Source organism: Pseudomonas sp. FW305-96, assembly GCF_058783825.1.
Genome location: NZ_JBYSYW010000026.1, coordinates 1 through 57671, shown reverse-complemented (window position 1 = coordinate 57671; position 57671 = coordinate 1). Strand labels below are relative to the sequence as shown.

Annotated in this window: 44 protein-coding genes, 1 pseudogene and 1 riboswitch (1 of these 46 running past the window's edge); of the genes and pseudogenes, 17 read left to right on the top strand and 28 right to left on the bottom strand. The window is 66.0% G+C overall.

The window, feature by feature from the left end; genetic code table 11:
* From mqo to AC3WL2_RS18590, 3 genes are all read left to right on the top strand, one after another.
* A protein-coding gene (gene mqo, locus AC3WL2_RS18600) for a malate dehydrogenase (quinone) (RefSeq protein ID WP_102683760.1) crosses the window boundary here: on the top strand, nucleotides 1-270 show its 3' portion. It extends 1305 nt beyond the left edge of the window; only the last 270 of its 1575 coding nucleotides appear in the window; its start codon lies beyond the left edge, outside the window; its stop codon occupies nucleotides 268-270.
* Nucleotides 271-619: 349 nt separating this feature from the next.
* Nucleotides 620-1768: a substrate-binding domain-containing protein gene (locus AC3WL2_RS18595; protein WP_102683759.1), complete on the top strand. Its 1149-nt coding sequence runs from the start codon at nucleotides 620-622 to the stop codon at nucleotides 1766-1768.
* A 207-nt stretch (nucleotides 1769-1975) separates the two neighbouring features.
* Nucleotides 1976-14476 (top strand): putative filamentous hemagglutinin family protein, encoded by a 12501-nt coding sequence (locus AC3WL2_RS18590; RefSeq protein ID WP_102683758.1) that lies wholly within the window; start codon nucleotides 1976-1978, stop codon nucleotides 14474-14476.
* Nucleotides 14477-14503: 27 nt separating this feature from the next.
* Here AC3WL2_RS18590 and AC3WL2_RS18585 read toward each other — a convergent pair whose 3' ends face one another.
* The 5 genes from AC3WL2_RS18585 to ribBA form a co-directional block, all read right to left on the bottom strand.
* Nucleotides 14504-15652 (bottom strand): ABC transporter ATP-binding protein, encoded by a 1149-nt coding sequence (locus AC3WL2_RS18585; protein WP_102683757.1) that lies wholly within the window; start codon nucleotides 15650-15652, stop codon nucleotides 14504-14506.
* A gap of 19 nt (nucleotides 15653-15671) precedes the next feature.
* Entirely contained in the window at nucleotides 15672-16478 is an 807-nt protein-coding gene (locus AC3WL2_RS18580) for an ABC transporter permease (protein WP_102683756.1), read from the bottom strand.
* A gap of 6 nt (nucleotides 16479-16484) precedes the next feature.
* Nucleotides 16485-17402: an ABC transporter permease gene (locus AC3WL2_RS18575; protein ID WP_102683755.1), complete on the bottom strand. Its 918-nt coding sequence runs from the start codon at nucleotides 17400-17402 to the stop codon at nucleotides 16485-16487.
* On the bottom strand, nucleotides 17399-18424 hold the full coding sequence (locus AC3WL2_RS18570; protein WP_094011077.1) for an ABC transporter substrate-binding protein: 1026 nt from the start codon (nucleotides 18422-18424) through the stop codon (nucleotides 17399-17401). The genes AC3WL2_RS18575 and AC3WL2_RS18570 overlap by 4 nt, the downstream gene beginning before the upstream one ends.
* Before the next feature lie 324 nt (nucleotides 18425-18748).
* Nucleotides 18749-19861 carry a bifunctional 3,4-dihydroxy-2-butanone-4-phosphate synthase/GTP cyclohydrolase II gene (gene ribBA, locus AC3WL2_RS18565; RefSeq protein ID WP_102683754.1) on the bottom strand — a complete coding sequence of 371 codons (1113 nt, stop codon included), beginning with the start codon at nucleotides 19859-19861 and terminating at the stop codon, nucleotides 18749-18751.
* Between the two features lie 78 nt (nucleotides 19862-19939).
* Between ribBA and AC3WL2_RS18560 the strand changes: the two genes are divergently transcribed.
* Entirely contained in the window at nucleotides 19940-20233 is a 294-nt protein-coding gene (locus AC3WL2_RS18560; RefSeq protein ID WP_102683753.1) for a DUF1330 domain-containing protein, read from the top strand.
* Here the strand turns inward: AC3WL2_RS18560 and AC3WL2_RS18555 are convergent, their stop codons facing one another.
* The gene (locus AC3WL2_RS18555) at nucleotides 20234-21322 is read right to left on the bottom strand and encodes a TerC family protein (RefSeq protein WP_232968116.1); all 1089 of its coding nucleotides are present in this window, start codon (nucleotides 21320-21322) and stop codon (nucleotides 20234-20236) included.
* A gap of 156 nt (nucleotides 21323-21478) precedes the next feature.
* A complete protein-coding gene (gspI, locus tag AC3WL2_RS18550) occupies nucleotides 21479-21859 on the bottom strand; it encodes a type II secretion system minor pseudopilin GspI (RefSeq protein ID WP_102683752.1) in 381 nt (126 codons plus the stop codon).
* A gap of 147 nt (nucleotides 21860-22006) precedes the next feature.
* Here gspI and gspG point away from each other — a divergent pair, with 147 nt between their 5' ends.
* From gspG to gspF, 7 genes are read left to right on the top strand one after another with little or no spacing between them, the layout of a single operon-like run.
* Nucleotides 22007-22453, top strand: a complete 447-nt coding sequence (gspG, locus tag AC3WL2_RS18545) for a type II secretion system major pseudopilin GspG (RefSeq protein WP_102683751.1) — start codon at nucleotides 22007-22009, stop codon at nucleotides 22451-22453.
* A gap of 6 nt (nucleotides 22454-22459) precedes the next feature.
* Entirely contained in the window at nucleotides 22460-23410 is a 951-nt protein-coding gene (gene gspK / locus AC3WL2_RS18540) for a type II secretion system minor pseudopilin GspK (RefSeq protein ID WP_102683750.1), read from the top strand.
* Entirely contained in the window at nucleotides 23407-24327 is a 921-nt protein-coding gene (gspL, locus tag AC3WL2_RS18535; protein ID WP_102683749.1) for a type II secretion system protein GspL, read from the top strand. The genes gspK and gspL overlap by 4 nt, the downstream gene beginning before the upstream one ends.
* Nucleotides 24317-24835, top strand: coding sequence for a type II secretion system protein M (locus AC3WL2_RS18530; protein WP_102683748.1), 519 nt, complete (start codon nucleotides 24317-24319; stop codon nucleotides 24833-24835). Before gspL ends, AC3WL2_RS18530 begins: the two co-directional genes overlap by 11 nt.
* Entirely contained in the window at nucleotides 24832-27195 is a 2364-nt protein-coding gene (gspD, locus tag AC3WL2_RS18525; RefSeq protein ID WP_102683747.1) for a type II secretion system secretin GspD, read from the top strand. The genes AC3WL2_RS18530 and gspD overlap by 4 nt, the downstream gene beginning before the upstream one ends.
* Complete coding sequence (gene gspE / locus AC3WL2_RS18520; protein ID WP_102683746.1) at nucleotides 27192-28613, top strand: type II secretion system ATPase GspE; 1422 nt, start codon at nucleotides 27192-27194, stop codon at nucleotides 28611-28613. Before gspD ends, gspE begins: the two co-directional genes overlap by 4 nt.
* On the top strand, nucleotides 28613-29818 hold the full coding sequence (gene gspF / locus AC3WL2_RS18515) for a type II secretion system inner membrane protein GspF (RefSeq protein WP_102683745.1): 1206 nt from the start codon (nucleotides 28613-28615) through the stop codon (nucleotides 29816-29818). The genes gspE and gspF overlap by 1 nt, the downstream gene beginning before the upstream one ends.
* Before the next feature lie 50 nt (nucleotides 29819-29868).
* Here the strand turns inward: gspF and AC3WL2_RS18510 are convergent, their stop codons facing one another.
* Both AC3WL2_RS18510 and AC3WL2_RS18505 read right to left on the bottom strand, forming a co-directional pair.
* Complete coding sequence (locus AC3WL2_RS18510; protein WP_082120435.1) at nucleotides 29869-30921, bottom strand: YncE family protein; 1053 nt, start codon at nucleotides 30919-30921, stop codon at nucleotides 29869-29871.
* Nucleotides 30922-31047: 126 nt separating this feature from the next.
* On the bottom strand, nucleotides 31048-31974 hold the full coding sequence (locus tag AC3WL2_RS18505; RefSeq protein ID WP_102683743.1) for a LysR family transcriptional regulator: 927 nt from the start codon (nucleotides 31972-31974) through the stop codon (nucleotides 31048-31050).
* 87 nt (nucleotides 31975-32061) lie between these two features.
* On the opposite strand from AC3WL2_RS18505, the gene AC3WL2_RS18500 reads away from it, so the two are divergent.
* A complete protein-coding gene (locus AC3WL2_RS18500; RefSeq protein ID WP_102683742.1) occupies nucleotides 32062-32367 on the top strand; it encodes a putative quinol monooxygenase in 306 nt (101 codons plus the stop codon).
* 13 nt (nucleotides 32368-32380) lie between these two features.
* Entirely contained in the window at nucleotides 32381-33235 is an 855-nt protein-coding gene (locus tag AC3WL2_RS18495) for a type 1 glutamine amidotransferase domain-containing protein (protein WP_102683741.1), read from the top strand.
* Between the two features lie 46 nt (nucleotides 33236-33281).
* On the opposite strand, the gene AC3WL2_RS18490 is transcribed toward AC3WL2_RS18495, so the two are convergent.
* From AC3WL2_RS18490 to AC3WL2_RS18480, 3 genes are all read right to left on the bottom strand, one after another.
* Complete coding sequence (locus tag AC3WL2_RS18490) at nucleotides 33282-33479, bottom strand: hypothetical protein (protein WP_102683740.1); 198 nt, start codon at nucleotides 33477-33479, stop codon at nucleotides 33282-33284.
* Entirely contained in the window at nucleotides 33460-34029 is a 570-nt protein-coding gene (locus tag AC3WL2_RS18485; RefSeq protein WP_102683739.1) for a hypothetical protein, read from the bottom strand. The genes AC3WL2_RS18490 and AC3WL2_RS18485 overlap by 20 nt, the downstream gene beginning before the upstream one ends.
* A 171-nt stretch (nucleotides 34030-34200) precedes the next feature.
* A complete protein-coding gene (locus AC3WL2_RS18480; RefSeq protein ID WP_046855997.1) occupies nucleotides 34201-34689 on the bottom strand; it encodes a signal peptidase II in 489 nt (162 codons plus the stop codon).
* A gap of 194 nt (nucleotides 34690-34883) precedes the next feature.
* On the opposite strand from AC3WL2_RS18480, the gene AC3WL2_RS18475 reads away from it, so the two are divergent.
* Nucleotides 34884-35930: a class I SAM-dependent methyltransferase gene (locus AC3WL2_RS18475; protein WP_102683738.1), complete on the top strand. Its 1047-nt coding sequence runs from the start codon at nucleotides 34884-34886 to the stop codon at nucleotides 35928-35930.
* 63 nt (nucleotides 35931-35993) lie between these two features.
* On the opposite strand, the gene AC3WL2_RS18470 is transcribed toward AC3WL2_RS18475, so the two are convergent.
* Nucleotides 35994-37238 (bottom strand): saccharopine dehydrogenase family protein, encoded by a 1245-nt coding sequence (locus AC3WL2_RS18470; RefSeq protein WP_038705903.1) that lies wholly within the window; start codon nucleotides 37236-37238, stop codon nucleotides 35994-35996.
* A gap of 30 nt (nucleotides 37239-37268) precedes the next feature.
* A complete protein-coding gene (locus AC3WL2_RS18465; RefSeq protein WP_102683737.1) occupies nucleotides 37269-38366 on the bottom strand; it encodes a carboxynorspermidine decarboxylase in 1098 nt (365 codons plus the stop codon).
* A gap of 480 nt (nucleotides 38367-38846) precedes the next feature.
* Between AC3WL2_RS18465 and katG the strand changes: the two genes are divergently transcribed.
* Nucleotides 38847-41093: a catalase/peroxidase HPI gene (katG, locus tag AC3WL2_RS18460; protein ID WP_102683736.1), complete on the top strand. Its 2247-nt coding sequence runs from the start codon at nucleotides 38847-38849 to the stop codon at nucleotides 41091-41093.
* 69 nt (nucleotides 41094-41162) lie between these two features.
* On the opposite strand, the gene AC3WL2_RS18455 is transcribed toward katG, so the two are convergent.
* From AC3WL2_RS18455 to AC3WL2_RS18430, 6 genes are all read right to left on the bottom strand, one after another.
* Nucleotides 41163-42497 (bottom strand): MFS transporter, encoded by a 1335-nt coding sequence (locus AC3WL2_RS18455; protein ID WP_102683735.1) that lies wholly within the window; start codon nucleotides 42495-42497, stop codon nucleotides 41163-41165.
* A gap of 149 nt (nucleotides 42498-42646) precedes the next feature.
* Nucleotides 42647-43093 carry a hypothetical protein gene (locus AC3WL2_RS18450; RefSeq protein WP_102683734.1) on the bottom strand — a complete coding sequence of 149 codons (447 nt, stop codon included), beginning with the start codon at nucleotides 43091-43093 and terminating at the stop codon, nucleotides 42647-42649.
* 104 nt (nucleotides 43094-43197) lie between these two features.
* Nucleotides 43198-43977, bottom strand: coding sequence for a DNA/RNA non-specific endonuclease (locus AC3WL2_RS18445; RefSeq protein WP_102683733.1), 780 nt, complete (start codon nucleotides 43975-43977; stop codon nucleotides 43198-43200).
* Nucleotides 43978-44061: 84 nt separating this feature from the next.
* Complete coding sequence (locus tag AC3WL2_RS18440; protein WP_102683732.1) at nucleotides 44062-45636, bottom strand: sensor domain-containing diguanylate cyclase; 1575 nt, start codon at nucleotides 45634-45636, stop codon at nucleotides 44062-44064.
* A 166-nt stretch (nucleotides 45637-45802) separates the two neighbouring features.
* The gene (locus AC3WL2_RS18435) at nucleotides 45803-46282 is read right to left on the bottom strand and encodes a hypothetical protein (protein ID WP_102683731.1); all 480 of its coding nucleotides are present in this window, start codon (nucleotides 46280-46282) and stop codon (nucleotides 45803-45805) included.
* Nucleotides 46283-46338: 56 nt separating this feature from the next.
* Complete coding sequence (locus AC3WL2_RS18430; RefSeq protein ID WP_156177603.1) at nucleotides 46339-46494, bottom strand: hypothetical protein; 156 nt, start codon at nucleotides 46492-46494, stop codon at nucleotides 46339-46341.
* Nucleotides 46495-46771: 277 nt separating this feature from the next.
* Here AC3WL2_RS18430 and AC3WL2_RS18425 point away from each other — a divergent pair, with 277 nt between their 5' ends.
* Nucleotides 46772-47206 carry a bleomycin resistance protein gene (locus AC3WL2_RS18425; RefSeq protein WP_102683730.1) on the top strand — a complete coding sequence of 145 codons (435 nt, stop codon included), beginning with the start codon at nucleotides 46772-46774 and terminating at the stop codon, nucleotides 47204-47206.
* A gap of 137 nt (nucleotides 47207-47343) precedes the next feature.
* Nucleotides 47344-47664 carry a hypothetical protein gene (locus AC3WL2_RS18420; protein ID WP_102683729.1) on the top strand — a complete coding sequence of 107 codons (321 nt, stop codon included), beginning with the start codon at nucleotides 47344-47346 and terminating at the stop codon, nucleotides 47662-47664.
* Between the two features lie 111 nt (nucleotides 47665-47775).
* Here AC3WL2_RS18420 and AC3WL2_RS18415 read toward each other — a convergent pair whose 3' ends face one another.
* The 8 genes and pseudogenes from AC3WL2_RS18415 to AC3WL2_RS18380 form a co-directional block, all read right to left on the bottom strand.
* Complete coding sequence (locus AC3WL2_RS18415) at nucleotides 47776-48543, bottom strand: ABC transporter ATP-binding protein (RefSeq protein ID WP_404940933.1); 768 nt, start codon at nucleotides 48541-48543, stop codon at nucleotides 47776-47778.
* A gap of 14 nt (nucleotides 48544-48557) precedes the next feature.
* A complete protein-coding gene (locus AC3WL2_RS18410; RefSeq protein WP_102683727.1) occupies nucleotides 48558-49574 on the bottom strand; it encodes a FecCD family ABC transporter permease in 1017 nt (338 codons plus the stop codon).
* On the bottom strand, nucleotides 49571-50584 hold the full coding sequence (locus tag AC3WL2_RS18405; protein ID WP_102683726.1) for an ABC transporter substrate-binding protein: 1014 nt from the start codon (nucleotides 50582-50584) through the stop codon (nucleotides 49571-49573). Before AC3WL2_RS18405 ends, AC3WL2_RS18410 begins: the two co-directional genes overlap by 4 nt.
* A gap of 109 nt (nucleotides 50585-50693) precedes the next feature.
* A riboswitch (cobalamin riboswitch) is annotated at nucleotides 50694-50891 on the bottom strand.
* A gap of 27 nt (nucleotides 50892-50918) precedes the next feature.
* The gene (locus AC3WL2_RS18400) at nucleotides 50919-52079 is read right to left on the bottom strand and encodes an acetyltransferase domain-containing protein (RefSeq protein WP_102683725.1); all 1161 of its coding nucleotides are present in this window, start codon (nucleotides 52077-52079) and stop codon (nucleotides 50919-50921) included.
* 305 nt (nucleotides 52080-52384) lie between these two features.
* Nucleotides 52385-52638 (bottom strand): annotated as a pseudogene (locus tag AC3WL2_RS18395) (PAAR domain-containing protein).
* A gap of 15 nt (nucleotides 52639-52653) precedes the next feature.
* Nucleotides 52654-53547 carry a DUF6708 domain-containing protein gene (locus AC3WL2_RS18390; protein ID WP_102683724.1) on the bottom strand — a complete coding sequence of 298 codons (894 nt, stop codon included), beginning with the start codon at nucleotides 53545-53547 and terminating at the stop codon, nucleotides 52654-52656.
* Between the two features lie 609 nt (nucleotides 53548-54156).
* Nucleotides 54157-55050, bottom strand: coding sequence for a DUF6708 domain-containing protein (locus tag AC3WL2_RS18385; protein WP_102683723.1), 894 nt, complete (start codon nucleotides 55048-55050; stop codon nucleotides 54157-54159).
* Between the two features lie 2 nt (nucleotides 55051-55052).
* Nucleotides 55053-57671, bottom strand: a 2619-nt coding sequence (locus AC3WL2_RS18380) for a T6SS effector BTH_I2691 family protein (protein WP_492574032.1), incomplete at its 5' end; no start/stop codon positions are given.

Genomic DNA, 57671 nt, shown 5'->3' with positions numbered 1-57671 from the left:
ACCGAGGTGGTCACCGCCAAGGACGGCAGCATCGCCGGTCTGCTCGGCGCCTCGCCGGGCGCCTCGACCGCGCCGCCGATCATGCTCGACCTGCTGAACAAGGTGTTCAAGGACAAGGTGGCCACGCCTGAGTGGCAGGCGAAGATCAAGCAGATCATCCCCTCCTATGGCATCCGCCTGAACGAGCACCCCGACAAGGTCCAGGAAGAGTGGACCTATACCAGCGAACTCCTGCAACTGGCATCGCCCAGCGAGGTGGCCGCGCCCTGAAAGTCCGGCCATGACCAACCGGCCACTGTGAAGTGGCCGGCGCTGGCACACTGTTTTTTCTCCCCTTGGCCCAACTCCCGAGTGCCTGATTCGCCATCCTCCGGAGCGTCCCCTCCCGTACCGCCTGCGCCGGCTCATGGCCAGCCCGCCGCACACCCGAAAAGCGCCCGCCGACACCCGAGCTTTTCCCCGCCGAACTCCCGATGTTTTTTCCTTTGCCTGTCACCACAAGCTGCGAATGTTGGCCCCGTGGACAGGCCTCAGCCCCTCTGGATCAGGGTATACGGCCTGTGGCCACAGCAATGCGCGACCCACTCAACGTATGAACACGACGATAGGAGATTGCTTCATGTTTAAGCGTACTGTGATCGCCGCCTCCCTGGTGGCTGCTACCCTGGCTTCGGCCCAATCCATGGCTGCTGTTGTCGGTGGCGGCGCCACCCTGCCGGAAAACCTCTACAACGGCACCTCGAGCCTGCCGCGCCTGCTGCCGGCCGACTTCAGCTACACCGGTGTCGGCAGTGGTGGCGGCAAGACGGCGTTCCTGACCAACGCAGCGGCCTCGATCAACCAGCCGGCCGGCACCAACGTCGACTTCGCCGGCAGCGACTCGGTCCTGAGCGCCTCGGAGCTGTCGACCTACAACAGCAGCAAGGCCGCCACCTGGGGCAAGCTGGTGCAGATCCCATCGGTGGGCACCTCCGTTGCCATTCCCTACAAGAAGTCGGGCGTGACCAACCTGCAACTGACCGGCGCCCAGCTGTGCGGCGTGTTCTCCGGTACCACCACCACCTGGGGCCAGCTGCTGGGCACCGCCGACGCCACGCCGATCAAGGTCATCTACCGCTCCGGCAGCAGCGGCACCACCGAGCTGCTGTCGCGCTTCCTGGCTGACGCCTGCCCATCGTCCTTCGTGGTCAGCAGCACCTTCACCACCGCCAACGTCGGCAGCGAACCGGCCACCTGGCAAGCCGTCGCCGGCAGCGCCGATGTGGTCAACGCGGTCAACGCCACCGATGGCACCATCGGCTACGTCAGCCCTGACTATGTCGCCACCGGCAACAACGCCGTGGTCGCCCGCGTCAGCAAGAACGCCATGGCCGCCGGTACCGCGCCACTGCCAACCGCCGCCAACGCCCGCACCGCCCTGGGTACCGCTGTCGCCCCGAGCACCGCAGCCGACCGCGCCGACCCAAGCAAGTGGGTGCCGATCTTCAACGCCGGTGGCGTGGTACCGACTTCGGGCTATCCGATCGTCGGCTACACCAACCTGCTGGTCGGCCAGTGCTACCAGACCGCCGCCGATGCCACCGCCATCCGCAGCTTCCTGAACGATCTGTACACCGGTGCCAAGGCCGCCACCATCGCCCAGCACTCCTTCGTCAGCCTGCCGGCCGCCTACGCCGCCGAGATCAAGAAGGTGTTCCTGGACAACGGCTACAACGAAGGCACCAACATCGCCAACGCTTCGGTCTGCAACGGTATCGGCCGTCTGTAAGCGTCACGCGAAGCGCCAGGCCCGCAACGGGCGGACAACCGACGGTGGCCGGCACGGCACCGTCGGTTTTCGCGTGTGCGCGTACCCCAGGCAGATGAACTTTGCATGACAAAGCTTCGGTCCGCGCCCGGGCCGGCTGCCTTATGGCAAAGCGGCATCACGGCCGCACCGACCTGCCTTCCATGACCCTGCACAAGGAACCCTGCAATGTCGCGCGGCCAGCACCAGCCAGACCTACCCGCCACCGTCGCCCGCCGGCGTCGCCAGCCTGCAGGCCACGCGCCGATGCTGCTCAAGCCCTTGGCCCAGGCCATCGCACTGTTGTTGCTGTCCGGCACGGCCCAGGCCGCGCAGCCGTTCAGCTCGGCCTGGTTCGCGGCCAAGGGCGCCGCGCCCGCAGCCGGTGGCGGTGCGGCAGCGGGCCACGTGCAACTCCCCGGCGCGCCACCTCCGCTGGCCCAGCAGCAGCGCCTGCAGCAGCGGTTCCAGCGCTCCCTGGGCAACCTCGACAACACCGTGGCCGCCATCGCCGCGCAGCAGGCGGCGCAGGCCGCCGGCCGCACCCTGGCGCAGGTACAGCCGCAGACCGTGCCCAACGGCCTGGGCGAGGGCGGCCTGAAGGTCGACGAGAACCCGCTGACCAAGGGCTGGCAGAACGCCAAGGCGCCGCAGCAGAGCCAGGTGGGCGGCAAGACCCAGGTGCTGATCGAACAGACCGCCGACAAGGCGATCCTCAACTGGGAAACCTTCAACGTTGGCCGCGACACCACGGTCAAGTTCGACCAGCAGGCGCAGTGGGCGGTACTCAACCGGGTCAACGACCCCAACGCCCGGCCGAGCCAGATCCACGGCCAGATCGAGGCCCAGGGCACGGTGATGCTGCTCAACCGCAACGGCGTGGTATTCAACGGCAGCAGCCAGGTCAACGTGCGCAACCTGGTGGCGGCGGCGGCGCAGGTCAGCGACGAGCAGTTCCGCGAACGCGGGCTGTATGTCGACAGCAACGGCAGCCAGGCCACCTTCACCCAGGCCGGCGGCAAGGTCGTGGTGCAACGGGGCGCGCAACTGCAGACCCGCGCCCCAGCCACCTCCACCGAGGGCGGCGGGTATGTGCTGCTGCTGGGCAGCGAGGTGAACAACGAAGGCCAGATCATCACGCTCCAGGGCCAGGCAACGCTTGCCGCCGGTGACGACTTCTACATCCGCCGGGGCAGGGGCACCCAGGCCAACGCCTTCTCCACCACCCGCGGCAATGAGGTCGCCAGCAGCCTTAAGCCCGGCAGCAGCGCCGGCAACGTGGTCAACAACGGACTGATCCAGGCGGCGGGCGGTGATATCACCCTGACCGGCCATGCCCTGCGCCAGGATGGCGTGGCCCTTGCCAGCACCGCGGTGGACCGGCGCGGCAGCATCCACCTGCTCAACTCGGCCAGCGACACCAGCGGCACGGTCAGTTTCGGCAAGGGCAGCGTCACCGCCGTGCTGCTCGACGACAGTCAGGCCCTGGACAGCCAGCGCGAGGCCTCGCGGCAGGGGGTGGATGGGGTCAGCGGCAACAATGCCACGGGCCGCTTCGACAACCTGAGCAAGGTCATCGACCGCCCCGAGCAGTCGCGGGTGGAGGTGGTCAGCGGTGGCACCGTGCATTTCCAGGAAGGCGCCCTGACCCTGGCCACCGGTGGCCAGGTGGCCGTCAGCGCCGGGCTGCGCAGCCTGGTGGACGATGGCGCGCGCATCGACGTGGCCGGGGCCCTCGGGGTCAAGGTCGCCATGGAAAGCAATGTCATCAAGATCAACGTGCAGGGCAACGAACAGCGCGACGCGGCCGCCAACCGTGACAAGGGCGGCCTGATCAACCGCGATGTGTGGGTGGACGTGCGTGAGCTGGTGCATGTGGAAAAGGGCGTCAACGGCTACGCCAGCGAGCGCTGGTACACCGCCGGTGGCCTGCTCGAGGTGGGCGGCTACCTGGGCACGCGCAACCACAGCGTCGGCGAGTGGATGGCCCAGGGCGGCACGGTGACCTTCACCGGCCACGACCTGGTGACCCGCGCCGGCGCCGAGATCAACTTGTCTGGCGGCACCCTGGCGGTGCAGGACGGCTACATCCGCCAGAGCTGGCTGCGCGGTGAGGACGGCCGCCTTTACGAACTGTCGAAGGCCCCGGGCGACCTGCTCTACACCGGCCTGTACAACGGCTACGAGGCGCACAGCGCGCGCTGGGACCAGACCCGCACCTTCTACAACCCGCTGATTGCCCCCGGCCAGCGTTACGAGCAGGGTTATACCGTGGGCCGCGACGCCGGCAGCCTGGTGGTGGCGACCCAGAGCGCGCTGCTCGACGGCCAGTTGCTCGGCCAGACCTGGCAGGACGAGCGCCAGGTGCAGGCGCCGGTACGCGGGCGCGACGGCTATCGCCAGGTGCACACCGCCCGGGCCCAGGGCGCGCAACTGGTGCTCGGCCAACAGCTGCCCGGCTACCTCAGCGACGCCAAGGAGCTCGGCTTCAGCCTGACCCCGGTCATGCAGCAGGTGCTGATACGCCAGGGCGCCGGGGGGCAGAGCGCCGACGTCGGCCTGCAGGCACCGTTGGACGAGCAGCGCCGTGGCCAGCTGGCACTCGACAGCGACTGGCTCAACGGCCTGGAGCTGGGTGGTTTGAGCGTTGCCGGCCAACAGCGCATCGAGGTCGATGATGCCGTGCGCCTGGCCGATGGCGGCAGCCTGACGCTCTATGCCCCGCAGGTCCAGGTCAATGCCGACCTGACCGCCAGGGGCGGGCAGATGGCCCTGGGTGATGTGCTCCGTCAGCGTGTTCTCGCCAGCCTGCAGGACCAGGCGCTGGCCACCCCGGCAGGGCTGCGCGCGCAGGTCGGCGTGGCCGCCGGAGTGCGCCTGGATGTCAGCGGTCTGCGCAGCGAAGGCATGGACCCAGGCGAGCGCGCCTGGCGCAACGGTGGCAGCCTGAGCCTGCGCAGCAGCGGCGATGTGCTGCTGGACAACGGCAGCGTGCTGGACGTATCCGGCGGTGTGGTACGCCGCGAGGGCAACCGCCTGCTCGGTGGCAGTGGCGGCAACCTGACCTTGCAGAGTAGCGCGCTGGACAACAGCGGCACCGGGCGCATGCGCCTCGATGGCGAGCTGCGCGGCTACGGCAGCAGTGGCGCAGGCACCCTGACCGTGGCCGCCGAGCGGGTGAGTGTGGGGGGCAGCGGGCAGGGCGAGACCGGCGTGCACCTGGCCGAAGATTTCTTCAACCGTGGTTTCGCTCATTACGCCATCACCGGCAACCATGGCCTGAGTGTGGCCGCTGGCAGCCGTATCGACGTCACCCGGCCGGTGGAGCAACTCGACGCCAGCCGGCCGCTCGGCGATCCGGCGCTGATCGGGTTGGCGCCGCTGTTGGCGCAGAACGCGGTGGCCGGCAAGCTGGAACCGCGCGCCGGCGCAAGCCTGGCCCTGGCGGCGGGTGATAGCCGCTTCGACCAGGCGAGCCGTGAAGCGGCGGTGCTCGAGGTCGGGCGCGGCGCGACGATCAGTGTCGACCCCTTGCAGTCGATCAGCCTGACCAGCACCGCGCAGTTGAACCTGAACGGTACCCTCAATGCCTGGGGTGGCAGTGTCAGCCTGCTGCAGCAATGGTTGCCGACCATGGACTCCGGCGTGACGGAGGGGGCGCACCAGCGCTCGATCCGCCTGGGTGAGCAGGCCGTGATCGATGTGTCCGGGCGGGCGGTCACCGCCCTGGATGCGCAAGGTCGCCGTTATGGTCGGGTCGACGATGGCGGCAGCATTGTCATTGGCGGGCAGATCGACCATGACCAGGGCACCAGCAACGGCGCCTATCTGTTCCTGGACATGGCCGAGGGCGCTCGCCTGCGCGCCGACGGCGCCCAGGCCACGCTGGATATCCGTGGCCAGGGTCCGCTGGCCATGGCCAGCAACGGCGGGCGCATCAGCCTGTCGTCGAGCCACGGCCTGCGCCTGGACGGCAGCTTCAGCGCCGCCTCCGGTGGCCTTGGTGCCGCGGGCGGCAGCCTGGAGGTGGCGCTGGATAGCGGTCTCTACCTCAACGGTAGCCTGGTCGACGCCGTCAAGGCGCCACGCGAGCTGGTACTCGGCCAAGGCGCGGCCAATGCCGAGCAAGGGCCGCTGCGCTATGGTCAGGGGCGGCTCAGCGTTGCTCAGGTTGCTGCGGGGGGCTTCGACAGCTTGTCGCTGCTCAGCGATGGTGTAGTGGCCTTCGAGGGTGACCTGGACCTGCGCATGGCCCGTAGCCTGCAGCTGTACACCGGCTCGCTGGTGCTGGCCCAGAGCAGCGCCGGCGATGCCCGTGTGCATTTGCAGGCGCCCTATGTGCGGCTTGCCGGCAGCAACCATCGCAGCGCCGACCAGGCGACCCGGCCGACCCTCAAGGGCGGGCTGTCGACGCAAGACAGCGCGGCGCTGTTGCAGGTCGACGCCCACCTTCTGGACCTGCGCGATGCCGTGACCTTGGGCGCCCATGGCAGCCTGGCGCTGGCCGCCGGTGGTTCACTGGACTTCGACCGCCGAGGTTTTGCCTTGGGTAGCCTGCGCAGCCAGGGCGACCTGCGGGTGCTGGGCAAGGTTGGCGAGGGCACCGACAGGACCCTGCTGCGCAGCAATGCCGACCTGGAGCTGCTCGCTGCCCAGATCTACCCGACCACCGGCGCCTTCGGCCAGATCGAGACGGCCAGCGATGCCACCTTGCGCATCGGCAGGGCTGGGCAAGGCACGCCCGACCAGCCGTTCTCGGTGTTCGGCCGGCTGGCGCTGGTCGCCGGCAAGGTTGAGCAGGGCGGTGTGCTGCGCGCGCCCCTGGGCGGGCTGTCGCTGGGGCAGGAAACGGGGGGCACCAAGTCCGTCACCCTGCTGCCGGGCAGCATCACCTCGGTCAGCGCGGCAGGGCTGGTCATGCCCTACGGCGGGACGGTGGATGGCCTGAGCTACCTGTTCGCAGGCCAGGCGGTGAAGCTGCTGGGCGCGGCGGGCGACAGCCTGTACGGGGTATCGCTCAACGGCAAGTCCATCGACATCCGCCAGGACGCGCTGATCGACCTGTCCGGAGGCGGCACGCTGACCGGCGCTGGCTTCGTCTCCGGGCGTGGCGGCTCCACCGACGCCCGCTACCATCCGCTGATGCAACTCGATGGCGAGGGCCGCCTGGTCCTGCCCACGCTGGGCAGCAACCCGGTCTACGCCATTGTGCCGAGCTTCACCGGCCCTTATGCGCCGGTGACCGGCGAGGCCGGCGTGACGGCGCCGGGGATCGGCCAGCAGATCACCCTGGATGGCAGCGTTCCTGGCCTGGCGGCGGGCACCTACACCTTGCTGCCGGCCAGCTTTGCGCTGCTGCCGGGGGCGTTCAGGGTCGAGCTCAATGGCCTGGCCATGGCCGGGGGCAGCGCTGCCAGCCTGGCGATGCGCAACGGCTCCTGGACTACCACGGGCAGCCTGTCGGTGGCCAACACCGGTATCCGCCAGCCGCTGTCGAGCCAGGTGATCCTGACCTCGGGCGACGTGTTGCGGCGCTATTCGCAGTACAACGAAACGTCCTACGCCACCTTCGCCCGTGCCGATGCCTCGGCCAAGGGCGTGCCGCGCGCGGCGATCGAGGCCGATGGCAAGTGGCTGAACCTGCGGGTGCAGGGCAACAACGAGGCCGCCAGTACCTTGCGCGTCGCCGGCCGGGTGAACTTCGCCGCCGCCGAAGGCGGTCATGCCGGCAGCGCGGCAGTGTTCGGCGCCCGCGGCCTTGAGGTGGTGGCCGATGGTGGCGCCGGCCAGGCCAGCGGCGAGAACATCGCGGTGCTGTCGGCCCGCGAGCTCAATGCCCTGCAGGCACCCCGGCTGACCTTGGGCGGCCGCGCCAACGTACTCTACGGCCAGGGCGGCAACCAGATGACCTTCCTCGAAGGCACCAGCGATATCTGGCTGCGTTCGGGGGCGGTGCTGCAGGCCGGTGAAGTGTTCCTGACTAACAACGACCCGCGTGGCAGCATCGTCGTCGAGCAGGGGGCCGGGATCGTCACCCTTGGCCGAGGCGCGGTGCCTTTCGATGCCGATGACGGCTACTTCATCAACAGCAACGGCCGTGCCTTGCTGGCGGTGTCCAACGGCCGGCTGGATGTGGTGTCGTCGCAGTTCACCAGCAGTTGGTCGCCGGGCTCCATCCTCATTGGCGGTTGCAGCGCCGGCGGTTGCCAGGGCACCACCCGGCTGTACTCGGAAGGCTCGTTGTTCGCCGCCACCGACAAGACCTTCAGTCTCGATGACGGGGTGTCCTTCGGGACCCGGCACCTGGGCCTGGCGGTCGGGCGGATCAACGTCGGCAGCGCCGACGCGCTGGCTCGCGCCCTGGCGGACGGCGTGCTGGGCCAGGGCCTGACCCTCAACCAGCAGGTGCTCGACCGTCTGCTGCAGGGCAGCCCGGCCGAGGCTGTGCCGGCACTGGAGACCCTGACCCTGGCGGCGTCCGACTCGCTGAACTTCTTCGGCACCACGGCGCTCGACACCTACGACCCGGTCACCGGCAAGAACCGCCTGCAGGCGCTGGTGCTCGGCGTGCCGGCCATTTATGGCCATGGCCAGGCCGGCGACCAGGCGACCATTCGCACCGAACGGCTGATCTGGAGCGGTGCGCGCAACGCCGCGGGTGCGCCGATCGCGGGCGGGGCCGGCAGTGGCGATGGCCTGCTGGCAATCCGCGTCAAGGACCTGGAGTTCGGTTACGGCGCCAACAGCCAGCCCGATGGCAGCGCCGACATGGCGCGCCAGACCCTGGGCTTCAGCCGCGTGGAACTGCACGCCAGCCACCAGGTGAGCGCCAACCACAAGGGCAGCCTGCTGGTCCACCACCGCCGTGGTGACTACCAGGCCGACGGTAGCTTCGCCTACAGCGGCGGTGACCTGCTGGTGGACACACCGCTGTGGACCGGCAGCGCCGGCTCGCTCAATCGTATCGAGGCCGGTGGCACCCTGCGCGTGCAGGGCGGCGGTGGCACCCTGGCCAGCGGTCGTCAGGCCCTGGGCGCCGAGCTGAGCCTGAAGGCGCGGCAACTGCTGGTCGATGGCACCTTCAGCCTGCCCAGCGGCCGCCTGACCCTGCAGGCGCTGGACGACCTGCGCCTGGGTGACGCCGCACGGCTGGACCTGGCCGGGCGTACCTTGACCCTCAACGACGTGACCCAGTACAGCTGGGGCGGCGAGCTGGTGCTGGGCAGCCAGTTCGGCGACATTCACCAGGCCGCTGGCGCGCTGATCGACCTCAGTGCCCGCGGCAACCGCGCCGGGCGGCTGACGGCCATTGCCCTGGGCGAGCAAGGTGGGCGCATCGAACTGCTCGGCCAGATCCTCGGCGCGGCCAGTGGCCGTTACGACGCCGCCGGCACGCAGGTTCCGTACGCGGGCGGGGTGGTCGATATCCGCGCCCGGCAGCTGGACGACTTTGCCGGCCTCAACCAGCGCCTGAACCGCGACCAGGTGTTCGGTGCGCGCAGCTTCCAGATCAAGCAGGGTGATCTGGTGATCGGCGATGAGCTCAAGGCCCAGCAGATCAACCTGTCGCTGGACAACGGGCAGCTCACGGTCAACGGCCATGTCGATGCCAGCGGCGAGCAGGTCGGCAGCATCCGCCTGGCCGCCAATCGAGGCCTGACCCTGGGCGCCGGGGCCTTGCTTGACGCCCATGGCAGTGTGCTGCGGGTCGACAGCTATGGCGCGATCATCGATGCGCCCAACCGCGCCGTGGTCGAGCTCAGCAGTGGCCAGGGCCAGTTGACCCTGGCCAGCGGCGCACGCATCGACCTGCGCCACGGCACCGCCTCCGGGCAGGGCGATGGCCGCCAGCGCGGCACCCTGGAGCTGATCGCCCCGCGCCTGGGCAGCGATACGGCGGGCGATATCGCCATCGACGTGCGTGGCCCAGTGGACATTCTCGGCGCGCGCTCCATCGCCGTGATCGGCAACCAGCGCTACACCGACGCGGCGCCGGGCGGCACTTCGGCCAGTGGCCGGCCGATCCAGGTCATCGACCAGGACTACTTGACCCGCAAGCACGACCAGAGTGTGCTGTTCATCGACAACCTGCTGCGCAACCGCGACCTGCTCGATGTGCGCCTGGCCGGGCTGAACAACCCCCGCTACGCCCAGGCCCTGCACCTGCGCCCGGGCGTGGAGATCGCCACGGTCGATGCCGGCACCGACCTGGTGGTGCAGGGCGACCTGGACCTGTCCGGCCATCGCTACGCCAGCCTCAACCCGCTGACGCCGAAGACTGCCGTTCACGGTTCGGGCGAGGTGGGCAACCTGGTGCTGCGCGCCGGCGGCAACCTGGAGGTGTATGGCAGCATCAGCGACGGTTTCGTGCCGCTGGACCTGGCCAGCGACGAAGCGCGCATGGACGGCAAGGGCTGGTTGCTGTTGCCCGGCAAGCAGCCGTTCGACAGCGACCTGGTGATCCCGCGCAGCGGCGTCGAGCTGGCCGAGGGCACGCAGTTCCCCGAAGGCAGCCTGCTCAATTTCGACCTGCCGTTCGCCGCCACCACCTTGCCGGCCAACCTGCGCCTGCCCAGCGCCATGAGCCTGTCGGCGCCGCTGAGCCTGCCCGCGGGCACGGTGCTCGAGGCCGCGGTACGCGACGCTGGCGGCAACCTGTTGTACGCCGCCGGCACGCTGCTGCGCGAGGCGGTCACCCTGGGCATGGGTACGCGCCTGGACGCCGGCAGCCGCCTGCCGGTCAGCGTGGCCGTGCAGGGCGGTATCTGGAGCAAGGGCATCGCCCTGCCCAGTGGCGGCCTTACCCAAGGCAGCGCGCTTACCCTGGCCGTTGGCTCGCGGCTGCCGGCGGGCACCGATGTCAAGCTCGCCGCAGGCGTCGACCTGATCGAGCTGCGCCCCGCAAGCAATGGCCAGCAGGGGCGCAACTGGGCGCTGGCGCAGATGTTGCCGGCAGGCTCGCAGTCGTGGTCGATGCGCCTGGTGGCCGGCGCCGACCTGGACGCCGCCGACAGCCGCATCACCCGCGCCGACACCGATGCCGGCGTGCTGCGCCTGGCCGACCTGCACTACATCGCGCAGCAGAAACGCAGCGGTGGCGGGGCTGGCGGCACCGGCATGGTCTGGGGGCCGGACAACACCTACGGCATGGAGCCCGGTACCCCGGTAGCCCCCGAGGACCTGGCGCTGTGCGACATCGCCGGTTGGTGCGAGCCGGCGGTGAAGACCATCAAGGTGTGGGGCCCCGACAACACCTACGGCATGGAGCCGGGCACGCCGGTGGCGCCCGAGGACCTGGTGTTGTGCGACATCGCCGGCTGGTGCGTGGACCAGACGCTGGGGGGCAAGAAGCTCTGGGTCTGGGGGCCGGACAACACCTATGGCATGGAGCCCGGCACCCCGGTGGCCGACGCCGACATGGAGTTGTGCTCGATCCCCGGCTGGTGCGTGGAGATCGACGCGCCGACCGAGCCCGAGCGTATCGAGGTCACGCCGCACACCCTGATGTTCAGCGTGTTGCGCACCGGTACCGGCGACCTTGACCTGCTCAGTGCCGGCGACTGGCGCATGGACTCGCTGTTCGGTGTCTACACCGCCGGCACCCAGGCGCCGTCGCTGTGGCGCGACGGCGTCGATCCGCACCAGCTCGCCCGTGGCCGGCTGGCCGACGGCAGCGTGCTCGGCAGCGCCGGCGCGCCCTATGAGGCGCTGACCGAAAGCCTGTACCGCGCCTGGTATCCGGAGCAGGGCGGCAACCTGCGGATCGCGGCCGGGGGCGACCTTACCGGCAACCTGGTGGCGAGCAAGACAGGCGGCGCCCTCTCCAGGCCGCAAGTGGCATCGGCCGCGGTGGGCAACTGGCTGTGGCGCCAGGGCCAGACCAGTGCCGATACCCCGGCGGCGTGGTGGGTCAACTTCGGCACCTTCGCCCAGCAGCCCCAGACCTTGGTGGCCGAACCTTGGCTGGTGGGCTTCACCGGCATCGGCACCCTGGGGGGTGGCAACCTGGACGTCGGCGTGGGTGGCTCGGCCGGCCTGTTGCAGGCCAGCAATACCGCGGGCGTCGAGGCCGAGCGCAGCCAGGGCCTGAACCTGGTGGTCGGCGGCAGCGGCCGGATCGCCGAGGATGGTCGCCTGGTGCAGACCGGCGGCGGCGACCTGAACCTGCGGGTGGCCGGTGGCATCAACCCGGCGTCCGCGGCACTGGAGATGGCGCGGGTCACCCCCGACCTGGGCGGCACGCTGGTCAACCTGCGGGGTGCGCTGAATGTCCAGGCGGGCAGCGTCGGGGTGGTCAGGCAGGTGTATGGCAGCAGCTTCGCCTTCAATGACAGCAGCGAGTCGCGCGCCTACGACCCCTATACCTCGACCAAGGCCGCGGCGCTGGGGGGGCTGACGCTCATGCCTGGTGATGCCGCGGTGCGCCTGGACAGCCGCGGCGACCTGGTCGTGCAGGGTGTCGGTGACCCGGGCCGGGTGCCGCAGTTCAACATGACCGGCTTCCTCGGCGACAACGGTGTGCGCTATGCCGGGCAGGGCAACAGCTGGTTCTCGTTGTGGCGCGAGACCACCGCCGTGGACATGCTCGCCCTGGGCGGCAATGTCACGCCGGTGAACTTCGATGAGCTGCGTCCGGGCCGTAACCTGCCGCTCTACGGTGGCCGCCTGTTCTACCCGACGGCGCTGCGGGTGACGGCGGCCAACGGCAGCCTGTACTACGGCAGTTCGGCCAGCGAGCGTGGCATCGCCACCTCCGCCTATTCGCTGATGACCGCACCTTCGGCGCGCAGCGCTTTGCAACTGATCGCCGGTGAGTCGATCTACGCCGGCGGCTATGTGATCAGCCAGGCGGGCACCGACACTTCGGCCATCGCCACGCCGCAACGGCCGGCAATGCTTGGCCAGGACTTCTCGTACGTGTACCAGGCCAGCAACCTGAGCGCGGATATCGCCGCGAGCCTGGATGCGTCGCCGCTGTTCACCTATGGCCTGAACACCTACAAGGCCGGATCGCGGCCGCAGACACCCGCACGCTTCTATGCCCTGGCCGGGGACATCGTCGGCTTGAACACCGGCGAGATCATCGAGTACCAGCAGACCGGGCTCAAGCTGTATCAGGGCGCGGGGCCGGTGCGGGTGATGGCCGGGCGCGACATCGTCAACGCCGGCAAGGCGCTGGGCGTCGAGCGCTTCGGCGCGCCGGGCATGGTGGCGGGGGACCAGGGCAACGTCTATTCCTGGGGCAACCTGGTCATCCATGGCGATGCCCTGGATGTCTCGCTGATCAGCGCCGGGCGCGACATTCGCCTGAGCACCTTCAATGTCGCCGGTCCCGGACAGCTGGAGGTGGTCGCCGGGCGCAACCTGTTCCAGTCCGGCCAGGGCGTGGGCTCGGCTTACCAGGAGGCGGCGATCAACAGTATCGGCCGGGTCGATGGCAGTGGTGGCGGCAACGATGGCGCGGCTATCGCCATCGTCGTCGGCGCCGGCAAGGCCGGCCCGGACTACCAGCGTCTGCTCGAGCGCTACCTCGGCGCGGAGCAGCCCGCCGACAGCGGCCAGGCGGACAACGTGTTCAAGCGCTATGACCTGGAGCTGCAGGCCTGGCTGCGCGAACGCTTCGGCTTCAGCGGCGACAGCGCCGACAGCCGCGCCTACTTTGCCGCCTTGCCCGCCGAGCAGCAGCGCATCTTCGCCCGCCAGGTCTACTTCAGCGAGCTGCGTGAAGGCGGGCGCGAGTACAACGACGTCAACGGCCCGCGTACCGGCAGTTACCTGCGCGGTCGCCAGGCGATCGCCGCGTTGTTCCCGGACAAGGACGTGGCCGGCAATCCGATCCGCTACGACGGCAGTGCCACCGTCTACGGCGGCGCGGGCATCCACACTGATTTCGGCGGCGGCATCCAGGTGCTGACCCCAGGTGGCCAGCAGGTGTTCGGCATCGAGGGCGAAGCGCCGCCGTCCACCGCCGGGGTGATCACCCAGGGCAGCGGCGACATCCAGCTGTACTCCCAGGGCAGCATCCTGCTCGGCCAGAGCCGGATCATGACCACCTTCGGCGGCTCGATCCTCGGCTGGTCGGCCCAGGGCGACATCAACGCCGGCCGCGGCTCGAAGACCACCGTGGTGTACACGCCGCCCAAGCGCACCTACGACCTGTGGGGTAACGTCGGCCTGGCGCCGAGCGTGCCGAGCACCGGTGCCGGTATTGCCACGCTCAACCCGATTGCCGAGGTGGCGCCGGGGGATATCGACCTGATCGCACCGTTGGGCACCATCGATGCCGGCGAGGCGGGGATCCGCGTGTCGGGCAACGTCAACATCGCCGCGCTGCAGGTGGTCAACGCTGCCAACATCCAGGTGCAGGGCGATGCCAAGGGCATGCCGGTGGTGGCCGCGGTGAATACCGGGGCGATCGCTTCGGCCAGCGCCGCGGCGTCGTCGGCGAGCCAGGCGGCCGAGGAGGCGGGCCGCCAGCAACAGGCCGCGTCGCGTCAGCGCCAGCCATCGGTGATCACCGTGCAGGTGCTGGGCTTCGGTGGCGAGCGGCTGGTGCCGGGGCAGGACGGGGCGAGCCTTAATCCGCAGTACAACCGCCAGAGCCCAGTGCAGGTACTGGGCGCGGGGGCGCTGGATGAGCGGGCCAAGGCGCAATTGACCGAGGAGGAGCGGGGCAACCTGTTGCTGTGAGGGGCCGCGCTACGGCCCCTGGTTGGCTCAATGTGCCCCGGCGCCCTTGCTCAGGTCGCTCTCGGCCCAGTCGGTGTAGATGCACGCATCCGCTACGGCCCAGCGCACCCTGACCTGGTCGCCCGGCTGCATGGACATGCCCGCGGCGGACAGCGCCTTGACCGTCAGCGCCGTGCCGCCCTGGGTGACCACGTGGCAGGTCTGGCTTTCGCCGAGGAACAGCAGCTCGGCGACCGTGGCGCTGACTTCGTTCCAGCCTGCCGGCAAGGGTTCGCGCGCGGCCTGCTCGACGGTCAGCGCCTGGGCCTTCTCCGGGCGCACCATGATCAACGCTTCCTGGGCGTTGGCCAGGCCCGGGGTCAGGCGCACCGCCACCGGCTGGCCCTCGAAGTGTCCGCCGCCGTTGCCGCTGGCAGTGAAGCGCAGGAAGTTGGAGTTGCCCAGGAACGAGGCGACGAAGGCATTCGGCGGGTTCTGGTAGAGGTCGTAGCCGGTGCCCAGGCCGACGATGCGGCCATGGCTGAAGATGGCGATGCGCTGGGACAGGCGCATTGCCTCCTCCTGGTCGTGGGTCACGTAGACGATGGTGATGCCCAGGCGCCGGTGCAGCTGGCGCAGTTCGTCCTGCAGGTCTTCGCGCAGCTTCTTGTCCAGCGCGCCGAGTGGCTCGTCCATCAGCAGGATGCGCGGCTCGTACACCAGCGCCCGGGCGATCGCCACGCGCTGCTGCTGGCCGCCGGACATCTGCGAGGGCTTGCGGTGGGCGAAGGGTTCCAGGCGTACCAGCTTGAGCATGGCCTCCACGCGCTTGCGGGTCTCGTCGGCGCCGAGTTTGCGGATGGCCAGGGGGAAGCCGATGTTGTCGCGCACGTTCAGGTGCGGGAACAGCGAGTAGCGCTGGAACACCATGCCGATGTCGCGCTTGTGCGGCGGCACGTTGACCAGCGACTGGCCGTCGACCAGGATCTCGCCGCTGCTGGGCGTTTCGAAGCCGGCCAGCATCGACAGGGTGGTGGACTTGCCCGAGCCGCTGGAGCCGAGGAAGGTGAGGAACTCGCCGTCCTGGATCTCAAGGTCCAGGTTGTCCACGGCGGTGAAGTCGCCGTAGTGCTTGTTCAGGCCGCGCAGGCTGACCAGGGGCCGGTTGCGGGTATCGTCTTTGATCACTGCATTCATTGTTATTGGCTCCGGGCAGTCAGGCGTTTTCGGCGCGCCGGCGCAGGGCGGCGGCAATCAACATCACAAGCAGGGACAGGCCGATCAGCAGCGTCGAGGCCACCGCGATCACCGGGCTCAGGTCCTGGCGCAGGGTGGTCCACATCTTCACCGGCAGGGTCTGCAGGTCGGGGCTGGCCATCATCACGCTCAGCACCACTTCGTCCCAGGACACCAGGAAGGCGAACAGGCCGCCGGCGATCATGCCCGGGCGGATCGCCGGGAAGGTCACCTTGACGATCGCCTGCAGGCGCGAGGCGCCGCAGATCACCGCGGCGTCCTCGATGGACTGGTCGAACAGCTTGAGCGAGTTGATGATCGAGATGATGGTGAAGGGCAGGGCGACGATCACGTGGCTCACCACAAAGGCGAACAAGGTGCCGGTGTAGCCCAGCTTGAGGAACAGCGCGTACACCGCCACGGCGATGATCACCAGGGGCACGATCATCGGCATGGTGAACAGCCCGTACAGCAGCTCGCGGCCCGGGAAGCGACCGCGCACCAGGGCAAAGGCAGTGGGCAGGCCCAGCGCCACGGCGGCGAAGGTGGTGAGCAGCGCCACCTTGAGGCTGGCCAGCGCCGCGTCCATCCACTCGGGGTTGGCGAAGAACTGCGCGTACCACTTCAAGGTCCAGCCTGGTGGCGGGAACACCAGCCACTGTGACGAGCCGAACGACAGCAGGATGATGAACACCACCGGCAGCAGCAGGAAGGCAGCGATCAGCCCGGTGGTCAGGTACAGCCCGGTGCGCAGCGGGCGACCCATGGCATTGGGGGAAAGCAGCATGGCGGTTTACCTCGCGTTGCCGACCGGGGACTCCGGCTGCAGCTTCAGGTACAGGTAGAAGAGCACCAGGGTGATCACCACCAGCAGGGCGGCAGCGGCGCTGGCCAGGCCCCAGTTGAGGAACGACTGCACCTGCTGGATGATGAACTCGGGCAGCATCATGTTCTGCGCGCCGCCGAGCAGGGCCGGGGTGACGTAGTAGCCGAGCGACATCACGAACACCATCAGCGCGCCGGAGAACAGCCCCGAGCGGCACAGCGGCAGGAACACCTTCCAGAAGTTGGTCCAGGGGCTGGCGCCGCAGATCGAGCCTGCCTGCAGCACCATCGGGTCGATGGCGTGCATGGTCGCCTGCAACGGCAGGACGATGAACGGGATCATGATGTAGCTCATGCCGATCACCACGCCGGTGAGGTTATGCACCATCTCCAGCGGGGCGTCGATGATGCCCATGGCCATCAACACCTTGTTGATCACCCCCGAGCTCTGCAGCAGCACCAGCCACGAGTAGGTGCGCGCCAGCAGGCTGGTCCACATCGACAGCAGCACGATGTTCAGCAGCCAGCGGCCCCAGCCCTTGGGCACCAGGGTGATCGCCCAGGCCAGCGGGAAGCCCAGCAGCACGCTGATCAGGGTGACCAGGCCGGCCACCGAGAAGGTGTTGAACAGCACCCGGGCATAGGCCGAGTTGGCGAACAGCTGCGCATAGTTGCCAAGGCCCGGCTCGGGCTCCAGCACCCCACGCAGCAGCAGGCCGACCAGCGGGGCGAAGAAGAACAGGCCGAGGAACAGCAGCGCCGGCAGCAGGTTGCGGCTGCCGCGCCAGCGTTGGCTGATGGGCGGGCGACGCTCGGCCGCCCCGGGCGCGCCGGTGCCGCTGGGGGCACCTTGCGCGTTGTGCAGGGCATTGATGGCGACTTTCATTTGACCAGCCACTCATTCCAGCGGGCGGCGATGGCCTGGCCGTTCTTCGCCCAGTAGGCGAAGTCCAGGGTCACCTGGTCCTGGGCGTAGGCAGTCGGCAGGTTCGGCGCCAGGTCTTTGTCGAGCTTGGCCACGCTGTCGACGTTGACCGGGGCGTAGGCGGTCTTGTTGGCGAACTCGGCCTGGCCTTCGGCGCTGCTGGCGTTGGCCAGGAACTTCATGGCTGCGTCCTTGTTCTTCGCGCCTTTGGGGATGACCAGGAAATCGGCCATGACCAGGTTCTGCTTCCAGCTCACGCCAACCGGCGCGCCGTCCTGCTGCAAGGCATACACGCGGCCGTTCCAGAACTGCCCGAGCGAGGCTTCACCCGAGGCCAGCAGTTGCTGCGACTGGGCGCCGCCGCCCCACCAGACGATGTCTTTCTTGATGGTGTCGAGCTTCTTGAAGGCGCGGTCCAGGTCCAGCGGGTAGAGCTTGTCTGGCGCCACGCCGTCGGCCAGCAGGGCCAGTTCGAGCACGCCGGGGCTGGGCCACTTGTACAGGGCGCGCTTGCCGGGGTAGGTCTTGGTGTCGAACAGGGCGGACCAGTCCACCGGTTTGTTGGCGCCGAGCTTGCCCTCGTTGTAGCCGAGCACGAAGGAGAAGAAGAACGAGCCGACGCCATGGTCGGAGACGAAGCGCGGGTCGATCTTGTCGCGCTGGATCTGCTTGAAATCGAGGGGTTCGAGCAGGCCTTCGCTGGCGGCGCGCAGGGCGAAGTCGGCTTCGACATCGACCACGTCCCACTGCACGTTGCCGCTTTCGACCATGGCCTTGAGCTTGCCGTAGTCGGTGGGGCCGTCCTGCACCACCTTGATGCCGGACGCCTTGCTGAAGGGTTCGGCCCATGCGGCCTTCTGCGCATCCTGGGTGGTCCCGCCCCAGCTGACGAAGTTCAGGCTGTCGGCCGCCTGGGTGGCCTGGCAGGCCAGGGTCAGCAGGCTGGCGGACAGCACTGCGGTTACTCGTTTGCTCAACAGCATGGTTACGCCCTCGTTGCTTTTGTTATTCGAGGCGGGCTTCTGTCGCCCGCCAATCATGTTCGGGGAGCAGCGTCAAACGGGTGGAGCGTGGCCGTCATGTCAGTGTAGGTGCGGCCGGCAGAATCAAGGTCTACGGAATGTCATATTATGGTATTCCAAACTTTTCGCAAGAGGTCGGCGCTGACCGGCCATCACTCCGCGTGGCGACAGGGCCGTTGCGGCCCATCGCCGGCAAGCCGGCTCCCACAGATACGGCGCGGGTCTCAGGAATTGCGAGGTCCCTGTGGGAGCCAGCTGACAGGCAGTGCTTGCAGCACCGTGAAATCAATTACTCTCGAACGGAATGCTCTGCACCACCTCCAGCTCGTACCCGGCCAACCCGGCGTACTTGAGTGGCGGCCCCAGGTGGCGCAGCTTGCCCACGCCCAGGTCCTGGAGAATCTGCGCGCCGGTGCCGACCTCCGAGTAGACCTTCGACTGGCCACGCTGGTAGGGCCGGGCCGGCTGAGTCAGTTGCGGCACGCGTTCGAGCAGGGCCTGGGAGGATTCATGGTTGGCCAGGATCACTACCACCCCGGCACCTTCCTCGGCGACCTTCTGCAGCGCCGCCCACAGCGTCCAGTTGGCCGGGCCTGCGTACTCGGCGCCAACCAGGTCGCGCAGCGGGTCGATCACATGCACGCGCACCAGGGTGGGCTGCTCGCGGCGGATCTCGCCCATGACCATGGCCATGTGCACGCCGCCTTCGATGCGGTCTTCGTAGGTGACCAGGCGGAAGTTGCCGTGCACCGTGGGCAATGCCCGTTCACCGATGCGCTTGATGGTCTGCTCGGTGCTCAGCCGGTAGTGGATCAGGTCGGCGATGGTGCCGATCTTGATGCCATGCCGGGCGGCGAACACTTCCAGGTCGGGCCGGCGGGCCATGCTGCCGTCATCATTGAGCACCTCGACGATCACCGATGCCGGGCTGAAGCCTGCCAGGCGGGCCAGGTCGCAACCGGCCTCGGTGTGCCCGGCGCGGGTCAGCACGCCGCCTTCGCGGGCACGCAAGGGGAAGATGTGGCCGGGCTGTACCAGGTCTTCGGGGCGGGCGTCGGCGGCCATGGCCGCGGCCACCGTGCGTGCCCGGTCGGCGGCGGAAATGCCGGTGGTCACACCGCTGGCGGCTTCGATCGAGACGGTGAAAGCGGTACCGAACACGCTGGCGTTGCTTGGCACCATCTGCTCAAGGCCCAGGCGCTGGCAGTGCTCATCGGTGAGGGTCAGGCAGATCAGGCCACGCGCCTCGCGGGCCATGAAGTTGATGGCCTGGGCGTCGCAGCGCTCGGCGGCGATCAGCAGGTCGCCTTCGTTTTCCCGGTCCTCGTCGTCCACCAGCAGGACCATCCGGCCCTGGCGGTAGTCGTCGAGGAGTTCTTCGATGTTGTTGAAGGCCATGTTGCACGCTCATACTGGTCAGGAAAGTTTTATGGTATACCATAATACGATAATGACCATGCAACCGGAGCGCGACGAATGAAGGCCTACTGGATCGCCCATGTGGACGTCACCGACCCCGAGCAATACCTGCAATACACCCAGCGCGCCCCGGCGGCGTTCGTCGTCTTTGGCGGGCGCTTCCTGGCCCGGGGCGGGCGCAGCGAGGCGCTGGAGGGGCGGGCGACGCCGCAGCGCAGCGTGGTGGTCGAGTTCGATTCCTATGAGCAGGCCGTGGCCTGCTATCGCTCGGACCTGTACCAGGAGGCCTGCCGCCATCGCCAGGGGGCGGCGATGGCGCAGGTGATCATCGTCGAGGGGCTCGTGCCCTGATCAGACCCGCAGGTGCGGGCCTTTCTTCTCGGCAATGTTGTCGGCGGCAATGGCGGTCGGCTTGTTTTCTGTGGGCAGTGGTTCGTCCTGTGCTGGTTGTTGTTCGGCCGGTTGCTGCTGATTGCGTGTGCGCAGCAACGACAGCAGCACGCCGCCGAGCAACAGCCCGAACGTGACCCCCAGCGAAATGCCGGCCGGCACCTTGCCCACCAGCCCGTGCCAGAAGATCTTGCAGCCGATGAAGATCAGCACCAACGCCAGCGCGTACTTGAGGTAGACGAAGCGGTGCATCAGTGCCGCCAGGGCGAAGTACAGCGAGCGCAAGCCGAGGATGGCGAAGATGTTCGAGGTGTAGACGATGAACGGGTCCTGGGTGATGGCGAAGATCGCCGGCACGCTGTCGACGGCGAACACCAGGTCGGCCAGCTCGATCAGCACCAGGGCCAGGAACAGCGGTGTGGCATAGCGGATGGCGCGGTCCGTTCCGGGTGGCGTGAGATGGACGAAGAAGTGCCGGCCATGCAGCTGGTCGGTCACCCGCATGTGCCGACGCACGAAGCGCAGCACCGGGTTGTTGGCCAGGTCCGGGTGGGCGTCATCCTTGGACAGTGCCATCTTCACCCCGGTGAACAGCAGGAAGGCGCCGAAGATATACAGCACCCAGGCGAAGTGCTGCACCAGCGCGGCGCCCACGCCGATCATGATCGCCCGCAGCACCACCACCCCGAGGATGCCCCAGAACAGCACGCGGTGCTGATAGCGGCGGGGGATGGCGAAGAAGCTGAAGATCATCGCCATGACGAACACGTTGTCCATCGACAACGACTGCTCGACCAGGAAACCGGTGTAGAACTCCAGCGCCGGCTGCGCTCCGAGCTCATACCAGACCCATACACCGAACAGCACGCCGACGCTGAAGTAGCCCGAATACAGCAGCAGGCTTTCGCGCATCTCGATCTCGCGGTCCTGGCGGTGCAGCACGCCGAGGTCGAGGACCAGCAAGGCGATGACGATGGTGATGAAGACCAGCCACAACCAGGCGCTGGTGCCGAGAAAAGGCGTGAAGAGAAAAGTGTGCAGAGCTGTCATGAGCCCCTCCTTGATTGTCGACGTTGCATGGCAACAGTGATTCCGACATGGCGGCGCAAACCGTCAGAGGGGCCCGGCATCACATGCGATTGAGCCTAGTCGCGTTCGCCGGGGTTGCCGAATGGCAGGCTGTTACATTTCTTTGCATGAACCACACTAGGTGGCGGGCGCAGCCTCGGCGCCCCCGAGCAACGTCTGCAGCCGCGCCAGCGCCGGCCCTTCATGCTGGCGGTCGAACACCTGCAGCGACACCTCCAGCAGCCCTTGCCGCGAGCGCGACACGCGCTGCTCGCAGCGCAAGCGCAGGCGGCCCTGGTCGCATTCGAACTGCCTGACGCCTGGCCTGGCGCTGCCTTCCAGGCGCAGTTCGGCCAGGCGTCCCTGGGCGGCGAGCAAGGCCAGCGCCTTGTCGCGCAACAGCCCGTTCCCTTGGGTCATCAAGCCGCTGGCGCGCACGGCGGCGGCCATGGCCACCGCCACGATGGTCAACGCCACCAGCACTTCGATCAGGGTGAAACCATCCTCGGTGGCACGCACAGGGCACCTTTCGCGCAAGGCAAAGCAGCACTGTAGAGCGGCCCGATGACGCTTTGACGACGCCGACTCCCGAGCTTTTTCAATATCCGTGACATACCGCCTTGCCACAATCGGCCCCCGATTCGAACTCACGCAAGGAATGCCGAGATGCAGATCGCCCGCCGCAACCTTCCCACCCGCCGCTTGCGCCAGCAGGGCTTCACCCTGATCGAGATCATGGTGGTGGTGGTGATCCTCGGGATTCTCGCGGCGATGGTGGTGCCCAAGGTGCTCGACCGCCCCGACCAGGCGCGCGCCACGGCGGCGCGCCAGGACATCGGCGGGCTGATGCAGGCACTGAAGTTGTACCGCCTGGACAACGGCGCCTACCCGAATCAAAACCAGGGCCTGAAGGTGTTGGTGGAGAAGCCGGCGCAGGCCAAGGATGGCCAATGGCGTGCCTACCTCGACCGCCTGCCCAACGACCCCTGGGGCCGCCCTTACCAGTACCTGAACCCGGGCGCCAACGGCGAGATCGATGTGTTTTCCCTGGGCGCCGACGGCCAGGCCGGGGGCGATGGGGTGAACGCCGACCTCGGCTCCTGGCAGTTGTGACCGGCCATGGCGCGCCAGGAAGGCATGGCCGTGATCAGTGCGCTGTTGATTGCCGCGGTGGTGGCGGTGATCGCCGCAGGCATGATCGAACGCCAGGGGCTGCAGACCCGGCAGATAGAGAACCGCCAGATGGCGCTGCAGGGACAATGGGCTCTGGAAGGCGGCCTGCAGTTGAGCCGTCGGGTGTTGTTCGAACAACGCCTGCGCGACCCGCTGGTACGTGGCGGCCAACCCTGGACGCGACCGATGCGCCATGAGCCGTCTGGTAGCGTGCGCTTCGATGGGCAACTGGAGGATGAGCAGGGCAAGTTCAACCTGCGCAACCTTGTGGTCGATGGCCAGGTGGACAGCGAGGCACTGGCGACCTTCCAGCGCCTGTGCGCGCTGATCGGCATCGGCGAGCGGCTGGCCACGGCCATCGCCGGGCAGGTGATCGACAGCTACCCACAGCGTCCGCCGGTATCCCCCAGCAGTGCCGGTCAAGGCCTGCAAGGCGGCCGTGCGACCTCGCCAGCCGTTGCCGCCGAGCCGTTGCCGGCCAGGCGCCCGATGCTGCGCAGCGTCGATGCCCTGGTCGGGCTCAAGGGCATGGACGCCGAGGCCCTGCAACGCCTGCGCCGATTCGTCACGGTGCTGCCGGCGCTGACCTGGATCAATGGCAACACTGCCAGTGCCGAAGTGCTTGCCGCGCAGGTGCCGGGGCTGTCGCTGCAGCAGGCCATGGCGCTGGTGGCCGAGCGCGACAGTGGGCGCTGGTTCATCAACCGGGGCGATTTCGTCAACCGTTTGCGCATGCCGCAGTTGGCCATGGCCAATGTGCGGGTGGGGATCAACAGCGACTGGTTCCGCCTGCGCGGCCAGGCGCGCCTGGGCAGCCGTGAACTACCCCTGCAGGCGCTGCTGCGCCAGCGCGAGGGGCAGTTGCCGGATGTCATCTGGAGCCGGGTGGGCGCATGAGTACGCTGGTTGACGTGCAGCTGCCGCCGTTGGCGGAGCTGGAGGATGCCTCGCTGCTGGATTACCGCCAGGCCGAGCGTGGCGGCCAGGCCACCCGCGCGCAGTTGCAGCGCCAGGCCAAGGGCGCGCCCTGGCGCCTGCACTTGCATGCGCACGACAGCCTGGCCCTGGCCCTGGCCTTGCCACCGTTGACGGGCAAGCGGTTGAGCGCGGCGGTGGGCTGCGCGGTCCAGGGGCTGGTGCTTGGCGATGTCGGGCAGGTCCATGTGGCGCACGGGCCGCGCCAGGCTGATGGGCAGGTCGCCGTGGCCTGGCTGGGCCTTGCGCAGATGGCGCGTCTGCAGGCGTGGCTGCAGGCCGATGGCATCCGCGTGGCCGGGCTGTTCGCCCGGCAGGACGATACAGCGTCGTCGGTCGATTTGGCCGGCGGGCTTGCCGGGCCAGTGAAATCGCCAGCGTTGGGACGCACCTTGGCGATCTGGGGCGCGGCGGCAGTGATCTGGTGCCTGGGCTTGAACCTCTATGCCGCGCACCTGGCCGACGAGGGCGAGCGGCTGCGCGCCTACATGGTCGCCCAGGTGCGCATGGCCTTCCCGCAGTTGCCGGTGGTTCTCAACCCGTTGCAGCAGGCGCGTCAGCAACTGCAGGGCGGGCAGGGCGGCGCCGGCTCGGGGCTGGCGGCCTTGCTCGACGGCGCCGGACAGGTCATGCCGTTCCTCGCGGGTAATGTCGAGGCACTGGACTATCAGGATGGCGTGCTGCGTCTCACGCCCCTGAACGATGGTGGCAAGGCCCCGGCGGACAGCGCCTGGCAGGCCGACCTCGCCGCACGCGGCATCGAGGGCCAGGCCAGTGGGCAAGGCTGGACCCTGAGGGCAGCCAACCCATCCGGTGAGGAGCTGGCCCATGTCGATTAAGGCCCGCCTGGGCCTGCTGCGCGGGCAGGGCCGGCAACGCTGGCAAGCCCTGGCCGCGCGGGAGCGTCGTGCGGTCGCCCTGGCAGGCGGCTTGCTCGGCGCGCTGTTCTGCTGGCAGGTACTGGTGCTTCCCGCCCTGGCCCGGATCGACCACTGGCAGGCCGAAACACCCAAGCTGCGCAGCCAGGCGCAGGCGCTCGATGCCTTGCTCGGCGAGCGCCTGGCACAACGGCCTGCGGATACCGCCCAGGCTTTGCGCCAGAGCCTGGAGCAGGCTGGCCTGCTGGCGCAGTCACAGCTCGACGGCGAGGGCGATACCTGGCGCCTGGGCTGGCAGCGGGCCCCCGCGGAAGCGGCCATGGCCTGGCTGCAGTCTGTGCCGCCGCGCCTTGGGCTCGGTATTGGCCAGCTGACATTGCGCCGGGACCCCGGCGAGCCCGGCAGCCCGGTGACCTTTTCCGGAACCCTTCGCATGACTCAGGCGCATGGCGCTAAGGACCCTTCATGACGTGCCTCCGTTCACCGCGATTGCCGTTCGCGCCCTTGCTCCTGGCCCTGGCGCTCAGCGCCTGTGCCAGCGCGCCGAGCGTGCAACGCCCCCTGGCCAGCAGCGAGCTGGGCCGCCCGCTGGCCGAGGCCGGTGCCACGGCGGGCACCCTGGATCACCGCGAACCGCAGAGCCGCCCGCTGCAGCGCCAGTCGCCGCCTCGCGTCGGCCAGCGCCACAGTCGCGCCGTGGCCGCACCCGCGCCGGCCAATCCACTTGGCGACCAGCCGGTACAGCTGAACTTCGTCGATGCCGATATCCAGGCAGTGGTGCGCGGCCTGTCCCGCGCCACCGGTCGCCAGTTCCTGGTCGATCCACGGGTCAAGGGCCAGCTGACCCTGGTTTCCGAAGGTGAGGTGCCGGCCGCCAAGGCTTATTCCATGCTGCTGTCGGCCCTGCGCATGCAGGGCTTCAGCGTGGTCGATGTCGGCGGTGTGGCCCAGGTGGTGCCCCAGGCTGACGCCAAGCTGCTGGGCGGCGCGCTGGTGAGCGGTGACCGCGACGCGGGCAACGGCATGGTCACCCGGACCTTCCGTCTGCAGTATGAAAATGCCGTCAACCTGATCCCGGTGCTGCGCCCGATCGTCTCGCCGGACAACCCGATCAACGCCTACCCGGGCAACAACACCCTGGTCGTCACCGATTACGCCGAAAACCTCGAGCGGGTCGCGCAGATCCTCGATCGGGTCGACATCCCCAGCGCCATCGACACCGATGTGGTGGCGATCAACAACGGTATCGCCAGCGACATCGCCAGCATGGTCAACGAACTGCTCGACAGCCAGGGCAGCGACCCGACGCAGAAGATCAGCGTGCTGGGCGATCCGCGTTCGAACAGCGTGGTGATCCGTTCCGGCAGCCCCGAGCGCACCCAGCTGGCCCGCGACCTGGTCTACAAGCTCGACAATGCGCAGAACAGCGCCGGCAACCTGCACGTGGTGTACCTGCGCAACGCCCAGGCCGACAAGCTGGCGCAGAGCCTGCGCGGGCTGCTGACTGGCGAGAGCGACAGCGCCACTGCCGACGGCACGCGCGCGCTGCTCAGCGGTGGCGGCATGCTCACCGGCGGCAGTGGCAACGGCAACAGCGCCAGCACCGGCAACAACACCGGCATGCAGAACAACAGCACAACTGGCAGCCAGAACCGCGGCAACGGCCTGGGCGCCGGCAGCACGCCGAACGGCTACGGCGCCAGCGCGCAGCAGAATGACCAAGGCACCGCGTTCTCCGCTGGCGGCGCGACCATCCAGGCCGACAAAACCACCAATACCCTGCTGATTTCCGCCCCCGAGCCGCTGTACCGCAGCCTGCGCGAGGTCATCGACCAGCTTGACCAGCGCCGCGCCCAGGTGGTGGTGGAAAGCCTGATCGTCGAGGTCGGCGAGGACGACGCCAATGAATTCGGCATCCAGTGGCAAGCCGGCAACCTCGGCAAGAATGGTGTGTTCGGCGGCGCCAACCTCGGTGGCAGCGGGCTGGTCAAGGGGCCGAGCAGCATCGACGTACTGCCGAAGGGGCTGTCGGTGGGCGTGGTCGATGGCACGGTGAAGATCCCCGGCATCGGCGAGGTGCTCGACCTCAAGGTGCTGGCCCGTGCGCTGACCAGCAAGGGTGGCAGCAACGTGCTGTCGACACCCAACCTGCTGACCCTGGACAACGAGGCGGCGAGCATCTTCGTCGGCCAGACCATTCCCTTCGTCAGCGGCCAGTACGTCACCGATGGCGGCGGCAACAGCAACAACCCATTCCAGACTATCCAGCGCGAGGAAGTGGGCCTGCGCCTGAACGTGCGGCCACAGATCTCCGAGGGCGGCACGGTCAAGCTCGATGTCTACCAGGAGGTCAGCAGCGTCGACCAGCGCGCCTCCAGTGCCGCCGGCACGGTGACCAACAAGCGCGCCATCGACACCAGCATCCTGCTCGACGATGGCCAGATCATGGTCCTCGGCGGGTTGCTCCAGGACGGCTACACCCAGAGCAACGAAGGTATCCCGTGGCTGTCCGGGCTGCCGGGGGTCGGCGCGTTGTTTCGCAGCGAGCGCCGGGCCAGCACCAAGACCAACCTGATGGTGTTCCTGCGCCCGTACATCGTGCGCGATGCCGCGGCCGGGCGCAGCATCACCCTGAACCGCTACGACTTCATCCGCCGTACCCAGGGCAACCTCAAGCCCGAGCACTCCTGGGCGCTGCCGGACATGGACATGCCGCTGCTGCCGCCGGTGGAGCAGGGCGTGCCCGACCAGGGCCGTGCGCGGTCGGTGTCATCGCAGGCACCACGGGCCTCGATCCGTGCCGTGCCGGTGGACGAGGTGGCCCGTTGAGCCGCCTGCCGTATGCCTGGGCCAAGGCCCAGCGGGTGGTGCTGCAGGCCGATGGCGAGGCGAGGGCGGTACTCTCGTGCTGCCCTTCGAGCCCGGGCTGGGCGTTGGCAGAGGTGCGTCGGCGCTTTGGCGCGGTGGCTGTCGAAGCGGTGACCGATGCGAACATGGACGCCTTGCTGGTCAGCGCCTACGCCGATACCGGCAGCGCCGCGGCGGTGGTGGGCGCGGCGGAGAACGAAGTGGACCTTGACCGCCTGCTGCAGGACATCCCGGAAGTCACCGACCTGCTCGAGGCCCAGGACGACGCGCCGGTGATCCGCATGATCAACGCCTTGCTCACCCAGGCGGCCCGCGACCAGGCCAGCGATATCCATATCGAGCCGTTCGAGAGCCACTGCCTGGTGCGCTACCGGGTCGACGGCACCCTGCGCGACGTGGTCTCGCCGCGCAAGGCGCTGCACGGCGCGCTGGTGTCGCGGATCAAGATCATGGCGCAGCTGGACATTGCCGAGAAGCGCCTGCCCCAGGACGGCCGCATCGCCCTGCGCGTGGCCGGGCGGCCCATCGATATCCGCGTGTCCACCGTACCCACCGGCCATGGCGAGCGCGTGGTGATGCGCCTGCTGGACAAACAGGCCGGGCGCCTGCGCCTGGAGGCGCTGGGCATGGACGCCGCGGTGCTGGCGCGGCTGGACCAGTTGATCCGCCAGCCCCATGGCATCGTGCTGGTCACCGGCCCCACCGGCTCGGGCAAGACCACCAGCCTGTACGCCGCGCTGGCGCGGCTGGATGCCAGTGTCAGCAACATCCTCACCGTCGAGGACCCGGTGGAATACGACCTGCCGGGGATCAGCCAGATCCAGGTCAACGCACGTATCGACATGAGCTTCGCCGTGGCCCTGCGCGCCATTCTGCGCCAGGACCCGGACGTGATCATGATCGGCGAGATCCGCGACCTGGAGACCGCGCAGATTGCCGTGCAGGCCTCGCTGACCGGGCACCTGGTGCTGGCCACGCTGCACACCAACGATGCGGTGTCGGCGGTCAACCGCCTGGTCGACATGGGCGTCGAGCCGTTCCTGCTGGCCTCGGCGCTGCTCGGCGTGCTGGCCCAGCGCCTGGTGCGGCGCCTGTGCCCGCACTGCCGCGAGCCCGACCCAGCCGCGCCCGGGCAGTACCGGGCGGTGGGCTGCGCGCATTGCAATCACTGTGGCTACAGCGGGCGCACCGGCATCCACGAGCTGTTCTGCGTGGACGACGCAGTACGCGCCCTGGTGCACCAGGGCGCCGATGAACAGGCCCTGCGCGCCGCCGCCCGCAGCAACGGCATGCGCAGCATGCGCGAAGACGGCCAGCGCTGGGTCGACAGCGGCGGCACCTGCCTGGAAGAGATCCTGCGCGTGACACGGGATGCCTGATGAACCGCTATCGCTATGAAGCCGCCGACGCCCAGGGGCACATCGTCAAGGGGTTGCTCGAAGCCGACAGTCCAGGTGCCGCCATGGTCCAGCTGCGCGGCCTGGGCCTGACCGCGCTGGAGGTCGAGGCCCAGGCCTCTGCCGGGCAGGGCGCGGGCCTGTTCAGCGCCAGGCTGAGCGATGGCGACCTGGCCTGGGCCACGCGTCAGCTGGCCAGCCTGCTGGCCGCCGGCCTGCCGCTGGAAGCGGCGCTGGGCGCGACCTTGGAGCAGGCCGAGCGCAAGCATGTGGCGCAGTTGTTGGGGGCGGTGCGCGGCGATGTGCGCAGTGGCATGCGCCTGGCCGACGCACTGGCGCAGCGGCCGCGGGACTTCCCCGAGATCTACCGGGCACTGGTGGCGGCGGGTGAGGAGTCCGGCGACCTGGCCCAGGTGATGGAGCGCCTGGCCGACTACATCGAGGAGCGCAACACCTTGCGCGGCAAGATACTCACCGCGTTCATCTACCCCGGTGTGGTCGGGCTGGTGTCGGTGGGCATCGTCATCTTCCTGCTCAGCTACGTGGTGCCGCAGGTGGTCAGCGCCTTCACCCAGGCACGCCAGGACCTGCCCGGGCTGACCCTGGCGATGCTGGCGGCCAGTGACTTCGTGCGTGAATGGGGCGCGCTGTGCTTCGCCCTGATGGCCGGGGCGTTCTGGGCCTGGCGGGTCTACCTGCGCGCCCCGGCGGCGCGCCTGGCCTGGCACGCCCGGATCCTGCGGCTGCCGTTGTTCGGCCGTTTCGCGCTGGGCCTGAACACGGCGCGTTTTGCCTCCACGCTGGCGATCCTCGGCAGCGCCGGGGTGCCGCTGCTGCGTGCGCTGGAGGCGGCGCGCCAGACCTTGGGCAACGATCGCCTCGACCAGTGTGTCAGCGAGGCCACCGCGCGGGTGCGTGAGGGCGCTGGGCTGGCCTCGGCGCTGGCGGTGGAGAAGGTCTTTCCGCCGCTACTCATCCACCTGATCGCCAGCGGCGAGAAGACCGGCAACCTGCCGCCGATGCTCGATCGCGCCGCCGACAGCCTGGCCAAGGATATCGAGCGCCGCGCCATGGGCATGACCGCGCTGCTCGAGCCGCTGATGATCGTGATCATGGGGGCGGTGGTGCTGCTGATCGTCATGGCGGTGCTAATGCCGATCATCGAGATCAACCAGCTGGTGCAGTGACCTGTTGCCCATGGAGCAAAGGCGCCTCCCGCGAGGCGCCTTTGCGGCGCTCAGCTGTCTTCCTTCGGCTGCACCACGATCGCCAGGGCGTCCGGCTCGGGGCCGGCTTTCCAGCGAGCCTTCTCGGTCCAGTTGGCGGTGCTGATCACCGCGACCTCATCGCCGCCGCTGATCGCCACATAGACCCGCTTGCCATCCGGCGAGACCACCGCGCCAATTGGCAGCGCCTCTTCGCCGAGCATCGTGCGGCGGTATTCGGCGCCTTCGCGCGCCAGGCCGATGCGCTTGATCTCTTTCTTGGCCACCACATCGATCACCGCCAGTTCCGCCGACTTGGCGCAGGTGACGAGTGCATACTTGCCATCCGGGGTCATCGCGACGCGGATCGGGAACAGGCCGGTGCGGATACGGTCGGTGACTTCCAGGCGCTTGCTATCGACGATGACCACTTCGTTGCCGTCGCGGTTGCTGACCCATACCTGGGTGCCGCTAGGGGTCACCGCCACGCCTTCGCTGCCGGCGCCCGTGGGGATCTCGGCGATTTTCTTCTTGTGCAGCAGGTCGACCACCGACAGCGTGCCGCTCTCGACATGGCTGACGTAGGCGCGGTCGGCACCGGGTGACAGCGCGACCATGTGCGGTTTGCCGCCACCGACGTCGATCCGGTCGAGCACTTTACCTTGGGCCAGGTCGACCACCAGCAGACGTTCGCTGGCTTCGGTGGTGACCACCACACGCTGGCTGTCGGGCAGGAAGCGAATGCCATGGGGGCGGGCGTCTTCGCCCAGGTCGATGGTGCGCACGACCGTCCGGGTCGGCCAGTCGATCACGCTCAGGCTGTTGTTCGCCGTGCCTTGCGCGCCGTAGTTGCCGACCACGGCGAGCAGGCCATTGCCACTGACCACCACCTCGTGGGGGCCGGTGCCTACCGGCAGGCGGATCATTTCCTGGCCACTGCCAGTGTCCAGGGCCGACACGCTGGCGTCGGCCTTGTTGCCGACCAGCAGCACGTCGTCGGCGTTGGCCAAAGTGGCGCAGGCCAGCAGGGCACCGGCCAGGGCCAGCAGGCGGAAGGGGGGTGTGAATGTCATGGGGTAGGGCATGTCCAGTCTCCTTGAAGGTGTGATCCTTGTTGCATGCACTGGCTGTGACCCGTCGGGCCGCCCGAGAGTTTCAGTGGACATGTGCACGCCCACGGTGGCTGGCGCTGCTGATGCCGATCATCGAGATCAACCAGCTGGTGCAGTGACCTGCTGCGCCACCTCCCACACCTGTTGGCGAAACCAGCGACGCAAGGGGTCGGCGTGGGTGCGCGCGTGCCAGATCTGCATCACTTCGATCCGGGGCAGCGTCAGGGGCAGGGTGTGCAGGCGCAGGCCGGGGTCGCGCTCGACCGCTTCGATGGCCAGCGAGCGCAGGCAGGTCAGCAGCAGGTCGGTGCCTCGTACCAGGCGCGTAGGGGCAATGAAGCTGGACAGGCCGGCCACCACCCGACGTTGCCGACCAACAGCCCGCAGGGCGTGATCGACCCGGCCATCGAGGTCGCCGGTGAGTGTGGTCAGCAGGTGCTCGCAGGCCAGGAACGCCTCCAGGCTCATGCCCTCGGTCAGGTGTGGGTTGTCGGCGGCGGCCAGTACCACGAAGTCCTCACTGAGCAGGCGCTGTTGATGGAAGGTGTCCGGCAAGCCGTTGTAGAAACCGGCGATGGCCAGGTCACAGGTGCCTTTTTCCAGCGCCTCGCGTGGCAGGTTGCCCTGGGTGTTGTGGGTGATCAGGGTCAGGTTCGGTGCCTGGGTGCGCAGGATTGGCAGCAGCCTGGGCAGCAGGGTCTGCTCCAGGTAGTCGGTGCTGTAAAGGTGCACCTGGGCCGGGCGGGAGAGGAAATCATCGCCGTCGCAATCCCTGTAGAAGTCCTGTAGCTGTGCAACCAGCTGCTGTATCCGGGGCGCCAGCTCATGGGCCCTGGGCGTTGGCGTGAGGCCACGCGGCGCACGCACGAACAAGGGGTCGCCGAACTGCTGGCGCAGCTTGTTGAGCTTGTGGCTCAGGGCGGGCTGGCTGAGGGCCAGCCGTTGCGCCGCATGGGAGGCATTGCGCTCTTCATAGAGCACCTGGAACAGGTGCAGCAGGTTGAGGTCCTTGTTGCTGATATTCATAAAATGAATCACAGGAATAAGTGCTTTCGAATTATCGAATCATAACGCGATGGTTAGGATGGGCCCAACTTGTTGAGGGAGACGCCCGTGACCATTGCCATCTTCGCCACTATCCACCCGCATCCTGAACACCGTGAGGTCACAGAACAGGCCTTGCGCCGGATGGTGGAGCAGACCCGCGCCGAGCCCGGCAACCTGCGCTATGACCTGTTCGTCCGCGAGGGCGAGGTACTGGCGTTCGAGCTGTTCGAGCTGTATGTCGATGCCGCTGCCGTCGAGGCCCATCGCGACAGTGCCCATTACCAGGCCTATCGCGCCGCCAGCGCCGGCTGGTTGGCCGCACCGACTCAAGTCCAGCTTGCCCACGGGCTGGATATCGCGCCATTCAACTGATCAGGAAGACACCATGAACATGATTGCTCCCGTCGCGCTGGCACTGGCTGGTACTTTGCTGGCCGGCCAGGCCGCCGCCGCTGCGAAGGGTGAGGTACTGGTGCTGTTGTCCAGCGAGAACCAGCTGCAGCTCAAGGACGGCAAACCGTACCCCACCGGTTACTACCTCAACGAATTCGGCGTGCCTGCCGACCAGTTGCTCAAGGCCGGCTACAAGCTGGTGCTGGTGACGCCCAAGGGCAATGCGCCGAGTGTCGATGAGCGCTCGATCGATCCGATGTACTTCGGCGGCGATGCCCGCGAGATGCAGCGTATCCGCCAGGTGGTCGATAGCCTGCCGGATATCGACGACACGCTGTCGGTGAAGGAGGTGCTGGCGGGCGATATGGGCCGCTATGCCGGGATCTTCATCCCGGGTGGCCATGCGCCGCTGATCGACCTGGCCAACAACCCCGACGTCGGTGCCCTGTTGCGTCATTTCCACCAGGCCGGCAAGCCCACGGCCGCCATTTGCCACGGCCCGATCACGTTGCTGTCGGCGCAGCAGGACCCGGCCGCCTACCGCGCCGCGCTCGCCCGTGGCGAAACCCCGGCGGCCAGCGACTGGACGTACCGGGGCTATCGCATGACCATTTTCTCTGACCCTGAGGAGCAGGTGTTCGAGGGCTCACTCAAGGAGCAGCGCCTGCAGTTCTATCCCGCCAAGGCCATGGACGGTGCAGGAGGCGACATGAGTTATGCCCAGGCCTGGCAGCCCCATGTAGTGGTCGATCGTGAGTTGATCACCGGGCAGAATCCGTTTTCCGACAAGGCATTGGCCAAGGCGTTGCTTGAGCAGTTGGAGAGTGTCGGTATTCGCAAGAACTGAGCGAGTGCAGGTGATCGAGGCCTTGCGGATGCTGGCAGGGCCTCGGTCATTCAGGTGCGCGGGCTTTGCCTCGCTTGGGGCGGCCCGCGTAGGCGGAACCTTCGACTTTGGCAAACGCCTCCACGGCTGCTTCGCTGATAAAGCTGTCGTAGTGGGGCGATGCGCGTAGCCGCGCGAGTTTCTCGTCGGCAACGGCCTTGAAGTAGGCGACAGTTGCTTCAAAATCACTGGGTGTTGCCGTCATGCGATGCGTCCTCCCGAGTGAATGCAGCGTAGTCCGCGTCCAAGTTGTAGGCAAGGCCAACTCCCTTGACCTGGGTGAAACCATCTCGCTCGTAGGCTGCTCGGGCCTGAGGCAAGGGATCTCGCACCACGACCCATTTCAGACCCAGCATGCTGGCATAAAAGCGTACGCCGCTCAGGCACAGGGGCGCGACATGGCCTTTGGTCAGCAGGCGATCATCAGGGTTGCGCTGCAGGTACAGCACCATGATCTTCTCCTTGCTGCCCTGCGGTGAGGCCCAGCACAAGCCTGCCAGCTGGTCGTGATGCCACAGGGCGATGTCGAGGGCGCGGGCATGGGCACGCCGAGCCTTCCATTTCAGTACACGCTCCCAGCCAAAATCATGCTGCTGCGGATGCCAGTGCTCATGCGCGGTGATGGCGCGCTCGTCGATTTCTTCGATGGCCAGCCACTGGGCGAGATGGTTGTTGCGCTGGCCAATCTCCAGGGCAATCTGCCCGCGTGCAGCCTGTTTGAAACCGGCAAGTTCGGCCAGTCTACGTTCGTCCATGTCGCACCCTCGAATGCATTGGAACTGAGGTGCGAAAAGGCTAACGTGTCTGCTGCTCCGATGATGGCGGAAAGGCAGTGGGTGGCTTCCCACAATTGTGTAGTAAAGCTCCGAAGGCCAGTTTCGCAGGGCCGACCGCCTTGCGCAGCACGGCCCATTGGCGAGGCGGGATCAGCGTTTGCTCGGCCGGGTAATGCCGTCCACCACCAGCACCGTGGCGCCGGCCATGATGGCGATGTCGGCCAGGTTGAACACGCCGGTGTGCAGGGTGCCGATGTTGAGGACGAGGTAATCGACCACGTGGCCGTCGCGAAAAACCCGGTCGATCAAGTTGGATAGCCCGCCCACGGCGATGAACCAGGCCGCGCTGGCCTTGACCGGTGCCGATTGCCAGTGGCGCCAGGCCCAGACCATGGCCCAGGCGCACACCACGCCGACGGCGACCACGAACACCAGTTGCTTGAGCCACGGAGCCAGCCCGGCGCCGAGGCTGAGGAACGCTCCGGGGTTGAGGCTCAGGGCCAGGTCCAGCCAGACGCTCTGGTTGCCATAGACATAGCTGTGATTGTTCAGGGCGACCAGGGCGATCAGTTTTACCCACTGGTCGAGAATGATGAAGGCAACGCCCAGGGTGAGGACGAGGGTACGGCTGGAAAACATGCTGACAGTTCCTTTAGTGCGCGAATGCGGTCGTCCGCCATTGGCGGGCAAGCCTGCGGCGCGGCGAAGATAGCGCAGGCGGGTCTAGACTTAAAGCCCGGGTCGGTTGCAGATGCGACCCGATCAACCATCCGACCACCGCCTACCGGACCGGACGTCGCCGACGGTGGCCTTCTGGCAGAGGAGGGCAGGTCATGGACGAGGCAAGGCTTCACGAGTTCATGGGCAAGCTGGTGGGCGACATGGGCGCGGCGGCGACGCTGGCCAATGTCATCCTTGGGGATGAACTGGGGCTGTATCGGGCCATGGCCGACAGTCAGCCAGTCACGCCCGAGGCCCTGGCCGAACGCACCGGCTGCCAGCCGCGGCTGGTACGCGAGTGGCTCAATGGCCAGGCCGCGGCGGGTTATCTGGTGCATCACGATGGACAGTTCACCCTGCCCGAAGAGCAGGCCATGACCTTGGCGCTGGAAGATTCGCCCGCCTACATGGCCGGCGGCGCCTCGGTGCTGGCGGCACTGTTCCATGACAAGGACAAGCTGGTGGCGGCCATGCGCGGCGATGGCGCCCTGGCCTGGGGCGATCACCATCCATGCATGTTCAGTGGCACCGAGCGCTTCTTTCGACCCGGCTACCGAACGTTCCTGGTGGCTGATTGGCTGCCGGCTCTGGACGGGGTGGTGGAAAAGCTGCAGGCCGGCGCCCAGGTGGCCGATGTCGGCTGCGGCCATGGCGCCTCTACCATTGTCATGGCCGAGGCGTTTCCCGCCTCGCGCTTCATCGGCTACGACTACCATGCGCCTTCGGTGCTCACCGCCAGCGAGCGCGCGCGTAACGCAGGCGTGGCCGAGCGGGTCGGCTTCCAGCAGGCGTCGGCCAAGGACTATCCCGGCCACGATCTGGACCTGGTGTGTTTCTTCGATTGTTTACACGATATGGGTGACCCGGTGGGCGCGGCACGACACGCCTATCAGGCGCTCAAGGACGACGGCACGGTGATGCTGGTGGAGCCGTTCGCCGAGGATACCCTGGATGCCAATATCAACCCGGTGGGGCGCTTGTTCTACGCGGCTTCGACGTTCATCTGCACGCCGAACTCGCTGTCGCAGGAAGTGGGGCTGGGGCTGGGTGCGCAGGCTGGGGAAGCTCGGTTGCGGGCGGTGTTCGAGGAGGCGGGGTTCAGGCGCTTCCGGCGGGCGACGCAGACGCCGTTCAACTTGATACTGGAGGCCAGGAAGTAGCGATCCCACAGATAGGTCCCACAAACAGAAGGGGCGCCATCTGGCGCCCCTTCATCGTGCAGCTTAGGCTTCAGCGTCCCATGGACGATCGCCTTTTTCATCCTTGACGCGGGTTGGCAGGCCCATCACGTCCAGCGCCTTGAGGAACGGCTCGGCCGGCAGCTCCTCGACGTTGACCATGCGCCCGGCATCCCACTGACCACGGGCAACCAGTAGCGCGGCGGCTACCGGAGGCACGCCTGCGGTGTAGGAAATACCCTGGCTGTCGGTCTCGGCGTAGGCTTCTTCGTGGTCGGCCACGTTGTAGATGAACACCTCGCGCGGCTGACCGTCCTTGGTGCCCTTGACCAGGTCACCGATGCAGGTCTTGCCGGTGTAGCCCGGGGCCAGCGAGGCCGGATCCGGCAGCACGGCCTTGACCACCTTCAGCGGTACCACTTCCAGGCCTTCGGCGGTTTTCACCGGTTGCTCGCTGAGCAGGCCGAGGTTCTTCAGCACGGTGAACACATTGATGTAGTGCTCGCCGAAGCTCATCCAGAAACGCACGTTCGGCACGTTCAGGTTCTTCGAGATCGAGTGCACTTCGTCGTGGCCGGTCAGGTACAGGTTCTGCGAACCCACTACCGGCAGATCGTCGGTGCGCTTGACCTCGAACATGGTGTTGCTGGTCCACTGGCTGTTCTGCCAGCTCCAGACTTGCCCGGTGAACTCGCGGAAGTTGATTTCCGGGTCGAAGTTGGTGGCGAAGTACTTGCCGTGAGAACCGGCATTCACGTCCAGGATGTCGATCGAGTCGATCTGGTCGAAGTACTGCTGCTGCGCGAGTTTCGCGTAGCTGTTCACCACACCCGGGTCGAAGCCGACGCCGAGAATGGCGGTAATGTTCTTTTGTTGGCACTCTTCGAGGTGTTTCCACTCGTAGTTGCCGTACCACGGCGGGGTCTCGCAGATCTTGCCCGGCTCTTCGTGGATGGCGGTGTCAAGATAAGCGACACCGGTATCGATGCAGGCGCGCAGCACCGACATGTTGAGGAAGGCGGAGCCAACGTTGATCACGATCTGCGATTCGGTCTCGCGGATCAGTGCCTTGGTCGCCTCGACATCGAGGGCGTTGAGCGAGAAGGCCTGGATGTCGGCGGGTACCTTGAGGCTACCCTTGGCCTTGACGCTGTCGATGATGGCCTGGCATTTGGAGATGTTCCGTGACGCAATCGCAATACGACCCAGTTCGTCGTTATGCTGTGCGCACTTGTGGGCCACCACCTTGGCGACACCTCCTGCACCAATGATAAGAACGTTCTTCTTCAATTCAGCTGCTCTCCTTCATGAAAGCCTGTCTTACGACAGGCTCGAAACGTAGTCTTCGAAACCGAACTCGCGCACCACTTCGACGCTGCCGTCGAGTTGCTTGACCGCGATGGATGGCATTTTCAGACCGTTGAACCAGTTTTTCTTGACCATGGTGTAGCCCGCCGTGTCGACGAACGACAGCCGATCACCGATGGCCAGTGGCTTGTCGAATTGGTACTCGCCGAAGATGTCGCCGGCCAGGCACGACTTGCCACAGACCATGTAGGTGTGCGCGCCGTCGTTGGGGGCCATCTTGGCGTTGAGGCGGTAGATCAGCAGGTCGAGCAGGTGCGCTTCGATGGAGCTGTCGACCACGGCCAGGTGCTTGCCGTTGTACAGGGTGTCGAGCACGGTCACTTCCAGCGAGGCGCTGTTGGTGATGGCCGCTTCGCCCGGCTCCAGGTACACCTGTACGCCGTAGGTTTGCGAGAACTGCTTCAGGCGCGCGCAGAAGGCGTCCACCGCGTAGTCCTCGCCGGTGAAGTGGATGCCGCCGCCGAGGCTGACCCACTCGACCTTGTGCAGCAGGTGGCCGAAGCGCTCCTCGATGTGCGTGAGCATCTTGTCGAACAGGCCGAAGTCGCCGTTCTCGCAGTTGTTGTGGAACATGAAGCCGGAGATCTTCTCGATCACCTTCTCGATCTTCTCTGGATCCCACTCGCCGAGGCGGCTGAACGGGCGCGCCGGGTCGGCCAGCAGGTAGTCGGAGCTGCTCACCTGCGGGTTGACGCGCAGCCCGCGCACCTTGCCTTCGGACTGCTCGGCAAAGCGCTCGAGCTGGCCGATGGAGTTGAAGATGATCTTGTCGCAGTTCTCGAGCATCTCTTCGACTTCGTCGTCGGCCCAGGCCACGCTGTAGGCATGGGTTTCGCCGGCGAACTTCTGGCGGCCGAGCTTGAGCTCGAACAGCGAAGACGAGGTGGTGCCGTCCATGTACTGCTGCATCAGGTCGAATACCGACCAGGTAGCGAAACACTTGAGGGCAAGCAGTGCCTTGGCACCGGAGTGTTCGCGCACGTAGGCGATCTTCTCCATGTTGCTCAGCAGCTTGGTTTTGTCGATGAGGTAGTACGGCGTCTTGATCATTTAAAGGCCCCCGGCCAGGCCGGCCAAAAAAAGGACACGCATTGTGCCTTCACTTGCCGCGGTACGAAAGGGCGTGAGGCGCATTTCGTCCGAGTTGTCCACGCACTTGGCCAGGCAAGTGCCATCAGGCCCGTGACTGCGCCGTCCCTGGCGCGGGGTCGGCCGCTATCGCGAAGGACGGCCGAATGTGCTTTTGCATCGGGGCGAGCCCAGTGGAACAGATCAATGTGACGATCCTGATCTGCCGGCGCCACAGGCTGACAGAGCCAGGCTATCACCCCCCAATATCGCCTCTATTAGACCTCTGCTCAGGCTCGGCTAGTCTTTCTGCTGGTTCCGTGAAAAGCCGGTGCACAGGTGTGCCCGGCCATAACCGATGAGGGGCAGGCGCGCTTGGCGAACGCCTGATCCAACACCTGGCAGCGCAATTACAAGAACGCCCGGAAATCTGAATTGAACCGACCCTAAAGGTAGAAGCAGATGGCGAACGAATCGAAATGCCCGTTCCACCAGACCGCCGGTGGCGGCACCAGCAACCGTGACTGGTGGCCTGACCAGCTCAACCTGAAGATCCTCCACCAGCACTCCAGCAAGTCCGACCCCATGGACCCGGACTTCGACTACGCCAAGGCGTTCAAGAGCCTCGACTTCCAGGCCTTGAAAAAAGACCTGAGCGCCTTGATGACCGACTCCCAGGACTGGTGGCCGGCCGACTTCGGCCACTATGGCCCATTGTTCATCCGCATGGCCTGGCACAGCGCCGGTACCTATCGCATCGGCGATGGCCGTGGCGGCGCCGGCTCCGGCCAGCAGCGCTTCGCCCCGCTCAACAGCTGGCCGGACAACGTCAGCCTGGACAAGGCCCGGCGCCTGTTGTGGCCGATCAAGCAGAAGTACGGCAACAAGATCTCCTGGGCGGACCTGATCGTGCTTACCGGCAACGTCGCCCTCGAATCCATGGGCTTCAAGACCTTCGGTTTTTCCGGTGGCCGCGCCGATGTGTGGGAGCCCGACGAGGACGTTTACTGGGGCTCGGAGAAGGTCTGGCTGGGTGGTGACACCCGTTACGGCAAGGAACAGGTCAAGGCCCAGCCGCCCGGCCAGGGTGACCTGGTGGCCGAGCCCGCCAAGCATGGCGAGGAGCAGAACCGTGACCTGTCTGCCGAGCGCAACCTGGAAAACCCGTTGGCCGCCGTGCAGATGGGCCTGATCTACGTCAACCCGGAGGGCCCGGAAGGCGAGCCCGATCCGGTGAAATCCGGCAAGGACATTCGCGAGACCTTTGGCCGCATGGCCATGAACGATGAAGAGACGGTGGCGCTGATCGCCGGCGGCCATGCCTTCGGCAAGACCCACGGCGCCGGCCCCGCCGACAATGTCGGCGCCGAGCCGGAAGCCGCGGGCCTCGAGCTGCAGGGCCTGGGCTGGAGCAACAAGTTCGGTACCGGCAAGGGTGGCGACACCATCACCAGCGGCCTGGAAGTGACCTGGACCTCGACCCCGACGCAGTGGAGCAACGAGTACCTGAACAACCTGTTCAACTTCGAGTGGGAACTGACCAAGAGCCCAGCTGGCGCCCACCAGTGGCGGCCGAAGGATGGCAAGGGCGCGGGGACCGTGCCTGATGCCCATGATCCCGGCAAGAAGCATGCGCCGTCGATGCTCACCTCTGACCTGGCGCTGCGCTTCGACCCGATCTATGAGCCCATCGCCCGGCGCTTCAAGGACAACCCCGACCAGCTCGCCGATGCCTTCGCCCGTGCCTGGTACAAGCTGATCCACCGCGACATGGGCCCGCTGGCACGCTACCTCGGGCCGGAAATGCCCAACGAGGAGCTGCTGTGGCAGGACCCGCTGCCCAAGGCAGGGCCTCAACCCAGCGACGCCGATATCGCCGCGCTCAAGGCCAAGGTGCTGGCTTCTGGGCTGAGTGTCGGCGAACTGGTGTCCGCCGCCTGGGCCTCGGCCTCGACCTTCCGCGGTTCCGACAAGCGCGGCGGCGCCAACGGCGGCCGCCTGCGCCTGGCGCCGCAGAACGGTTGGACGGCGAACCAGGGGCTGGACAAGGTGCTGGCGGCGCTGGAGAAGATCCGCAACGAGGGCGGGAACACGATCTCCCTGGCCGATCTGATCGTGCTGGCCGGCAGCGCGGCGGTGGAGAAAGCCGCCAAGGATGCCGGGCACAACATCAGCGTGCCGTTCCATCCGGGGCGCGTGGATGCCTCGCAGGAGCAGACCGATGTCGAGTCGTTCGCGGTGCTTGAGCCTCTGGCCGACGGTTTCCGCAACTTCAGCAAGGCGCGCTACAGCGTCAAGGCCGAGAAATTGCTGCTGGACAAGGCCCAGTTGCTGACGCTCACCGCACCGGAGCTGACCGTGCTGATCGGCGGCCTGCGGGTGCTTGGCGCCAACCATGGCGGCAGCAAGGAGGGTGTGTTCACCGACAAGGTCGGCGTGCTCAGCAACGACTTCTTCCGCAACCTGCTGGACATGGGCGTGGAGTGGAAACCGACTTCGGCGGACAACGAAGCGTTCGAGGGCCGTGACCGCAAGACCGGCCAGGTGAAATGGACCGCCAGCCGGGTCGACCTGGTGTTCGGCTCCCATGCGCAGTTGCGTGCCTTGAGCGAGGTGTATGGCAGCAGCGATGCCAGGGAGAAGTTCGTCAAGGACTTCGTGGCGGCTTGGGTAAAAGTGATGGAGTTGGACAGGTTCGACCTGGCATAACGCCGATCGCGGGGCATGTCGCATCGACGCTTCGATGCGACATGCCCCGCGATGTTGGCTATCCCCGTCTTAAAGCCCCTGGGATGCCTGCAACGGGTCGGTGCCCGGGCTTTCCTCATGCAGCGAAACCTGTGCGGTCTCCGGCAACGCCAACCCGCCCACCAACGCCAGCAAGGCAATCACCACCAGGTAGAACGCCGGCGCCAGGCGGCTGCCGCTTTGTTCGATCAACCAGGTCGCCACCAGCGGCGCGGTGCCGCCAAACAGGGTGTAGGCAACGTTGTAGGTGATCGCCGAGGCGGTGTAGCGGCTGCGCGTGGGGAAGCACTCCGACAGCAGCGCAGCGGTGACCACGCCACTCATCAGCGCGCCGATGGCCAGCAGGATCACCCCCAGCAATGCCCCGGCCAGCGACCCCGAACTGGCCAGCCAGTAGGCCGGGAATACCGCCACCATCACCCACAGGCAAGTGAAGCCAATGGTCCGGCGTCGCCCGACACGATCGGAAAAGGCACCCGCCAGCGGGCAACCGGCGGCGGCGAACAGCAGCGCCACGGTCGAGACCAGTAGCGCCTGGGCGCGGCTCAGGTGACCGACCGTCTGCAGGTAGGTGGCGAAGTAGGTGGTGAACATGTAGAACGACAGCGCTGTCAGCGATATGAACGCGCCAAGGTTGCGGATGGTGCGGCCATGGTGGCGCAGGGTGTCGCCCAACGGCGAATGGTTGTGGGCCTTGCCTTCGGCGATTGCCTGGCGAAACGCCGGGGTTTCCTCCATGCGCCAGCGCAGGTACAGGCCGACCAGGCCCAGGGGCGCGGCGACGAGGAACGGAATACGCCAACCCCAGGCATTCATCGCCTCGGCTGTGAGGCTCGCCTCCAGGCCATAGGCGATGACCGCCGCGCAGGCGAAGGCGGAGAAGGTCGAGACCGGCACGAAGCTGCCGTAGAACGCCCGTCTGCCCCGTGGCGCGTGCTCCATCAGGTAGGCGCAAGCGCCGGCATATTCACCCCCTGCGGAAAACCCCTGCAGGCAACGGGCAAGGGTGAGCAGCGCCGGGGCCAGCACGCCGATGCTGGCATAGGTCGGCAGCAGGCCGATCAGCGTGGTGGAGCCGGCCATCAGCAGGATGGTCAACGACAGTATGCGCTTGCGCCCGAGACGGTCGCCCAGCGCGCCGAACACGATGCCGCCCAGCGGGCGCAGGGCGAAGGCCACGGCAAACACGGCGAAGGTCTTGAGCAGGGCGACGCTTTCATCCTCGCTGGCGAAGAACTGGCTGGCGATCAGCGTGGCGAGGAAACCGTAGACGGCGAAGTCGAACCATTCGACGAAGTTGCCAATGGCCGAGGCAGCGATCACCCGCCGCAAGGTGGCGGGTGGGACCTCGTGGGCGATGGACATGGGGTGCTCTCCGGTGGTCTTGGCAGCCTGGACGGATGCGACGCGCTCGGGGCGCGCCGTCGTTGTTCTCGGGCCAGTAGACAAGCGGTAGGGCGAGGGCGCTTTGTCGGGGGCGACATCCGGATGCCTGTTAGCACCGGATGTGGGACTCAGGGCCGCGGCATCGGCAGGCGAGAGATCAGCACAAGGGGGGCGATCACTTCCACCTGGTCGTTCTCGAACAGGCCTTCTGGCACTGGCGGGTAGGTGGTTCTCCAGCATTCGTGCTCGACCAGTTGCTTCAATTGGCTCAAGGAAGATGCCGTGACGCCCAAGGGCAACAGCCGTTCATGGGCAATCGAACTGCGCACGGCCTTGCAGGCGATGGGGCGATTGTTCCGGTCCAGGGTGAGCTTGAGCGTGACTACGCCAACCAGAGTGCCTTGGTTGGCGGCATCGATGCGGTTGATGAGGGCGCTCTGCATGGCCGCCGTGAAACCGGACAGGGCGGCGGCGTCGACTTTCGCGCTGGCCTCGGGGTTCGCGCTGCAGGCCACGAGGGTGAGCAGGCCAAGCGCTGCCAGGGGGGAGAGGGTGAAACGCTGGATCTTCGACACGGCAACGTCCTTGGAGGCAAACACCGGTACCTGCGTGTACCGGTTTGAGAAGGGGCGTTAGCTTAACGTGACTGCGCCTCATTCTTCAGGGGGAAGGCTTCCCCTCACTCACGGTCGCAACGCGCAGGCAGCGGCCAGGTGTGGGGTGGGCGCTGATCTTTCAGCTGCTCGGGCATCTCGATCGGCGGCTCGTCCGGGCCAAGCGCAGTCTCGATCTGGCGAACGCTGCGCAAGTATGGGTCCAGGTCGGTGCCCAGTCCGGCCTGGTGCGGGATCCACCAGGCGATGACCTGGGGCTGTCCGTGTTCATCCTCGGTCAGCAGCACCTTCCAGAACGCCTCGGGCGTGGCGATGCCGTGGGACTGGACGAAAGCATCGTTGTCCAGGGCCGCGCCGGCATGGCCGATCACCACGCCACCGATTACCGTCACCGGGCGCAGGTCACGGTAGCATTCGGTCAGCAGCTCGGTCTGGTACCAGGTGCGGCTATTGTGCGAGGCCAACTGCGGGACGATATTGCTCATCAGGTTGGAGGCGTCCATCGCCGCCCGGTCGTCGTCGAAATGATTGTTGGCTGCCAGGTGGCCGCGGTGATAGCCCTTGAATGTCGAGTAGGCCTTGGCCGAAAACTGGCCCATGCAACCCTCGGGCAGGCTGCGGTCGATACGGAAGTTATCGACGCGAGGCAGGTGACCCTGGTCCTTGTCGAGGGTGAAGCTGAAACGGTGCGGCTCGCCGCGCTGGCAGTCGTACCAGAGCCGGAAGCGCCCATGGTCGAGCAGGGTCAGCGGCGTGGCGGCAGGCTCGGGAGGTGTTGGGGAGGGCAGGCGGGGCGCGCACGAGGTCAGGCTCAGGGCCAGCAACAGGAACAGCAAACGGCGCATGGCGCGTCTTCCTTGAACAAAAGCGCGGAATGTTACAGCAGTCTGCAGGAGGCCGGCCTTTTTCCGGCCTGTGCTGGCGAAGTGTCAGGCCTGGCTGTCGATGCACACGCGGTTGCGCCCCTTCTGCTTGGCCCGGTACAGCGCCTGGTCAGCTTTGCGCAGGGTATCGCCAGGCTCGTCACCCGTCAGGGGCTGCCAGCTGGCCACGCCCAGGGACAGGGTAATCCCGCCGATAGGTTCGATAGGGGTGTGCTCCACGGTCAGGCGCAGGTGGCCGGCGATGGCGGTCGCCACCTCCAGGCCCGCGCCCGGCAGGAGCATCAGGAACTCCTCGCCACCGGTGCGGCACAGCAGGTCGCCCTCACGGCAGGTACCACGCATCAGGCCTGCCAGCCGCTGCAGGACCAGGTCGCCGATGTCATGGCCGTGGCTGTCGTTGATCCGCTTGAAATGGTCGATGTCCAGCACCACCACGGCGAAGCCGCGTTTCTCGGCCTGCAGCAAACGCAGTGCCTGCTGCAGGCCACGGCGGTTGAGCAGTCCGGTGAGCGGGTCGGTCTGGGCGTCATGGTTGAGTCGGCCGATGCGCTCCTGCAACAGGTTCAGGCCGAACAGCAGGGCGCGTTTGAGCTCCGCAGCCTCGGCGTACCAGGCGCGAACCTGGTGGATGCGCTCGGTGGTCTGCTGCTCGCCCGTGCCCCGGGCGACCGTGGCCAGTTGCCTGAGCGGGTGGGCGATGACTTGCGTCAGCCAACACAGCAGCAGGCAGCCGAGCAGGGCCAGCGGCGCGGAAATGGCGATGACATTGAGGATCAGGTGGCGCAGCGGTGCCACGGTCTGTTGCAGCGGTTGCTGGGAAACGATGGCCCAGCCGGTGCTGGGCACCGTGGCGAAACCGGCGAGCATTTCCACGCCCTGGCTGTTCACCAGCCGGCGGGTGCCGTGGTCAAGATGGGGGAGTTCGTCGACCAGCGAGTTGTCGCCCACCAGCGTGCCGACCCGCTGGCTGTCGGGGTGGAACAGCAGTCGACGGTTGCGATCGATCACGTAGAGGTAGGCGCCGTTCTGGTAGAAGTGCGTGCCCAGCAGGCTGTTGAGCAAGTTGCGTTCGCGCAGGTACAGGCTGCCGCCGATATAGCCCTGGTAGCGTCCGTCGGCGTCGAAGATCGGCTGCGACATGATCACCAACAGATTGCCGGCCGCCGATAGGAAGGGGATGGAAACCAGCGTACGGCGCTCGCGCAAGGCTTCCCGGGACGCGGCCGAGCTGGCCTGGGTACCGGCCAGGTGTTGCAGTGGCGCTGGCGCAAGCGTGCGCACCACACCTTGGGCGCTGACCCGCAAGGTTGAGTTGAACAGGTTGCTTTGCTGTTGCAGGCGGTCGATTTCAGCCTGTACCAGGTTATCGTCATCGGGGTGCCGGGCACATTGGCTGGCGCTGTAGGCCAGTTGCTGCAGGGCGTTGCCCAGGGTGTTCTCGGTCACGGCGGCCACTTTGGCGGCGTACGCCCGGTTGGCCTCCAGGGCACTGTCGATAAGCAGTTGGCGTTGCACCCGGTAACTGGCGAAGTAACTGGCCAGCAGCATCACCAGCGCGGTGATGGCGCAGAGCACGAGTATAAGTGTGCGCAGGTCGGGGCGCCGAGCGTGGGGTGGCATGTATCGCAATCCTTGACCTCATGGGATGCAGCAGGTGCCTCACCTTACGCGCTAGGCGCGAGGTGAACCATGCAGGCGGGCAATTGCAGGATTAGATTACGGAGGACGCTCCGATTTCTCACAACAATCACGGACTTTGCCGTGATTGATTCCTGTGCCCTCCAGGTCAGGGCGCGGCCTGTTGCAGTACTTGCAGGTCATCCTCGACCTGCTGCATGCGCGCCTGAGCCAGGGCCTGGACCTGGGGGTCGCTGGCGCTCTCGCGCATCAGCCGGGTGAGCTTCTCGCTCAGGCGCTTGCCCTCGTCGCTCTGGCCCAGTTCCCTGGCTTTGGCCGGGTCGCGGGTGGCCTGGACGATGCTGGCGAATTCGGCGTCGTCGAAGTGCTCCTCGCTGTACAACTTGAACAGGTCCTGGCGCTGATCCTCTACGGTGAGGTGCTTGCGCAGCACCTCCTTGATCTTGTCCTGGGGCACCTGCGCGTGGGTCATGGCCAGCAGCCCGGCCATGCGCTCGATGTTGTGGTCGTAGGCTTCCTGCAAGGGCAGGTTGGCGAGGATCTGTTCCTCGCGGCTGGGCTTCTGGTCGCAGGCGGCGAGGGCGCCGAGCAGGAGCACGGGCAACAGCAGTCGGGTCAGGCGGGACATGGGGCAGCCTTGGGCACGTTAAGGCCTGCGAGTTTACTGCAAACGCTTGCGCAAATTCAGCGTTGCAACGGATTGCGCAGGCGCACCCAGACAATCGCCGGCAGGGCCATCAGCAGCCATTTCAGGTAGCGGTTCACTTCATAGTGCTCGCAGGCGATGCCGATGCTGGTGCAGACCACCACCACCGCCACGAACTGGATCATTCTTTCCATCGGCAGGTTTCCATCATTGCTGGGGCCGGGAGGGCCGCGGCGCGCACTTTAGCAGTGGCGCGGGCGCGCAGGCCAGGATGCCATACGGCGTAACACTTTTACGGCGCTCCATGCGCACCCCCACGGTCGCCTTGCTGCTGGGCTGCTTCGATGCCAAAGGCGCCCAGGCCTTGCGGCCCACATCGCATTCGTTTCGTGCTTGCCGGCCACGCTGGTGGAAGTTGGGGTAAGCGTTATCATGTCGTCCGCTTGCCCATACCCCTCAAGGACGACCCGCATGCTACAGCGCAACAGGATGGTGCCCGAACTGATCGTCAGCGACCTCGACAGCAGCCTGGATTTTTGGGTGTCGTTGCTGGGCTTCGAGATTGCCTATCAACGCCCGGAGCAGCGTTTCGCCTACCTCGACCTGCACGGCGCGCAGGTGATGCTCGAGCAGCTCGATGCCGATGATCACTGGCTCACCGGGCCGCTGGAAAAACCCTTCGGGCGGGGGATCAACCTGCAGATCGATGTCCCCGCTGTCGCGCCGCTGCTCGAACGGCTGGAGCGCCATCGCTGGCCGTTGTTCCAGGCATGCGAGGAAGTCTGGTATCGCGCAGATGCCGTCGAAGTGGGGTTGCGCCAGTTCCTGGTCCAGGACCCCGATGGCTACCTGTTGAGGTTGGCGCAGAAACTGGGCGAGCGCCCGGTTGCGTTATCCGCGCGGTAGCCCTTGCTACCGGCCCCAGCAGCCGGCGTCTGACAGGCCATCCCAACCGGCACCCGCCATGCTCAACACCGTGTTCATTTCCATTCCCGACGTATTCGCCTACCGTCTCCTTCCACCCCATCACAAGGAGATCACGCATGCCCGAGCTTGCGTTGTACAAGGTGAAACTGCTGGACGAATTCGAGGCTCGCGAGGACGACTGGAGCTTCGGCCACTTCGAGCGCCGGCTGACCCAGGTCAAGCCCGCCGCCAACTATCAGGACGCCAAGGGCATCATCAAGGCCGCTCACCTGGCGAACAACTGGCCGAATACGGTAAAGCGCTACCTGCTGAGCAACTACCGGGCCCACGGTAATGTCAGCAGCGAGCTGACCGAAACCTTCATGCAGGTGCTGGCCAGCCTGACGCCGCAGGAGATGAAGGCCTGGAAGCTGCCGCAGATAAACCAACCGGCCTGATCGCCGCCAAGTCGACTCCCACGGGATGGCGCATTGCTTCAGGCTGGCGCGGTCGGTGTGGGAGCCGGCTTGCCGGCGATGCGCCGCGTGAGCGGCGCTTTCCATGCCGACTCAGGCACGAAACCGCAGCACCCGCGCCCCATCATACGGATCGACCAGGTAGTGCCCCCGCACCCCAAACGTCCCCAGCAACCGCTCCGGCGTCAACACCGCTTCTGGCTTGCCTAGCGCAACCAGCCGCCCTTGATCGAGCACGGCCAGCCGATCGCAAGTCAGTGCCTGGTTGAGATCATGCAGCGCCACCAGCGTCGTCACCGGCAGCGCCTGCACCTGGCGTAGCAAGCCGAGCTGGTGCTGGATATCGAGATGGTTGGTCGGCTCGTCCAGCAACAGCACCTGCGGCCGTTGCGCCAGCGCCCGGGCGATGTGCACGCGCTGGCGTTCGCCGCCAGACAGTTCGCCCCATAGCCGTCGGCGCAGGTGGCTGGCGTCGGCGTCGGCCAGCGCCTGTTCGACGATGGCGCGGTCATCGTTGCCGAACGGTGCCAGGGCCGAGAGCCAGGGCGTTCGGCCCAGGGCGACGGCGTCGTACACGCTGATGGCGTCCAGGGTGTCGGCCTGTTGCTCGACCAGGGCCAGGCGTTGGGCGATATGCCGGCGCGGCATGCGCTCCAGCGCTTCGCCGAGCAGGCGCACGTTGCCACTGCTGGGCGTGCGCAGGCCGGCGAGCAGCTTGAGCAGGGTGGACTTGCCCGAGCCGTTGGGGCCGACCACGCCGAGGGTTTCGCCGGGCATCACGCTCAGGTCGACACCCTGCAGCACGTCGCGTCCGCCCAGGCGCAGGCTGAGCCCTTGGCAGGTGAGCGGCGCGTCGGCGATGGTGGTCATCACGCTCATGGGCGCCCCCGGCGGCTGATCAGGATCAGCGCGAACACCGGTGCGCCGATCAAGGCCGTGACCACGCCCACCGGGATCACTTGGCCGGCGATCAGGGTGCGCGAGAGGATGTCGGCGATAATCAGGAACAGCGCACCGCCCAGGGCACTGGCCGGCAGCAGGCGGCTATGCCCGGGGCCGAGCAGCAGGCGCAAGGCGTGGGGGATGACCAGGCCGACGAAGCCGATGGCGCCGACGATGGACACCATCACCGCGGTGACCAACGCCGCGCAACTGATCAGCAGCAGCTGTGTACGGCGCACCGGTACGCCCAGCGAGGCCGCCGAGTCGGCACCGAAGGTAAAGGCGTCCAGTGCCCGGCGTTGCCACAGGCATATCGCGAGGCCGAACAGAGCGACCGGCACCGCCAGCCACACCGACGGCCAGCGCACGCCGCTGAGGTTGCCCAACAGCCAGAACAGGATGCCGCGGGCCTGCTCGGCGGTGGCCGACTTGGTGATGAGAAAGGCGGTGAGCGCGTTGAACAGCTGCGAGCCGGCGATGCCGGCGAGGATCACCTGGGCGTTGTCATGGCGGCTGCCACTGGCGCGCGACAGCAGCAGCACCAGGGCGAACGCCGCCAGCGCGCCGATGAAGGCGCCTGCCGACAGCGACAGCACCGCCCCGCCCAGGCCGAACAACCCCACCGCCACCGCACCGGTCGAGGCACCGGCCGACAGGCCCAGCAGGTACGGTTCGGCCAGCGGGTTGCGCAGCAGCGCCTGGAGGATCACCCCGCAGGTCGCCAGCCCCGCGCCACAAGCGGCGGCGACCAGGGTGCGCGGCAGGCGGTAGTTCCAGACGATGCCGGCGTCGATCGGGTCGACGGAATGGCCGGCCTGCCACAGCTGGTTGGCCAGCGCCTGCCAGATCGCCTCGGCGCCGACTCGGGTCTCGCCGATGGCAATCCCGGCAAGCATGGCCAGGCACAGGGCGAGCAAGGCAAAGAGGCTGATGGGCAGCAGGCGGCTCATGGCTGGGGTGCTTTACCGCTGGCGAAGGCGCTGGACAGCACGTCCAGCCCGCGGAACAGGCGTATGCCGGCCTGCATGGCGTCGGCATCGAGGACGATGATGCGGCCGTGCTTGACCGCGTCCATATTGCGCGTGACCGGGTCGCTGCGCAGGAAGTCGAGTTTTTTCTGGTAGTCGTCGGCCGGGTAGCGGCGGCGGTCCATGCGCGCGACGATCAGCCAGGTGGGGTTGGCTTTGACCAGGGTCTCCCAGCCCACGGTAGGCCATTCTTCGCTGGATTCGACCACGTTGCGCACGCCGAGGGTCTGCAGCATGTAGTCGGCCACGCCCTGGCGGCCGGCGACATAGGGGTCGGTCTTGAGGTCGGCGCTGGAAAACCAGAACAGCGCGCTGGTGTGCGCCAGGTCCTGGCCGGCCAGGCGCTGCCTGGCCTGTTCCAGCTGGCCCTGGAGCTCGGCATTCAGGCGCGCGCCACGTTCCTGCACGTCGAAGATCTCGGCCAGCTGGCTGACGCTCTTGTAGATGCTCTGCACCTTGAACGGCTGCAGGCGGGTGCCGTCGGCGCCCACCAGGTTGTCCTTGCCCTCGCAGTCCGAGGGCAGCAGGTAGGTGGGGATGCCCAGCTCCTGGAACTGCTCGCGGGTGCCGACCGCGCCCTGGGCGCCGATCATCCACTCGAACTGCGCCGTCACCAGTTGCGGACGTTTGCCGACCAACGCCTCGAAGCTCGGTTCGTTGTCGGCCAGACGCGGGACCTTGTCGTTCTGCGTCTTGAATTCCGGCAGCACGTTGTTGAACCACAGCGAGGTGCCCGCCAGCCGCTCACCGAGGCCCAGGGCATAGAGCAGCTCGGTGCCGGCCTGGCCGACGGTCACCGCCCGTTGCGGGGCCTGGGTGAAGGTCTGCGGCATGCCGCAGTTGTCGACGGTCAGCGGGTACTGGGTGGCGCTGGCGTGGGCCAGGCCCGACAGGGACAGGCCGGCGAGGAGGGCGGCGAGGCGGTGCGGCATGGTGGGGCGATCTCCTGGGTGGTGCACGGAATGGCCCACGGACAGGCATCGCCCGGCAGCCTGCGCAAGCACGCGGCCAGGGCGGATGACCATCCCGGACACCCCGCCGGTTGGTGAATGCGTGCCGGCAGGTCTCCTGACTGGTGCGTCCAGGCCGGCGCCAGCCTTCCCGGGTCGGCAGACCCAGTGGCATCGATGGCGCAGGCTCGGCACCTACAGTTGCGGGGGCAGTTCCCTTTGGATCGCCAGTGGCGAGCCCGGGATTCCCTTTTGATTCCGTGTGGAAACCGGCGGGCGGCATGGTAGACCATCGGGCTGTCGGGTGAAAACGCTTTTACAGGTACTTGAGCCAGGCGATATCGCGCCGTCGCGCTTTCAGCCGGGCGAACCAGCGCACCGGCAGGTACAGGACAAGTGGCAGCAGCACGGCGGTCAGCCATACCGCCCCGATGCCATCGAAACCGAAATAGCGGCCCTGGTTCAGGCCGAACAGCGCCACGCAGGCCACGTACAGCAGCTTGAGCGCATACAGGTGCAGCAGGTAGAAGAACATCGGCGCTGCGCCAAACACCGCAAGCGGGCCGACCCAGCGGGCGTCGCCGGCACGCTCGAAGCCGCGCAGCAGGAGCAGGCCGACGCCAAGGGTCAGGGCCAGGAACAGCAGCGACGGTGGGTATTTGGTGATATTGAAGAAGCTCATCAGCGTCTGCCCGACGCGGGCGTAGAGGCTCCAGGGGGCTTCGCCGTAGCCATTGAGCAGGCGCAGCGCGACGAACCCAAGCAGCAGGCCCGCGCCGACCCATAGCAGACGCTGCTGGCGCTTGCCGACATCGCTGCCCCGGGCAAACCACGGCCCGAGCCCATAACCCAGGGCGATCACGCCGATCCACGGCAACAGCGGGTAGGACGTGCGCAGGCACAGATGTTCGCCCACCTCCAGCCAACTGCGCTCATGCAGGATCGCCCATGGCACATGCAGCGCCGATTCCGGCCCGAAGTGCAGGCCATCGAGCAGGTTGTGACCGGCGACGATCAGCGCGCCGAGGGCGAGTAGCGCCGGACGCGGCAGCCACACCAGCAGCGACAGGGCGAGCATGCTCAGGCCGATGGCCCAGATCACCTGCAGGTAGATCACGCTCGGAGGCAACTGGAAGGTCCAGGCGAAGTTGACCAGGGTGAATTCCAGCACCACCAGGAACACACCGCGCTTGAACAGGAACACCGAGACATCGCCACGGCCCTGGTGCTTCTCGCCATACAGCCAGGCCGATAGCCCGGTAAGCAGCACGAACACCGGCGCGCACAGGTGCGCCAGGGTGCGGCTGGCGAACAGGCTGGGTTCGGTGGCGTCGATGGTCATCGGGTCGCTGACCTGGCGATGCAGGAAGAAGGTTTCGCGCACGTGGTCAAGCAGCATGAACAGGATCACCAGGCCGCGCAGGGCGTCGATGCTTTGCAGGCGTTGGGTGGGGAGGGCGGTTGGGGAACTGGTCATCGAGGAGGGATCGCAGGTTGGAAGCGTGTTCGAATGAAACGTTATCTTATTTCATTCTGGTGGGGCCTGGGTACTGAAATGCGCTGGAGTAGCCAACGTCATCGCAAGTAATGCGTCGTTCTGGACGACACAGCGCGGCGACTCAGGAACTCCAACATGTCTCAGGCAGACGTTGCAGGATCTGGCTTCTCTTCCGGCAATCGCGACTTGCTCCAACCCATAATTGAAGTCGTCCTCGTTGCGGCGCGGCAGCCCGGTGACACTGACTGTGAACCGGGCAGCTTCGAAGCGACACCGTGTCGGCCTTATGCAATCAGCCAAGCGGGGTCACATTCGATCAGGGCGCGCCTTGGCTGCTCTTGTCGCCTTGGCGCGCTACGGGGCTACCTTGGATTAACGTATGCGCGTCACCGGTCTCGATGACCGCACTGCAACTGAGCTCATCCCCTATGCGTGCGATTGCACGACCATTCACTGTGGCACTGTCCGCGCCGCTGATGACGGTGCCTTCCCCGTGGAGAGGGCAAAGATGGCGATGGTCGGCTCGGGCGGTGACCAACGAGTCAGTTGACCCTCATTTGCGCCTCTTCTTACTTGGCTGGACAGGGGCTTGCTCGAAGGCCTCCGGCGGAGGAGGTGCAGCACGGACGTTGAACAGGTGGCAGACGATGTACCAACAGACGGCGAGAGTGAAGTTGTAAGGAAACAGCATTGCCCAAAACGGTAACTGCCAATTTTTTTTGCCCTGCATTTCCCCAGGCTCGCCGGTTCGCCAAGGGGCGTAGTGGCGCCAGGCTTCTGCCGGGGTCAGGCAGATGGCATGAAGCGGCCGGTGCCACCAGTTGGGTTCGCCGGGCGGAGGGAGTTTGGCCGGGCCGTGGTTCATGAAGTGGCGAAGGTATTCCCAGACTTCGGCGACGTGTTTGATGTCGGATTCAGTGGGTTCGTTACTGTCGACCCATAAGCAATCTTTTTGATGCAGGCTGCCATCCTCTCTAGGTGGGGCGAAGGCAAGTGCATAACTGGTACTAAAGGATGAGCCTCCAAATTCGGTACGTTTGAATACACCCCCATGGGTCTTGTTCCAGTCAAAAATGATAAGTTTTTTACCGCGCTGGTATAGGATTTTTTTGGTTGAGCGGCTGAAGTGGAAGTTTGAAAGTTTTTTTATGAAATAGATTCTATAGGCGAGAAAAGGTGTGAATATGAAGGGTGTGATTATGTATTGAGCCATTGAGTGCGTGCTTGCTAGTAATATGTCTCTGTATTCGGGATTTGCAATTCTTGGGTAAAAATAAATGGCTAGTAGTAGTGTCGTGGCGGTGTATAGTTTCCCCATGAATACAGAGTCGGACACCCACGGATTTCGCAGGGTTAATGTATTTGTGGATAAATTTTCTAGCTGTCCAGTAATTGCTGGCTTGTATCCGGAGTTTGAGCTGTTATTGAATATCCATATAACTGCCATGATTAGCGCTCGAGACGAAAAGTTGAGTTAACCTCATTTCCTTCATTCAAGCCTTGATTGGAGCTATAGGCTAAATGCAGTAAGGCATAATTTTGGTTATTTATCGTGTTCTTGAAATTCAGAATTAAGCCGGCGCCTATAACGTAGCAAATAGCAGCAAGTGGAAAGACGACCATTTCTCCGTCTTCACGAAGGGTGCTCAAGCTACCTGACCATTCGCTTGTGCCTAAGATGAAACCCGGTAGGAATACTGTGAATTCAACGATGGGTTGTGTGGTGGTGACTTCGTTATGGGTGATGGCGGTCCAGTTTGCTGGCGCCCAGTAATTATTTTCATGCCAACCGCTGTCGACTCCGGTTATACCAAAGGATTGCGCTTCTTCTGCGGATATTAACCTTGGTCCGTAATGCTCATCGTGCCAGGCTTTAAGTTCTTCTTGCAGAGAAGGGAATGTAGGAAGTTTTTTTCATGATCCAGAACGATTTCGGGATGCACCTCTCCATCGTTTTTACGATTGCCGAATATGCTCCGTGCTGCCCAGAACTCAATAGGGGGCAGGATGGGTACGCGTGGGCTGCAGGAAGGGCCGGCCGTGGCAGAAACGTCGGTCATTTACGCTGCCTTTTGGTTGAGCGTACTGGGGCTTCGTCGAAGGCCTCTGGTGGAGGCGGTGCTGCCCGGACATTGAAGAGGCGGCACACGCCGTACCAGCAGAGGGCGAGGCCGAGGTTGTAAGGGAACAACACGGCCCAGAACGGCAGTTGCCAGTTTTTCTTGCCCTGCATTTCTCCGGGCTCGCCGGTTCGCCAGGGGGCATAGTGGCGCCAGGCTTCTGCCGGGGTCAGGCAGATGGCATGAAGTGGCCGGTGCCACCAGTTGGGTTCACCGGGAGGCGGGAGTTTGGCCGGGCCGTGGTTCATGAAGTGGCGAAGGTATTCCCAGACTTCGGCGACGTGCTTGATGCCGGATTCTGTGGGTTCGTTGCTGTCGGTCCAGAGGCAATCTTTTTGATGGAGACTTCCGTCTTTTCGACGGGGTGCGAATGCGAGGGCATAGGAGGTAGTGAAAGATGAGCCACCAAATTCTGTGCGCCTGAAAAGACCACCTCCAGTATTGTGCCATTCGAAGACGAATACCCTCCTGAAACGTTGGTAGTAAATTCTCTTTGTTGAACGGTTGAAGCAAACGCTTGATAAGCCCTTGATGAACCATATTCGATAAATAAGAAAGGGGAAAAAGGTGAAAGGCATAAGCATCATTAAAACCATTAGCATGGGGTCGGATGTGAATGAGTCGAAGTTTATTCTGGAAAATAACGAGGGGTACATGCCGGTAATTAATAGTATTGTTATTGTGCAGTAAAGCTTTCCCATGAAGACGGAGTCTGTTACCCAAGGGTTGCGTAGGCACAGCGTGTTTTCGGATACGCTCAATAGCTGGCCGCCAATGGCGGGTTTGTATCCTGAGCATGAGGTTGAGCTAAATAGCCATGTAGTTGCCATGATCAGCGCCCTAGATGAAAGTTTGAATTAATCTCGGCGCCCTCGCTCAGCCCTTGATTGGCGCTGTAGGCGAGATGCAGTGAGACGTGGTTTTGGTGGGTCAGCGTGAGCTTGAAATGAAGAATCAATCCCGCCCTTACAATGTAGGCGGCGGGAGTGATTGGAAATACGTCCATGCCTCCATCGTCACGTAGGCTGCTCAAACTTCCTGACCATTGGCTGGCGCCTATTGCGAAGCCCGGCAGCAGGATGGTGAACTCAGCCGTTGCTCCGGATAAGGCCGCATATTTAAATTTTATAGCTGGCCAGTTTGGCTGTGCCCAGTGAGTGTCCTGCTGCCATTGAGTATCGACATTGGTTACGCCAAGTGATTGCGCTTGCTTGGCTGATAATAGTTTTGGCCCATAGTGTTCATCATGCCAAGCTTTGATTTCTGCGTGTAAGGAGGGGAGTCGAGGTAGTTTCTTTTCATGATCGAGGGTAATGTCAGAACGGATCTCTCCATCATTGATGCGATTGCCAAAGATGCTGCGTGCGGCCCAAAGCTCAATCGTACTGTGAATGCGTTCATGTGCTTTGGCGTGAAGATACAAGCCCCCAGCAACGATTGCTGCTCCCGTGAGCACCAATGCCGCCGCGGCCCATCCAGCGAACGGTACAAATACCGTGGGCCCTGCTATTGCAAGCCCGCCCTCAAGCATGACCGCAGAACCAGCGGCCATGGTCAGCCCACCGCTCGCCGTATACCAAGTGGCAGTCGAACTACCGTTATCGTACTGGCGCCACGCCTTGAAGCCGTCCGAGAAAAGTCCAAAAATTATTGCAGGGTAGCCTGCTAGACGTGCGAACAGATTGCTCCCCCAAAACTTGATAACGCCATTACCAAACGCCATCCCCGGCGCCGTCGAACTCAATCTCAGCATCACGGCCTTCTGCGTTACCCGTGCACTGACCAAGGTCGCCGCGGCCGCACCGATCACCCCGAAAATCGATGCCGCAAACCCCAAGGTGTATTCCGGCGCATTGCTTTTCTGCAGGCTGTTGTAAGCCGTTTTCAGCGAGATCACGTTGAACCACAGCATCCCGGCGTTCAGACCACCGCCTCCGCCCGACGTGAGCAACCCGAGAAAGTTGGGTTTAACCCGCGCAGTGGTGGTCAACTCAACCGCCACCGTCCGATTGCCCGAAATACGCAGCTGCTTCATTTCCTCAACCTGCGCCATGCCGCTCTTCAAATAACGCTCCACCTCCTGGCTGAACGGGTTTTCGCGGATGACCTGGTCGGTGATCTGGTAACGCGCCGCCAACAGCCCCAGCGCTTTCTCGGCATTGGCCTCACGCGCCGCCAGCAGTACTTGCTGACGCAGGGTATGGCTGGCGTCCCAGCGGGTCTGGCCACGCAGGCGCTTGAGCACCACGGTGTTGACGGACTGGGCAGTGAGATCGGTGATGTCGGCAATGGCCGGAAAGCGCCCGGCCAGCCCTTCGATGACATTGTCGCTGCCACCCAGCACACTGCCGGCCGCATCGGCTTTGTCCTTGAAGGGATTGAACGGCGCCAGGGCGGTGTAGAGCGGGCTGTCGTGCTGGTCCAGCCACTGTTCCAGGCGTTTGAAGCGCCGGTCTCGGTCTTCGGTACCGGGTGTCGGCTGACCCATCGGGTAGATCAGCAGGGCCAGGGAGATTTCCAGGCCACGGGCCGAGATGCGTTCGTCGCGGTCATAGCACGCCAGTGCGGCGGCCAGGCTGTAGGGGTCATCGATATGCGCGGCTTCGGCCGTGGCCAGCCACGCGTCGTGATCATGACTGGCTTGCAGGGCAAGGTTGCGCAGGCCTGCAATGCGCTGCTCCAGCTCATCGCGTTCGGCGAGGAACTGCAGGTATTTGTCGGTATCGATGCGCAGCGCCAAACGTGCACCGTTCGGGGAATAGTCCTCGTGAGTGAGCGCCCGATAACGTGCCTCGGCCGGGGGGAGAGGGCGTCCGGTGCGGGTGGACTGCAGTCTTATCTCGACCACTTCGGTAGCGGGCATATCCGCCGGGTACATCGTCTCCAGTGTTTTGTTCAGCAACAGGGCGACCAGGTTGCGATGGTGAAAATCGCGGCTTTGCTGGCTGAGCCGTTCGGCATCGAGCTGGTAGCACGCCGGTACGCCTGCCTGCTCGGAGCCTTGCGCGGGCTTGGTGTGTTCGAGCTGCTCGGCGGGCATCAGGTCGTGCAGTTGGTGCTGGTAGGCCGAGACCGACAGGCTCAGGTCCAGGGCCATGCCTTCAGCATCAGCCAGCGCCACCACCACCGGTATTTTCGGCTGGGTGCCGGGATAGTCCCGGGCAATGGCGTTGAGCCTGCCGACGGACAAGGTGGTTGTGGACGCGTGACTGCTCCAGGTCAGGGACATACGCCGGCTTGCCGGTTTGTAGTCTTCGACCCAGTTTTGCAGGGCACTGAGCGGCAGTACATGGGGCTGGGTGGAGGGGGCCGGGTTGCCGGCAATCAGCTCGGCCATGTCGAGCTTGCGCATATGCCGTTTGCGCAGGGCTGCCGAAGCGGTGATGCGGGCAGTCGTGGCGTTGGTCCACAGGTGCGGGCTGTAGCCGATCCACACCTCCTTGGCGGTGTC

Coding starts and splice junctions, on each gene's coding strand:
- AC3WL2_RS18495 (WP_102683741.1), top strand. CDS start 32,381: ATGAACATGATTGCTCCCGTCGCGCTGGCACTGGCTGGTACTTTGCTG.
- gspL (WP_102683749.1), top strand. CDS start 23,407: ATGAGTACGCTGGTTGACGTGCAGCTGCCGCCGTTGGCGGAGCTGGAG.
- AC3WL2_RS18560 (WP_102683753.1), top strand. CDS start 19,940: ATGAAGGCCTACTGGATCGCCCATGTGGACGTCACCGACCCCGAGCAA.
- AC3WL2_RS18455 (WP_102683735.1), bottom strand. CDS start 42,497: ATGTCCATCGCCCACGAGGTCCCACCCGCCACCTTGCGGCGGGTGATC.
- gspK (WP_102683750.1), top strand. CDS start 22,460: ATGGCGCGCCAGGAAGGCATGGCCGTGATCAGTGCGCTGTTGATTGCC.
- AC3WL2_RS18390 (WP_102683724.1), bottom strand. CDS start 53,547: ATGGCAGTTATATGGATATTCAATAACAGCTCAAACTCCGGATACAAG.
- AC3WL2_RS18440 (WP_102683732.1), bottom strand. CDS start 45,636: ATGCCACCCCACGCTCGGCGCCCCGACCTGCGCACACTTATACTCGTG.
- AC3WL2_RS18510 (WP_082120435.1), bottom strand. CDS start 30,921: ATGCCCTACCCCATGACATTCACACCCCCCTTCCGCCTGCTGGCCCTG.
- ribBA (WP_102683754.1), bottom strand. CDS start 19,861: ATGGCCTTCAACAACATCGAAGAACTCCTCGACGACTACCGCCAGGGC.
- AC3WL2_RS18435 (WP_102683731.1), bottom strand. CDS start 46,282: ATGTCCCGCCTGACCCGACTGCTGTTGCCCGTGCTCCTGCTCGGCGCC.
- AC3WL2_RS18445 (WP_102683733.1), bottom strand. CDS start 43,977: ATGCGCCGTTTGCTGTTCCTGTTGCTGGCCCTGAGCCTGACCTCGTGC.
- gspG (WP_102683751.1), top strand. CDS start 22,007: ATGCAGATCGCCCGCCGCAACCTTCCCACCCGCCGCTTGCGCCAGCAG.
- AC3WL2_RS18425 (WP_102683730.1), top strand. CDS start 46,772: ATGCTACAGCGCAACAGGATGGTGCCCGAACTGATCGTCAGCGACCTC.
- AC3WL2_RS18410 (WP_102683727.1), bottom strand. CDS start 49,574: ATGAGCCGCCTGCTGCCCATCAGCCTCTTTGCCTTGCTCGCCCTGTGC.
- katG (WP_102683736.1), top strand. CDS start 38,847: ATGGCGAACGAATCGAAATGCCCGTTCCACCAGACCGCCGGTGGCGGC.
- AC3WL2_RS18430 (WP_156177603.1), bottom strand. CDS start 46,494: ATGGAAAGAATGATCCAGTTCGTGGCGGTGGTGGTGGTCTGCACCAGC.
- AC3WL2_RS18405 (WP_102683726.1), bottom strand. CDS start 50,584: ATGCCGCACCGCCTCGCCGCCCTCCTCGCCGGCCTGTCCCTGTCGGGC.
- AC3WL2_RS18575 (WP_102683755.1), bottom strand. CDS start 17,402: ATGAAAGTCGCCATCAATGCCCTGCACAACGCGCAAGGTGCCCCCAGC.
- AC3WL2_RS18475 (WP_102683738.1), top strand. CDS start 34,884: ATGGACGAGGCAAGGCTTCACGAGTTCATGGGCAAGCTGGTGGGCGAC.
- AC3WL2_RS18570 (WP_094011077.1), bottom strand. CDS start 18,424: ATGCTGTTGAGCAAACGAGTAACCGCAGTGCTGTCCGCCAGCCTGCTG.
- AC3WL2_RS18420 (WP_102683729.1), top strand. CDS start 47,344: ATGCCCGAGCTTGCGTTGTACAAGGTGAAACTGCTGGACGAATTCGAG.
- gspD (WP_102683747.1), top strand. CDS start 24,832: ATGACGTGCCTCCGTTCACCGCGATTGCCGTTCGCGCCCTTGCTCCTG.
- gspF (WP_102683745.1), top strand. CDS start 28,613: ATGAACCGCTATCGCTATGAAGCCGCCGACGCCCAGGGGCACATCGTC.
- AC3WL2_RS18490 (WP_102683740.1), bottom strand. CDS start 33,479: ATGACGGCAACACCCAGTGATTTTGAAGCAACTGTCGCCTACTTCAAG.
- AC3WL2_RS18485 (WP_102683739.1), bottom strand. CDS start 34,029: ATGGACGAACGTAGACTGGCCGAACTTGCCGGTTTCAAACAGGCTGCA.
- AC3WL2_RS18585 (WP_102683757.1), bottom strand. CDS start 15,652: ATGAATGCAGTGATCAAAGACGATACCCGCAACCGGCCCCTGGTCAGC.
- AC3WL2_RS18385 (WP_102683723.1), bottom strand. CDS start 55,050: ATGGCAACTACATGGCTATTTAGCTCAACCTCATGCTCAGGATACAAA.
- AC3WL2_RS18505 (WP_102683743.1), bottom strand. CDS start 31,974: ATGAATATCAGCAACAAGGACCTCAACCTGCTGCACCTGTTCCAGGTG.
- AC3WL2_RS18580 (WP_102683756.1), bottom strand. CDS start 16,478: ATGCTGCTTTCCCCCAATGCCATGGGTCGCCCGCTGCGCACCGGGCTG.
- AC3WL2_RS18530 (WP_102683748.1), top strand. CDS start 24,317: ATGTCGATTAAGGCCCGCCTGGGCCTGCTGCGCGGGCAGGGCCGGCAA.
- AC3WL2_RS18465 (WP_102683737.1), bottom strand. CDS start 38,366: ATGATCAAGACGCCGTACTACCTCATCGACAAAACCAAGCTGCTGAGC.
- AC3WL2_RS18555 (WP_232968116.1), bottom strand. CDS start 21,322: ATGACAGCTCTGCACACTTTTCTCTTCACGCCTTTTCTCGGCACCAGC.
- AC3WL2_RS18595 (WP_102683759.1), top strand. CDS start 620: ATGTTTAAGCGTACTGTGATCGCCGCCTCCCTGGTGGCTGCTACCCTG.
- AC3WL2_RS18590 (WP_102683758.1), top strand. CDS start 1,976: ATGTCGCGCGGCCAGCACCAGCCAGACCTACCCGCCACCGTCGCCCGC.
- AC3WL2_RS18400 (WP_102683725.1), bottom strand. CDS start 52,079: ATGACCAGTTCCCCAACCGCCCTCCCCACCCAACGCCTGCAAAGCATC.
- AC3WL2_RS18480 (WP_046855997.1), bottom strand. CDS start 34,689: ATGTTTTCCAGCCGTACCCTCGTCCTCACCCTGGGCGTTGCCTTCATC.